Here is a 57,671-nt window from a genome sequence, read left to right on the forward strand (position 1 = left end):
GGCTCGCTGATGGCCTCTTCGCCTTTGAATGCCAGCACCGAAAAGGGCTGGTCGCTGCCCATGAGGGTCAGCTGGAAGCGGGTTTGGCGGCTAACGGTGGACATCCTTGGTTCCTCAGAAACTGAGGGTGCGCCTCATCATGAAGCCACCCCTCGGCAAAGGAGGTAAACGCTAACGGATACACCGTCATAGCCTTTGTAGGAGGATTCCTAAATTTCTAAAAGAACGGCGCCAATCTCTGCTACAAACCCTCGGCCGTGCTTTCACAAAACCTTTTTGACAGCCCGGCAATCGCGCAGGTTAGAATCGCTGGCACGCAAACTGCTAGATCGGTATGCGCCCTGCCTTTGAGTTTTCTGGAGTACTGCCTTTGAATGCGACGACCATCAACAGCCTGTTCTTGATCGGCGCGTTGCTGGTGGGTGCAAGCATTCTGGTGAGTTCCCTGTCTTCCCGCCTGGGGATCCCGATTCTGGTGATCATTCTGGCCGTGGGCATGGCTGCTGGCGTCGACGGCGGCGGCATCATTTTTGATAACTACCCGACGGCCTATCTGGTGGGCAACCTGGCGCTGGCGGTGATCCTGCTCGATGGCGGCTTGCGAACCCGGGTTTCCAGTTTCCGCGTTGCGCTCTGGCCCGCGTTATCGCTGGCCACGGTCGGGGTGATGATTACCACCGGGCTGACCGGGCTGATGGCCGCCTGGCTGTTCAACCTGAACCTGATTCAAGGCTTGCTGATCGGCGCCATCGTCGGGTCCACCGATGCCGCGGCGGTGTTCTCCCTGCTGGGCGGCAAAGGGCTGAACGAGCGGGTGTCGGCCAGCCTGGAGATCGAATCCGGCAGTAACGATCCGATGGCCGTGTTCCTCACCGTGACCCTGATCGACATGCTGGCCAGCGGCGAAACCAGCCTGCACTGGAGTTTGCTGCTCAATTTGCTGCGTGAGTTCGGCATTGGCGGCACCATCGGTCTGGCGGGCGGCTGGATGATGCTGCAACTGGTCAACCGCATAAACCTGGCCAACGGCCTGTACCCGATTCTGGTCGTGGCGGGCGGCCTGGTGGTGTTTGCCCTCACCAACGCACTGCACGGCAGCGGCTTCCTCGCGGTGTACCTGTGTGGCCTGGTGATCGGCAACAGCCCGATCCGCAGCCGCCACGGCATTTTGCACATGCTCGACGGCATGGCCTGGCTGGCGCAGATCGGCATGTTCCTGGTGCTGGGCTTGCTGGTCACGCCTCACGACTTGCTGCCCATCGCGGTCCCGGCACTGGCCTTGGCGTTGTGGATGATCCTGTTCGCCCGCCCGTTGTCCGTGCTCGTGGGCCTGCTGCCCTTCAAAGCCTTCCACTCCCGTGAAAAAGCCTTTATTTCATGGGTCGGGCTGCGCGGCGCGGTGCCGATCATTCTGGCCGTGTTCCCGCTGATGGCCGGGCTGGCGAATGCGCAGCTGTATTTCAACCTCGCGTTCTTTATCGTGCTGGTCTCCCTGTTGGTGCAGGGCACCAGCCTGCCGTGGGTCGCCAAACTGCTGAAAGTGACCGTACCGCCCGACCTGGCCCCCATCTCCCGCGCAGCCCTTGAGGTTCACGTGACCAGTGAGTGGGAGTTGTTTGTGTACCGTCTGGATGCACAAAACTGGTGCATCGGTGCCGCCTTGCGAGAACTGAAAATGCCCGAAGGGACGCGTATCGCCGCGCTGTTTCGCGGCCAGCAACTGCTCCACCCGTCGGGCAGTACGACCCTTGAAATTGGCGATTTGCTCTGCGTGATCGGCCACGAACACAACCTGCCGGCCCTCGGCAAACTGTTCAGCCAACCGCCGACCCGTGGTCTGGACCTGCGCTTCTTCGGTGACTTCGTGCTTGAAGGCGACGCCCATCTGGGCGCGGTATCGGCGCTGTACGGCCTCAAGCTCGACGGGATCGACCCCAACTTGCCGCTGAGCAGTTTCATTGCGCAGAAGGTCGGCGGTGCGCCCGTCGTAGGCGACCAGGTGGAATGGAACAACACCATTTGGACCGTGGCCGTGATGGACGGGAACAAGATCGCCAAAGTGGGCGTCAGATTCCCCGAAGGAAGTGCCCCGGGTCCGGGGTTGTTCCTCTAAACTGCCCACTTCTGTCCCTCGTATGACCGGAATCTATGCCCACTCTGCGCACGTTTTTCGCCACCGTCCTGCTCGGCCTGAGCCTTTGTGTGGGTTCGCTTCAGGCGGCTGAACCCCTGACCGCAGAGTCGGTTCAGCAAAGCCTGGATAAAATTGCCGATCGAAAGCTGCCCGACGCCGACCAAAAGGCCCTGCAAGCGGTCCTCGAAAAGACCCTTGCCCAGTTGGCCAACAAGGCGGAATACGAACAGAGCCTGAGTGAGGTCAAGCAACTGCTCGGCACCGCGCAGCAGCAAACCCTCGAAAACCAGCGCGAACTGACGCGACTCAAAGCCAGTACTGTCGTGCCGGTGGCCCAACGCTATAAAAATCTGAGCGTGCCCGAGCTGGAGCAACTGGTGGCGGATCGCACCACGCAGCAGGGCGAACTGCAAAAAGCCCTGGCCAGCGCCAACAGCATGACCATCGCGGCCCAAACCCGACCTGAGCGGGCGCAGGCCGAAATCAGCACCAGCCAGACGCGCATCCAGCAGATCAACACCACCCTCAAGCTGGGCCGCGATAACGGCAAGTTGCTGACCCAGGATCAGCGCAACCAACTCACCACCGAGGCGGCTGCCCTCACCTCGCTGATAGCGTTGCGCCGTCAGGAACTGGCGGGCAACAGCCTGCTGCAAGACCTCAGCGGCAGCCAGCATGACCTGCTGCTGGAAAAAACCGCGCGCCAGGACCAGGAGATTCAGGAGCTGCAAACCCTGATCAACCAGAAGCGTCTGGCGCAATCGCAACAAACCGTGACCCAGCAATCGCTGGAAGCGCAAAAGTCTGGCAGCAGCAGCCTGCTGGCCACCGAGAGCGCGCTCAACCTCAAGCTTTCAGACTACCTGTTGCGCAGCACCGACCGCTTGAACGAAGTCACGCAGCAGAACCTCGAAACCAAGCAACAACTGGACAACGTCACCCAAAGCGATCAGGCGCTGGATGAGCAAATCAGCGTGCTGAAAGGCAGCCTTCTGCTGTCCAAGATCCTCTACAAACAGAAACAAGCGCTGCCGCGTCTGCAAAGGATGGACAAGAACCTGGCGGACGAAATCGCTGACATCCGCTTGTATCAATTCGAGATCAACCAGCAACGCGAACTGATCAGCAACCCGGTTACCTACGTGGACAACCTGCTCAGCACGCAACCGGCCGATCAAGTCACCCCGCAACTGCGCAAAACCCTGCTGGAACTGGTGGGCACCCGTGGCGAACTGCTGGAGCGCCTGAACCGCGAACTGAGCGCGCTGCTCAACGAAACCATCACCCTGCAACTGAACCAGAAGCAGTTGCTGAGCACCGCCCAAAGCCTGCGCGCCACGCTCGATGAGCAAATGTTCTGGATCCCGAGCAACAAGCCGCTGGACCTGGAATGGCTCGAAACCGCCCCGCACTACCTCAAACAGCAACTGCTGACCTTGCCCTGGACTTCCGGCCTGAGTGAGCTTCGCGATGGCCTGGCCCAGCGCCCGTGGCTGTTTTCACCACTGGCATTGCTGATCGTGGCCCTGCTGTGGAAACGCCGTTACCTCTACGGCAAGTTGAACAAAATCCATCAGGACATTGGCCACTTCAAACGTGACAGCCAATGGCACACGCCGATGGCAATCCTGATCAATGTCCTGCTGGCCATGCCGATTTCGCTGGCCCTGGCTTTGTGCGGCTATGCGTTGCAAACCGATGCCCGGGGCATGAACGCCAACCTCGGCGCGGCGCTGATCCAGATGGCCCAGGCCTGGCTGGTGTTTTACACCGCCTACCGCATCCTGGCGCCGGGCGGCGTGGCGGAGCTGCATTTCCGCTGGGAAAAACCACTGGTGGCGTTCCTTCAGCGCTGGGTGCGCAAGCTGGGCTTTGTGGTACTGGCGCTGGTGGCCGTGGTGGCATTTGCCGAACAGCAACCGGCCGCGCTGGCCGACGACGTGCTGGGCATCGTAATCGTGCTGAGCTGCTACGCCGCCATGGCGTGGCTGCTGTGCCGCCTGCTGCTCAATGATTTCGAAACCGAGAAAAAAGCCTACCGCCTGCGCAAACTGCTGGGCTTCGCTTTTGCCCTGCTGCCGCTCGCCCTGTTTGTGGCCGTGTGCTTCGGCTACTACTACACGGCGCTCAAGCTCAGCGACCGTCTGATCAACACGCTTTACCTGCTGATGTTCTGGCTGGTGGCAGAAGCCGCCTTTGTGCGCGGGCTCGCCGTGGCGGCCCGCCGTCTGGCTTATCAACGCGCACTGGCCAAACGCCAGGCCGCCAAGGAAGCCGGCGAAGGCAACGAGATCATCATCGAAGAACCCACGCTGGACATTGAACAGGTCAACCAGCAATCGCTGAGGCTGATCCGTCTGGCGCTGCTCGCAGCGTTTGTCGGCGGTTTGTACTGGGTGTGGGCCGACCTGATTTCAGTGTTTTCGTACCTCGACAACATCACCCTCTACGAATACACCAGCGGCACTGGCGCCAACGTCAGCATGGTGCCGATCAGTATTGGCGACATGATTGGCGCACTGATCATCATCGGCATCAGCATCGCCCTGGCGCGCAACCTGCCGGGGCTGCTGGAAGTGCTGGTGCTGTCGCGCCTCGATCTGGGGCAAGGCAGCGCTTACGCCACAACCACCTTGCTGACCTACGTGATCGTCGGCGTGGGCTTTGTCGCCACCCTGTCGACCCTCGGCGTGAGCTGGGACAAGTTGCAGTGGCTGGTGGCCGCGCTGTCGGTAGGCCTGGGCTTCGGGATGCAGGAGATTTTCGCCAACTTCATCTCCGGCATCATGATCCTCTTCGAGCGCCCGGTACGGATTGGCGACACCATCACCATCGGCAACCTCTCCGGCACCGTGAGCAAAATTCGCATCCGCGCCACGACCATTACCGACTTCGACCGCAAGGACATCATCGTCCCGAACAAAACGTTCATCACCGGTCAATTGATCAACTGGTCGCTGACCGACACCGTCACCCGTGTGACCCTGAAACTGGGTGTCGATTACGGCTCCGACCTGGACCTGGTCAAACAGCTGCTGCTCAAGGCTGCGCAAGAAAACCCACGTGTGCTCAAAGACCCGGAGCCGCTGGTGTACTTCCTCAATTTCGGCCAAAGCACGCTCGACCACGAACTGCGTATGCACGTGCGCGATCTGGGCGACCGCAACCCGGTGATTGACGAGGTCAACCGCTTCATCAACCGCGAGTTCAAAAACCACAGCATCAACATCTCGTTCCAGCAGATGGAGGTGTACCTCAAGAACTTGCAGGGCCAGGAATACAAACTGGTGCCGGTCGGCCCTGAAGTGCCGCAAGCGCCGAACACGCCCGACTCGCCGCCGCGACTGGACAAGCCCGACGCGCCCAAAACCCTGTAAGCGCCCAAAGCTGCGATCGGGCCCGCCGGGATCTCCTTAAAACGGGTGGCCCGGCACCCCGTCGCCGCCCGCTGCAGCGACGCCATTCATTTATGTGGGAGACGGCCATTGAAAGCCCTCGACGAACTGACCTTCGACAACCGCTTTGCTCGCCTGGGCGACGGGTTTTCGACCCACGTCCTGCCCGAGCCCATCGACGCGCCACGCGTGGTAGTGGCCAGCCCATCGGCCATGGCACTGCTTGATCTTGACCCGGCCGTGGCCGACGACCCGGTCTTCGCGCAGCTGTTTGGCGGCCACACCTTGTGGGCCGACGCCGAACCGCGCGCGATGGTGTATTCCGGCCATCAATTCGGCTCCTACAACCCGCGCTTGGGCGACGGCCGCGGCTTACTGCTGGGCGAGGTCTACAACGACGCGGGCGAGCATTGGGACGTGCACCTCAAAGGCGCGGGCATGACCCCCTACTCGCGCATGGGTGACGGCCGTGCCGTGCTGCGTTCGTCCATTCGCGAATTCCTCGCCAGCGAAGCGCTGCACGCGCTGGGCATCCCCAGCAGCCGTGCGCTGTGTGTGATCGGGTCCGACACCCCGGTGTGGCGCGAAAAACAAGAACGCGCAGCGATGGTGCCACGGCTGGCGCCTAGCCATATCCGCTTCGGGCATTTCGAATACTTCTATTACACCCAGCAACCGGAACAGCAAAAACAGCTGGGCGAACACGTCCTGGCCCTGCATTTCCCGGAATGTCTGGAGCAACCGGAGCCCTACCTTGCGATGTTCCGCGAGATCGTGGAGCGCAATGCTGAACTGATCGCCAAGTGGCAGGCCTACGGGTTTTGTCATGGCGTCATGAACACCGACAACATGTCGATCCTGGGCATTACCTTCGACTTCGGGCCGTTCGCCTTCCTCGACGACTTCGACGCCACATTCATCTGCAACCATTCCGACCATGAAGGGCGTTACGCCTTCAGCAACCAAGTGCCCATCGGCCAATGGAACCTCAGCGCGCTGGCTCAAGCGCTGACGCCGTTCATCAACGTCGAGGCCTTGCGTGAAACCCTCGGCCTGTTCCTGCCGCTGTATCAAGCCCATTACCTGGACCTGATGCGCCGCCGTCTGGGCCTGACCACGGCTGAAGACGGGGATCAGGCGTTGATCGAAACCCTGCTGCAACGCATGCAAGGCAGCGCCATCGACTACACCCTGTTCTTGCGCCAACTGGGTCAGCTCCCGGCAGCCCAGGCCGTGGCCCGCCTGCGGGATGACTTTGTCGACCTTAAAGGCTTTGATGAATGGGCGGCGCACTACGTGGCCCGGGTCGCACGTGAAGGCCACACCGACGAACAGGCGCGCCGCGAACGCATGCACGCCGTCAACCCGCTGTACATCCTGCGCAACTACTTGGCGCAAAAAGCCATCGACGCCGCCGAGTCCGGGGACTACAGCGAAGTTCGCCGGTTGCACACCGTCCTGACGCAACCCTTCACCGAACAACCGGGCATGGAAGCCTACGCCGAGCGGCCCCCTGAATGGGGCAAGCACCTGGAGATCAGTTGCTCGTCATGAACCCGATCAATGCGTGACAGGACGTCCCGCTCACTCGCGCCCTCACCGTGTCACTGGCAGGTTGAGCATTCATCTGCTGAACTTGCACGCCATTGGCCTGGAGCCGCTGACGAACAGCGCAAGCGTGAGCGCGTCGTGATCCATTTTTTAAAGGAGCTACCCCATGACTGACCCGCTGCTGATCCCCTGCCCTCACTGCAACGGCCTGAACCGCATCCCCGCCGCGCGCGTGGGCGAGCATCCCAAGTGCGGACGCTGCAAAAATGAGGTGCTGCTGAGCAAACCGTTCGACCTGAATCAGGCCGATTACGTCAGTCAGATCAAAGGCGATTTGCCGTTGCTGCTGGATGTGTGGGCCCAGTGGTGCGGGCCGTGCAAGTCGTTTGCACCGGTGTTTGAGCAGGCGGCCAGTCAATGGGTCGGCAAGTGCCGTCTGGCCAAGCTCGACAGCGAGGCCAATCCGCAACTGGCCGGGCAACTGGGCATCCGTTCGATCCCCAGCCTGATTCTGTTCAAGAACGGCCGGGAAATCGCCCGCCAAAGTGGCGCCTTGCCGTTACCTCAACTCAAAGCCTGGCTCCACAGCCAGGGCCTCAGCGTTTAAGCGTTCTGGTCCAGAAAGTCGTGCAGCTCGATAAATTGCTGGGTCAGCTTGTGCCGGGGGTCGTAATGCACCAGCGGCTGGCTGGCCTGGTGCGATTCGCGCATGCGCACAGAGCTGCTGAGGTAGACCGGCAACACCGGCAAGCCCTCTGCTATCAGCTCATCCAGCATTTGCTGCGGCAGGCTGGCACGGGCCTGAAACTGGTTGACCACGATGCCTTCGACCAGCAGGTCTTCGTTGTGGTCGTCTTTTAGCTCTTCGATCTCGGACAACAAACCGTACAGGGCTTGCCGGGAGAAACTGTCGCAATCAAACGGGATCAATACGCGATCACTGGCGATCAACGCCGATACCGCATAAAAATTCAAGGCAGGCGGGGTGTCGATGTAAATGCGGTCGTAATCCTCTGCCAACTCATCCAGCAGTTTTCGCAGTTTATTGATCTTGTGCTTGGCTTCCAGCTTGGGCTGTAGGTCCGCCAGTTCTGCGGTGGCCGTGATGACGTGCAAGTTTTCGAAAGGCGTTTCGTAAATGTCGACCCGATTTTTCTTACTCCCTACCCCGGCGGACAAGGTTTGCTTGAAGAACTCTGCGATGCCCATCGGGATGTCGTCGCCGGTCAATCCGGTGAGATATTGAGTGGAGTTGGCCTGGGCATCGAGATCCACCAACAGGGTTCTGTAACCCTCGCTGGCGCTGACGGCCGCCAGGTTGCACGCGATGCTGGACTTGCCCACACCGCCTTTTTGATTGAACACCACGCGACGCATTTGAAAACCTCCGTGTATCAATGAGAGCCCGAGTGTAGATGCCCTTCGCGCGTATCCGCTACCTCGCAGCGAAACGAACTACAGCTCTAGGTCGCTTATCTTCGAATACCCGCAAATATCTCCTATTCCTGTGACAGTCTTGCCTGACTCATAGACCAATACTGGCAAAAAGACAGTGTCTTTTTTGTAGATCGCGAAAAAACCATACTCAAACTGTAAGCAATATTTGCTACCAGCTAACTGCACCGGGATAATGCCGCCCATCTGTTACAGGTGTGGCGTCGGTCGATGCTCACTTTCGCATCAAGGAAGCCTGCAAAGGCGGGATGAACTCCAGTGATCAATTTCAATATCGCCGCGTGGCGTGCCTGGGCTCCGGGCCTCGACAGCGTGGCCGATTGGCAGGCCTGGAGCCAGCAACCCAGCCTGTTGGCCGCCAGCGGTGCAGCCCCCGACGTCTCGTTTTTACCCGCCATGCAACGCCGCCGCTTGAGCCGTCTGGCACGCATGGCGTTCAGCGTCGGCTGGCCACTGGCTGAAGGCCACCCTGCGCTGCCGCTGGTGTTTGCCTCGCGCCACGGCGAAACCCCGCGCACGTTCGAGATCCTCAGCGACCTCGCGGCCGAACAGCCCCTGTCCCCCACGCAGTTCAGCCTGTCGGTGCATAACGCGGTGATTGGCCTGTGGTCGATCCTGCGTGGCGAAACCAGCGAGATGACGGCGCTGGCCGCCGCCGGGGATGGCCTGGAACACGGCCTGATTGAAGCCTGCGCACTGCTCAATGAGGGCGCGCCCGCCGTGTTGCTGGTGATTACCGAAGAACAACCGCCCGAAGCCTACGCCTGCTGGATCGATGACGTGCCCTTCCCCTATGCCGTGGGCCTGCTCCTGACCCCCGGCACACAGTGGCAAGTGACTCTGGAGACGGGCCCGGCAGACGCCGAACACGCGCCGTGGCCTCACGCCCTGAACCTGCTGCGCCACCTGTTCGACGAGCAGGCCTCATTCCAACACGCCTGGAAAACCCGCGTATGGACCTGGCAACGCAACCTGTGAGCACGCGCCGCGATGCCTGGTGCTGGCGCCTGATTGCCACGGCGATCAGCTTCGGCCTGTTCGGTCTGGGCTGCCTGGGCCTGCGCCTGATTATTTTCCCGCTGCTGAGCGGCCTGCCCGGCACTGCCGTTCGTCGCCGTGAACGCGCCCGCGCCACCGTCAGTCGGCTGTTCTGGCTGTTTATACGCTCAATGGCGCGCATGGGCGTGCTGACCTATGACGTGCAAGGTGCCGAGCGACTGGGACGGCCGGGGCAAATGATCATTGCCAACCACCCGTCGCTGATCGACGTGGTTTTTTTGATCGGCCTGGTGAGAAACGCCAATTGCGTGGTCAAACAGAGCCTTTGGCAAAACCCGTTTACCCGCAGCCCGGTGCGCGCCACGCAATACATCAGCAATGACGGCAGTGTCGACATGCTGGACAACGCCGCCCAGGCTTTGCAAGAAGGCCAGACACTGATCATTTTTCCTGAAGGCACACGCACGCCGCCGGGGCACACGCCCGCCTTTCACCGTGGCGCCGCCTCGATTGCACTGCGGGGTGCGAAGGTCCTGACCCCGGTGATTATCAAGGTCAGCCCGACCACGCTGACCAAGGCTGAACCCTGGTATCGCATCCCGGATCGCCGCGTGCACTTCAGTTTTCGCGTGGGGGCCGATATAGACCCACACACCTTTGCCGCGCTGGGCCCGCCACCCAAGGCCTCGCGACTGCTCAATGACTTCGTGCATGACTACTTTATTAAGGAGCTCGCCACAGATGAGCGATCTGAACACGCAAATTAAACAACTGATCATCGATGCCCTGGGCCTCGAAGACATCACCCCCCACGACATCGACGACGAACAGACCCTGTTCGGCGAAGGCCTCGGGCTGGATTCGGTCGACGCGCTGGAGCTGGGCCTGGCCATTCAAAAGACCTACGGCATCAAAATAGACGCCGACGCCAAAGACACCCGCGATCATTTTTCCAACGTGGCCAGCCTTGCGGCTTTTGTCACTGCCAAACAGGCCGCCTGAGACCGAACCATGCAAACCCGTGACGACATCTTCAACACCCTGCGCGACGCTCTGGTCGAACTCTTCGAGCTGGAACCCGAGCGCGTCACCCTGGACGCCAACCTGTATCAGGACCTGGAAATCGACAGCATCGACGCCGTCGACCTGATCGATCACATCAAGCGCAAAACCGGCAAAAAAATCGCCGCCGACGAATTCAAGTCAGTGCGCACCGTCAATGACGTGGTCGAGGCGGTTTACCGTCTGGTTCACGCGCACGCATGAGTCGCCTGATTGGCCTTGGCCTGCTGCTGGCCGGTCTGCTGTACCCCTTTGCGGTGTATTTCGGCATGGCCCATTTCGCCCCGTGGCAGTTTGCGCTGTTGCTCGGCGGCCTGTGGCTGGCCCGCGCACTGACCGGCGAACGTCGCCCCGGCAGCCTGTGGATGGCGGTGGTCGCCCTGGCGTTTTGTGCGCTGCTGGCGCTGTTCAACAGCCCGACGCTGCTGCGCTGGTACCCGGTGTTGATCAGCGGCTTCATGCTCAGCCTGTTCGGTGTGAGCCTGAAATTCGGGCCACCGGTGATCGAGCGTCTGGCGCGCCTGCGCGAGCCGGTACTGCCTGACATCGCGATTCACTACACGCGACAGGTGACCAAGGTCTGGTGCCTGTTTTTTTTGCTCAACGGGTTAGTCGCAGCTGGGTTGACGCTGTGGGCGCCGCTGAGCTGGTGGACGTTGTACAACGGCCTGATCGCCTACGGGTTGATGGGGCTGCTGTTTGCCATTGAATGGCTGATACGACAACAGGTAAGAGGCCGGGCATGAATTGGATAAAACTTGAGCAGTTGTTGCTCAAGGGGCACGCAGGACGCACCGTCGCCGTTGAACCCGCATTGGACCACGCCGCCCTGTGCGAACAGGCCTTGCGCCTGGCCGGCGGCCTGCAACAACGCGGCGTGCAGCGCATTGCCGTGTACCTGGAAGACGCCGCCGAGCTGGCCGTCACCTTGCTGGGCGCGTGGCGGGCCGGGGTCAGCGTGTTATTACCCGCCGACCTGCAAACGCACACCCGTCAACGCTGGGACGCTGACGTCGACCTGTGGATAACTCAACACAGCGAGCTGTACGGGTTGTCCGCCGAGCCGCTGACCCCGGCGCCCCTGGACCTCGACGCCTGCCAGCTCAGCCTGTGCACCTCAGGCTCCAGCGGCGCCCCCAAGCGCATCGACAAAAGCCTGCGCCAGATCGCCAACGAAGTGCAGGCACTGCAAGCGTTGTGGGGCGCAGAGCTGGGCGACGCGTGCGTCATCGCCAGTGTCGCGGCGCAACACATCTACGGGTTGTTGTTCCGCGTGCTGTGGCCGCTGTGCGCGGGCCGTCCCTTTGTGCGCCGCCAGTTAGCCTTCCCTGAAGACATGCAACGCGCCAGCCGCGAACACCCTGCTTTCGTCTGGATCGCCAGCCCGGCCCTGCTCAAACGCACCGCTGACAACCTCGACTGGGCCGCCCTGAGCCGGGTGCGCCGGGTGTTTTCATCGGGCGGCGCGTTGCCGGCCGATGCCGCCGCTGCCCTGTTTGAACGCCTGGGCCAGTGGCCCACCGAAATCCTCGGCAGCTCGGAAACCGGCGGCATCGCCTGGCGCCAGGGTCAAACCCTGTGGCAACCGTTTGCCGATGTGCAACTGAGCCAGGGCGAAGACGGCGCCTTGCGCATTGCGTCGGCGTACCTGCCCGTGGGCCATGTCGAACACACCGCCGACGCGGCGCGCATTGAGGCTGACGGACGTTTCACGCTGCTCGGGCGCCTGGACCGCATCGTCAAACTCGAAGAAAAACGCATTTCCCTGCCCATGCTCGAACAGGCACTGGTCAGCCATGACTGGGTGGCCGACGCCCGCTTGGGCGTGGTCAACGAAAACCGGGCTTCACTGGGCGCGCTGCTGGTGCTCAGCGACAGCGGCCTGTTCGCCCTGCGCGAACACGGGCGCCGGGCGCTGACCCACGCCCTGCGCCAGCACCTGAGCCAGCACTGCGAAGCCCTGGCGTTGCCGCGCCGCTGGCGCTTGCTGCGCCAATTGCCGCTCAACAGCCAGGGCAAACTGCCTCAGGCCCAGGTCGATGCCTTGTTAATGGCGCCGCGCCCGAAAATGCCCGAGGTCCTGAGTCAGACCGAAACCGACGGCCAATGGACGCTGAACCTGTCGATCCCGCCGGATTTGGCATTTTTCAGCGGCCACTTCCCCAAAACCCCGGTCCTGCCGGGCGTGGTGCAAGTCGATTGGGCGCTGGCGCTGGGTCAGCAACGGCTCGACCTGCCGCCACGCTTTGCCGGGATGGAAGTGCTCAAATTCCAGCAACTGGTGCGCCCCGGCGACGCCATTGAGCTGACCCTGCGTTTCGACCGCGAGCGTCAGAAGCTGCACTTCGCCTACCGCAACGACACGGCTGCGTGCTCCAGCGGCCGCATCCTGCTGGAGGCGGCCTGTGGATAACGCATCACGTCGCGCCCCCGGTGCCACCCGCTCGCCCACAAGGCTCTCTTATGCATAAGCCCTGCGCCGTGATCCCGGTCTATAACCACGAAACCGCCGTGCCTGCGGTGGTCGATGCCCTGCTCGCGGCGGGCTTGCCGTGTGTACTGGTGGACGACGCCAGCAGCCCGGCCTGTTGCGCGGTGCTTGAACAACTGGCCGTGCGCGAACAGGTGTTTCTGATTCGCCTCGCGGTCAACCAGGGCAAAGGCGGGGCGGTCATGGCCGGGCTGCGCGAAGCCGCGCGACTGGGTTTCACCCATGCCCTGCAAGTGGACGCCGACGGCCAGCATGACCTGCGTGATGTCGCCACGTTCCTGCACGTCTCGCGGCACAACCCCGAGGCGCTGATTTGCGGTTATCCACAGTACGACGCCAGCGTGCCCAAGGGCCGTTTGTATGCACGCTACCTGACCCACGTCTGGGTCTGGATCAACAGCCTGTCGTTGCAGATCCCCGATTCAATGTGCGGCTTCCGGGTCTACCCGCTGACCCCGACCCTGGCGCTGATCAACAGCGTCAAGCTGGGCAAACGCATGGATTTCGACCCTGAAATCCTCGTGCGCCTGGCGTGGCGCAACCAACCGATGCGCTGGCTGCCGACCCGGGTCCACTACCCGCAGGACGGCCTCTCGCACTTTCGCCTGTTCCACGACAACGCGCTGATTTCCAGCATGCACACCAAGCTGTTTTTCGGCATGTTGCTGCGGTTGCCGAGCATTCTGTGGAGACGCTGCACAGCATGAGCGACCCTCAACAGCATTGGGCTGACCACAAGGAGCGCGGCAGTTTCCGGCTGATGAAGCTCACCGCATGGGGCGTCAAACTGCTGGGCCGTCGCGTGCTCGCGCCGGTGTTGTACGCCATCGTGCTGTACTTCTTTTTGTTTGGGGGGCGCGCGCGGCGCAGCATCTGGCAGTACCAGCAGCGCCTGGCCGACTGGAGCGGGCAAGCGGCGCTGCGCCCCACGCGCCGCCGCGTGTTCGCTCAATTCATGTGCTTTGCCGACGCCCTGCTCGACAAGCTCGACGTGTGGAACGGCAAGCTGAGCATCCACGACATCGACATCGTCGACCCGGCCCGCCTGCGCGATCAACTGCGGGGCGAACGCGGGCAAATGCTGGTGGGCGCGCACCTGGGCAACCTTGAGGTGTGCCGTGCCCTCGCTGAACTGGGCGAGCAAGTGACCATGAACGTGCTGGTGCACACCAAGCATGCCGAGCAATTCAATCGCCTGCTGGGCGAAGCGGGCGCCAGCCACCTGCGGCTGATTCAGGTCAGCGAACTCAACCCCGCGGTGATGCTGCAACTCAACCAGCGCCTCGAAAACGGCGAGTGGCTGGCCATTGCCGGGGACCGCGTGCCCCTGCATGGCGGGCGCAACGTGCAGGTCAATTTCCTCGGCCATCCGGCGGCGTTTGCGCAAGGCCCGTGGCTGTTGGCCGGGCTGCTCAAATGCCCGGTCAACCTGATGTTTTGCCTGAAACAGGCGGGCCGCTATCGCGTGATCCTCGAACCGTTCGCTGACGCCGTGCACTGGCGACGCAGCGACCGCGAACAAGTGATTGCCGACTGGACCGCCCGCTACGCCGAACGCCTGGGGCATTACTGCCTCCAGGCGCCGCACCAATGGTTTAACTTTTACCCATTCTGGAAGACCGATGACGACGCATCCGCATGAGCCAGTAACCTTCGGCCAAACCCCTTTGCGCATTGAAGACGTGCTGGCGCTGGCCAATCGTCAGGCGCCGACCCGGCTGCAAGACGACGCCGAGTACCGCGAGCGCATCGCCAAGGGCGCGCGTTTCCTCGACTCGCTGCTGGACAAAGAAGGCGTGATTTATGGCGTGACCACCGGTTATGGCGACTCGTGCGTGGTGGCGGTGCCGCTGGAGCACGTCGAAGCGCTGCCGCGTCACCTGTACACCTTCCACGGCTGCGGGCTGGGCAAATTGCTCGACGCCCAAGCGACCCGTGCCGTGCTGGCGGCGCGCTTGCAGTCGTTGTGCCACGGGGTGTCCGGGGTGCGCATCGAACTGCTGGAACGCCTGCACGCCTTTATCGCCCACGACATCCTGCCGCTGATCCCCGAAGAAGGCTCGGTGGGTGCCAGTGGCGACCTGACGCCGCTGTCCTACGTGGCCGCGACCTTATCCGGCGAGCGCGAAGTGCTGTTCAAGGGCGAGCAACGCTTTTCGGCCGACGTACACCGCGAACTGGGCTGGACGCCGCTGGTGCTGCGGCCCAAAGAAGCGCTGGCGCTGATGAACGGCACCGCCGTCATGACCGGGCTGGCGTGCCTGGCCTACGCCCGCGCCGATTACCTGCTCAAACTGGCCACGCGCATCACCGCGCTCAACGTGGTCGCACTGCAAGGCAACCCGGAGCACTTCGACGAGCGCCTGTTCGCCGCCAAGCCGCACCCCGGGCAGATGCAAGTCGCGGCGTGGATTCGTGAGGACCTGGCCATCGACGCCCCGGCCGCGCCGCTGCATCGCCTGCAAGACCGTTACTCGCTGCGGTGTGCGCCCCACGTGCTCGGCGTACTGGCCGACAGCCTGAACTGGCTGCGCGGGTTTATCGAGATCGAACTCAACAGCGCCAACGACAACCCGATCATCGACGCTGAAGAAGAGCGCGTGCTGCACGGCGGGCATTTCTACGGCGGGCACATCGCTTTTGCCATGGACAGCCTCAAGACCCTGGTGGCCAACGTTGCCGACCTGCTCGACCGCCAGCTCGCCCTGCTGGTGGACGTGCGTTACAACCACGGTTTGCCGAGCAACCTGTCGGGGGCCAGCGCCGAACGCGCCATGCTCAACCACGGGTTCAAAGCGGTGCAGATCGGCACCAGCGCCTGGACCGCCGAAGCACTGAAAAACACCCTGCCCGCCAGCGTGTTCTCGCGCTCTACCGAATGCCACAACCAGGACAAAGTGAGCATGGGCACCATCGCCGCCCGAGACGCGATCCGTGTGCTGGAGCTGACCGAACAGGTCGCCGCTGCCACCTTGCTGGCGGCCAATCAGGGCGTGTGGCTGCGCAGCCGCGCCGAAGACGCCCGCCCGCTGCCACCGGCGCTGGCCGCGATGCACGCCGAACTGGCCAAAGACTTCCCGCCGGTGGTCGAAGACCGCGCCCTGGAACGCGAACTGCGCCTGTGCCTGAGCCGCATCGCCCAACAACACTGGAGGCTGCATGCGTAGCAAAGGCGTGTTGCACGTAGATACCGAAGTGTTGGTGCCGTTTTTCGACATCGACACGATGCACGTGGTGTGGCACGGGCATTACGTCAAATACCTCGAAGTGGCGCGCTGTGCGCTGCTCGACCACATCGGCCACAACTACACCCGGATGCAGGAAGCGGGCTATGCGTGGCCGGTGATCGACCTGCAACTGCGTTACGTGCGCGGCGCCACGTTCGGCCAGCGCCTGAACGTGCGCGCCAACCTGGTGGAGTGGGAAAACCGTTTGAAGATCAGCTACCTGATTACGGACCTGGCCACGGGTGAGCGTTTGACCCGTGCGTGTACCGTGCAAGTGGCGGTCGAGATTGCCAGCCGCGAGATGCAACTGGCGTCGCCTCAATGCTTTATCGAGGCGGTTGAGAGCGTGTTGCCATGATGCTGCTGTTAAACGCCAAAGGCCCTCACCCTCGGGGTGAGGGCAAGCGCCGTACGCGCCTCTGCCTGCTGATCGCCGCCCTTATGGCTTTCTCGCCGCTGGCCCACGCCTTCGACCTGCAACAGCTCAGCGAACAACTGGCCAAGCCGCACGTCATCCACGGCGACTTCATCCAGGAAAAACACCTGCGCGCCCTGCCCAAACCCCTCACCAGCACCGGCACCTTCGTGCTGGCCAAAGACCACGGCCTGCTCTGGCAACTCAAAACGCCGTTGCAACAGGACTACCGCATCACCCCCCAGGGCATCGCCCGGCGTGACGGCACGCAGTGGCAGATGCTTCCCGGCAAAAGCGCTGGCGCGGAACAGAACCGCTTGTTCCTCGCGGTGTTGCAAGGCGACAGCAGTGGCCTGCAACGGGATTTCGACCTGCAACTGCAGGGCCAAGCCGATCACTGGAACCTGACCCTGACCCCGCGTTCGTTGCTGCTCAAACAGGTGTTCAAGCACATCGACATCGAAGGCGGCGCGCTGGTGCAACGCATCGAGCTGCACGAAACCCAGGGCGACAGCACGCTGCTGACGATGCACAACAGCATCAGCCATCAACCGTTGACGGCAGCGGAGCAACACGACTTTGCGCAGTGAACGCTGGTTGCCACGGGGCTTTTTGATCCTGTTGCTGGCCGTGCTCGCTGTGGCGGGCTGGCAGTGGCGCCAGGGCGCGCCCTTGTCGGCCAACCTGATGGCGCTGGTGCCCGGCGACGCCCCGGACGCGCTGCAATTGCGCGCCGAACAGCGCATGCAAGAGCCACTGAACCGCGAAATGTTGGTGCTGGTGGGCAGCGCGGATCGTCAGCAGGCCATCAACATGGCCCAGCAACTGGGGGAGCAATGGCAGGCCAGCGGCCTGTTTGAACAGGTGCAATGGAACCTGCAAGCCGATCTCCCGGCGCTGCGCGAACAATTGCTGCGCGGACGACTGGCGATGCTCTCAGCCGCCGACCGCGAACAGTTGATCGCGCACCCGGACGCTTTCATTGAGCAACGGGTTCAGGCGTTGTTCGACCCCTTCACCGGCTTCAGCCTGGTGCCCAGTCAAGACGATTGGCTGGGCCTGACCGGGCGCATACAGAACAGCCAGCCGCAGCGTGGCGCGGTGCAGTTGGACATCGGCAGCGGCGCGCTGATGGCCCATGCCGACGGCAAACAGTGGGTGCTGTTACGCGCCCGCACGCAAGGCAATGCGTTTGACCTGACCCTGCCCATGCAGGTCGCGGCCTTGCTGGAGCAGAGCCGGGCGCAGGCGGCCACGCAACAGGTCGAGCTGCTGGCCGCCAGCGGGTTACTGTACGCCGCCAGCGGTCAGCAACAAGCCAGCCGGGAAATCACCTGGGTCGGCGGCGGCGCCACGGTCGGTATTGTGCTGCTGTTGCTGCTCGCATTTCGCCGTTGGCGCGTGCTGCTGGCGTTCGTGCCGGTGCTGGTGGGCATGCTGTTCGGTGCCGTGGCCTGCGTGGCCTTTTTTGGCAGCATGCACGTGATGACGCTGGTGCTGGGCTCCAGCCTGATCGGCGTGGCGGTGGATTACCCGCTGCATTACTTGTCCAAAAGCTGGAGCCTGAAACCCTGGCGCAGCTGGCCCGCCCTGCGCCTGACGTTACCCGGCCTGAGCCTGAGCCTGGCCACCAGTTGCATCGGTTATCTGGCACTGGCCTTTACCCCGTTCCCGGCGCTGACCCAGATCGCCATTTTTTCCGCCGCCGGGTTGGTCGGGGCCTACCTGAGCGCCGTGTGCCTGTTGCCCGCCTTGCTCAATGGCGTGGTGCTGCGACCTGCGCAGTGGCCGTTGAACGTCGCCCAATTCTTGCTCAACGCCCGCCAAGCCTTGCTGAAAAAAGTCCCGACCCCGGCGCTGCTGGCGCTGCTGCTGATGTTCTGTGCGGCAGGGCTGTGGCAGTTGAACAGCAAAAACGACATCCGCCAGTGGGTCAGCGCACCGCCGCAGTTAATGACCCAAGCGCAAGCCATCGCCCGCATCACCGGGTATCAGCCCACCAGTCAGTTCTTTCTGGTGCGCGCCGACTCTGAGCAACAACTGCTGGAGCGCCAGGCCGCGCTCAGCGAACGGCTGGACGCGTTGATCGGCAAGGGCACGTTACAGGGCTATCTGGCGCTGAATCAGTTGGTCAGCCCGCCTCGCGAGCAACAGCGCTTACGGGCAGCGCTCAGTGCGTTGCCCCGGCATTGGCAACCGCTGCTGGCGCTGGGCGTGCCGCTTCCTGCGCTGCAACACGAACTGGCCCAGTTGCAAGCCCTGCCCGAGCAACGCATCGACGCTGCGCTGAACGGGCCGCTGGCCGAGCCGTGGCGCCTGTTGTGGCTGGGCCGTGACGCCGACGGCGTCGCCGCGATGGTCAGCCTGCAAGGGTTGAACGATGCCAGCCTGCTGCGCGAGCAAGCCCGGGATTTGCCCGGCGTCGAGCTGGTCGACCGCTTGGGGGACCTGAACACGGTGTTCGCCGCCACGCAAATCAGCGCCGCCGAACTCAAGCTGTTGTCCTGCGCCCTGATCGTGTTGTTGCTGATTGCACCGTTCGGGTTGGGCGGCGCCGTGCGCATTGTCGCCCTGCCGCTGCTGGCCGCGCTGTGCAGCCTCGCCAGCCTCGGTTGGCTGGGCCAGCCCCTGACGCTGTTCAGCCTGTTCGGCCTGTTGCTGGTGACAGCGATCAGCGTCGATTACGCGATTCTGATGCGCGAGCACATCGGCGGCGCGGCCGTCAGCTTGCTCGGCACATTGCTGGCGGCGCTGACCACCTGGTTGTCGTTTGGCTTGCTGGCCGTGTCCAGTACGCCCGCCGTGAGTAACTTTGGCCTGTCGGTGAGCCTGGGGCTGGCGTTCAGTTTCATCCTCGCGCCGTGGGCCGCACGTCAGGAGCCTACAGCGTGATGACCCTGGTGTTCTGGCTGCTGGCCTTGGCGCTGTTTGCGCTGGCGACCCGTGTAGGGCGCCAGTTTGGCGTGATCCCGATTGTCAGCCAGTTGCTGCTGGCCTCCATCGGTTTGCCGCTGCTGATGCTGCTGTGGATCGGGCCGCACTGGCACCTGAGCGGCGCGCAACTGGTCGCCCCGACCTGGCTCAAGGGCTTGTACAGCCTGAGTTTCGCCTTGTTGCTGGGGCACATTTTGAGCGACGTGATCGACCTGCGCCTCGACCGCCAAAGTGTAAAAATCGCCCTGCCCAGCTTTCTCGTACCGTTCGCCTGCGGACTGGCCTGCGCCGTGTGGCTGTTGCCCGAGCAACCCTGGCTGAGTTCGCTGGCCGTGGGGCTGGTGTTTGCCATCACCGCCATCCCGGTGCTGTACCTGTACCTGCGCCACATCGGTTATCCGCCCGCCGCTACCCGGCGGCTGGTGCACAGCGCGATCCTGATCGACCTCACGTGCTGGACCCTGTTCGGGCTGGCGCAAGGCAGCCTGGACCTCGCCAGTTTGCTGCTGCCGCTCGCCGGGGCCCTGTTGCCGCTGGCTGGGCGCCTCCTGCGGATTCGTCAGCCGTTGTGGTACAGCCTGAGCTTTTTTGCCGGGCTGGTGGTGGCCGAACATTACCGCCTCAATGCGCTGATTTTCGGGGTCGGCTATCTGTTGTGCATGGCCGCGCTCAAGGTGCCGCTGGTGATGCCGTTAAACGCTGTCTGGGCTGAACGTTTACACACCTGGCTGGCGATCCCGCTGATCCTCACATTTGGCATTGTGCAGATCAACGTCCACAGCGCTTTGAGTGACATCAGCCCGCTGCAAATGAGCGCGCTGTTGCTGTTGCCGGTGGTGAGCAAAGTGCTGGGCAACTGGCTGGGCCTGAGCTGGGCCACGCCGTCGTTTGCCGGTGCCAGCCGCTGGCGTGAAAGCCTGTTACTGAACATTCGCGGGTTGAGCGAGATCGTGTTCCTCAACCTGTTGTTGCAACAACAGCTCATCAGCCCCGCGCTGTACTTCGCGCTGATGCTGATGGGCCTGATCGCCACGCTGTTACCGGCGCTGGCGGGTATGAACAAAACCCCGTTGAAGTCTGCCGTAGTCCCCGGCAAGGAGCCCTTGTGTCAGTAGTAGAAATGGAACGTCGTCAGGTGGTGGTGATTGGTGCCGGGCCGTCCGGCGCGATCGCGTCGGCCTTGCTCAAACGCAACGGTCACGATGTGTTGATCGTCGAGCGCCAGCACTTCCCGCGTTTCTCCATCGGCGAAAGCCTGTTGTCGCATTGCATCGATTTCATCGAAGAAGCCGGCATGCTGGACGCCGTACAAGCCGCGGGTTTCCAGTTGAAAAACGGCGCGGCCTTCGCCTGGGGCGATCACGTCAGCGCGTTCGACTTTGGCGACACGTTCAGCAACGGCAAACCCACCACCTTTCAGGTACAGCGCGCCGATTTCGACAAACTGCTGGCCGACCAGGCCGCGCTGCAAGGGGTTGAGATCCGCTACGGCCACACCGTGATCGCCACTGACATTGAGCGGGCCAAACCGCGGCTGGAGATCGAGCGCGAAGACGGCAGCCGCTATCAGGTCGAAACCGATTTTATCCTCGACGCCAGCGGCTATGGCCGCGTGCTGCCGCGCCTGCTTGACCTGGAAGCACCGTCGAATTTCCCGGTGCGTCAGGCGGTGTTCACCCACGTCGAAGACCGCATCGCGTGCGACGGTTTTGATCGCAACAAAATCCTCGTCACCACCCACCCGACCCAACGCGACATCTGGTTCTGGAGCATCCCGTTCAGCAATGGCCGCTGCTCGGTGGGCGTGGTCGCGGCGGCGGAGCATTTCGCAGGCCGCAGCGAAGACCTCGACGAGCGCCTGCGCAGCTTTATCGACGAGACCCCGAGCCTGCAACGGGTGCTGGCCAACGCCGTGTGGGACACCCCGGCGCGCACCCTCAGCGGGTACTCGGCCAACGTCAAAACCCTGCACGGCCCGGGCTTTGCGCTGTTGGGCAACGCCGCCGAATTCCTCGACCCGGTGTTTTCTTCGGGCGTGACCATTGCCATGCGCTCAGCGAGCATGGCCGCCGCCGTGTTGCACCGCCAGTTGCAAGGCGAAGCCGTGGACTGGCAAACCGAGTTCGCCGACCCGCTCAAACGCGGTGTCGACACCTTCCGCTGCTACGTCGAAGGCTGGTACGCCGGCACCTTCCAGGACGTAATTTTCCACCCCGGCAGCTCGCCACAGATTCGCCGCATGATCAGCTCGATTCTGGCGGGCTACGCCTGGGATGAACGCAACCCTTTTGTCAGCGAACCCAAGCGCCGGTTGCGCATGCTGTCCGATATCTGCGCCACGGAGCCCGCATGAAACCTCTGAGCGACACCTACGTTGAAGAAACCCGTTTCGGCTTTTGGTTTTTGCGCAGCCACACGTGGCAGCACCACGTGTTGCGCGTGGCCATCAACGACCTGCGCAGCCTGTTCAGCGACCCGCTGCCTGCCGCGCCGGTGCTGCTGGACGCCGGGTGCGGGCAGGGCAAGTCGTTCCAGTACCTGCACCGGACGTTCGCCCCAGGCCGTCTGATCGGTCTGGATGCCGACCCGCTGAGCCTTGAGATGAGCCGCGAAGAAGCCAGGCGCCAGGGGCTCGACATCGAACTGATCGGCAGCGACTGTGCCGAACTCGACATGCCCGATGCCAGCGTCGACCTGCTGTTCTGTCACCAGACGTTTCACCACCTGGTGCAGCAGGACCGCGCACTGGCCGAGTTTTACCGGGTGCTCAAGCCGGGCGGTTACTTGCTGTTTGCCGAGTCCACCGAAGCCTACATCGACACCTGGGTCATCCGCTGGCTGTTCCGCCACCCGATGCACGTGCAAAAAAGCGCCGCGCAATACCTCGAGATGATCCGCGACCAAGGGTTTGAGTTTGACGCGCGCAACGTGTCGTACCCGTACCTGTGGTGGAGCCGTTCCAAGGATTTCGGGCTGCTGGAGCGCATGGGCCTGCGCCGCCCAAAACCGGTGGGCCAGCGCGAAGAAACCCTGGTCAACGTCGTGGCGCGCAAGCCCCTGCAAGGCGCCTCGGCATGATGCGTGCCGACGTGACCATTGCGCGCTCGGCTCGCAGCCGGGGGATGCTGGCGCTCTTGACGTGCCTGTTGCTGTTGCTCACCGGGTGCAGCGCCCTGCCGCTGCCCCGTCAGACACCGACCCTGGCGCTGCCGATGCAGCTGCATGTGCAGCGCCAGCAAGCCGATCAGCGTCAAGACTGGCTGCTGGTGATCCAGCAGGAAGACGCCGGGCTGCGCTGGTCGTTGATGGACCCGCTGGGGATTCCGCTGGCGCGCCAGTTGCTCAAGGACAACCGCTGGCACGCCGACGGCTTGCTGGCGCCCAACCCTGAGGCCCGCGAGCTGTTCGCCGCGCTGCTGTTTGCGCTGACCCCGGCCGACGAATTGAAACGTAATTATCCACAGGCCAAATCCATGTCCACTGTGCGCGTGTTGCCCCACCGCTGGATGATTCAGTACGAGCAGACGCAGGCGTTTCGTATCAATACCCAAGGCGATGTGTATTACGACATCAGCCCGCTGGATGGCGAGGCCAGCCGATGACCGCCTACCTGAATGCCTTGGGTGTTGTGTGCGCGCTGGGCCGGGGCCAGGACGAAGTGGCGCGCAACCTGTTTGCCGGTGATTGCAGCGGCATGCAGCGAGAAAGTGGCTGGGTGCCGGAACGCTCGCTGACCGTGGGCGCGGTGCGCGGCGCGCTGGCGTCGATCCCGAGCGGGCTCAATCAGCAAAGCAGTCGCAATAACCAATTGTTGCTCGAAGCCGCCTTGCAGATTGAAGACGACCTCCGGCAGGCGATTGACACCTACGGCGCTGACCGCGTGGCCATCGTGCTGGGCACCAGCACCTCGGGCATCGACGAAGCCAGCCGTGGCATCGCCCACTACCTGCAAACGCAGCACTTCCCCGGCGACTACGACTACCAGCAGCAAGAACTCAGCGCCCCGGCGACCTTTTTGGCCGAGTGGCTGAACATCAGCGGCCCGGCCTACGTGATTTCCACCGCCTGCACCTCCAGCGCGCGCGCCCTGATGAGCGCCCAGCGCCTGCTGGACATGAACCTGTGCGACGTGGTGCTGTGCGGCGGTGTCGACAGCCTGTGCGCGCTGACCCTCAACGGGTTCTGCTCGCTCGAAGCGGTGGCCGATGAACGCTGCAACCCGTTTTCAATCAACCGGCGCGGCATCAACATCGGTGAAGCCGCCGTGCTGTTCGTGATGAGCAAGCAACCGGCGACCACTCACGCCATCGCCCTGCTGGGCGCGGGCGCCAGTTCTGACGCGCACCATATTTCCGCCCCCGAACCCTCCGGGCGCGGCGCCGTGCAGGCCATGCACACGGCCTTGAGCCGGGCGCAATTGCAGCCGCACCAGATCGCCTACCTGAACCTGCACGGCACCGCCACCCAGCACAACGACGCCATGGAAAGCCAGGCCGTGGCGCAGGTGTTCCCGGACGGCGTGCCGTGCTCCTCGACCAAACCCATGACTGGCCACACCCTGGGCGCGGCCGGTGCGCTGGAAGCTGCTTTTTGCTGGCTGAGCCTTGAGCGCAATGCGCTGGCGCCGCACGTGTGGGACGCCCAACCCGACCCGGCGTTGCCCGCCCTGCACTGGGTGACGCCCGGCCAACCCCTGACCACGACCGCTGAGCGCTGCCTGATGAGCAATTCGTTTGCCTTCGGCGGCAATAACGTCAGCCTGATTATCGGAGACGCCCCATGATCGATTGGCCGCTCGCCGAATTACTGCCCCACGCCGGTGACATGATCCTCATCGATCAGGTGCTGGCGTTTGATGAAGAACAAATCCACACCCGCCTCACGGTGCGCGCGGGCGGTTTGTTCAACCGTGAAGACGGCAGCCTGCCCGCCTGGGTCGGTGTCGAACTGATGGCGCAAAGCGTGGCCGCCTACGCCGGTTGCCGTGCGCGCCTGCTGGGCGACCCGGTGGTGCTGGGCTTTTTGCTCGGCACGCGCAAATTTGAATGCAACGTTGAACACTTCCCAGCGGGCACCGAGCTGCACATCCACGCGCTGCGCTCGCTGGAAGACGACAACGGCATGGGCGTGTTCGAGTGCCACCTCACCGGCCCCGGCATCCATGCCACCGCCCGCCTGAACGTGTTCCGCCCGCCTCAGGCCGATCATTACCTTGCTCAACCCACTTCGGAGACCCGCCATGTCTGAGTCCATTTTGGTCACTGGCTCCAGCCGTGGCATCGGCCGCGCCATCGCCCTGCGTCTGGCGCAGGCCGGTTTCGACCTGGTGCTGCATTGCCGCAGCGGCAGGCCGCAAGCCGATGCCGTGATGGCCGAGGTTCACGCCCTGGGCCGCAGCGCCCGCGTGCTGCAATTTGATGTGTCGGACCGCGCCGCCTGCAAGGCCGCACTCGACACCGACGTCGAGACCCACGGCGCCTATTACGGCGTGGTGCTCAACGCCGGGCTGACCCGTGACGGCGCGTTCCCCGCGCTCAGCGAAGACGACTGGGACGTGGTGATGCGCACCAACCTCGACGGTTTTTACAACGTGTTGCACCCGGTGATGATGCCCATGATCCGCCGCCGCGCCGCCGGGCGCATTGTGTGCATCACTTCGGTGTCGGGGCTGATCGGCAATCGCGGGCAGGTCAATTACAGCGCCTCCAAGGCCGGGCTGATCGGCGCCGCCAAGGCCCTGGCCATTGAGCTGGGCAAACGCAAGATCACCGTCAACTGCGTCGCGCCGGGTTTGATCGACACCGCCATGCTTGACGAAAACGTCCCCGTTGAAGAATTGATGAAAATGATCCCCGCGCAACGCATGGGCACCCCGGAAGAAGTCGCAGGCGCGGTCAACTTTTTGATGTCCGCCGAGGCGGGCTATATCACCCGCCAGGTGCTGGCCGTCAACGGAGGCTTGTGCTGATGAAACGCGTTGTCGTCACCGGCATGGCCGGCATCACCTCGCTGGGCAGCGACTGGGCCAGCATCGAAGCCAACTTCATGGCCGGGCACAGCGGCATTCGGCGCATGGACGAGTGGGACCGGTTCACTGAACTTAACACCCGCCTGGCCGGGCCCATCGATGACTTTGCGGTGCCCGCGCATTGGACCCGCAAGCAGCTGCGCAGCATGGGCCGCGTGTCGCGGCTGGCCGTGGGCGCCGCCGAGCAGGCGTTGCAAGACGCCGGTTTGCTGGGCAACCCGATCATCCGCGACGGGCGCATGGGTGTGGCGTGCGGGTCGTCCACCGGCAGCACGGACGAGATCAAAGCGTTCGGCAACATGCTGCTCAACTCCGTGGCCGAAGGCCTGAACGCCAACAGCTACGTGCGCATGATGCCGCACACCACGGCGGCCAATATCAGCATCTTTTTTGGCCTCACCGGGCGCCTGATCCCGACCTCCAGCGCCTGCACCAGCGGCAGTCAGGGCATCGGCTACGCCTACGAGGCGATCAAGTTCGGGCGCTTGCCCCTGATGCTCGCCGGCGGCGCCGAAGAGCTGTGCCCGACCGAAGCCATGGTGTTCGACGCCCTGTACGCCACCAGCCTGAAAAACGACGCCCCCCAGACCAGCCCGCGCCCTTACGACAATGGCCGTGACGGGCTGGTGATCGGTGAAGGCGGCGGCATGCTGGTGCTCGAAGAACTGGAACACGCACAGGCGCGAGGCGCGCACATCCATGCCGAAATCGTCGGTTTTGGCAGCAACGCCGACGGCCAGCACACCACGCGCCCGGAGGTCAGCACCATGCGCCGGGCGATGGAGCTGGCGCTCGAAGACGCCGGCCTTGAGCCCCGGGCCATCGGCTACGTGAACGGCCACGGCACCGCCACCGAGCAGGGCGACATTGCCGAAACCCTGGCCACCCATGCGCTGTTCGGGGCGCGCATGCCCATCAGTTCGCAAAAAAGCTTTTTGGGCCACACCCTCGGCGCCTGTGGGGCGCTGGAGTCCTGGTTCAGCATCGAAATGATGAACCGCGACCGCTACGTGCCAACGCTCAATCTGGACCACATCGACCCGCGGTGTGGCGAGCTGGACTACCTGCGCGACGAGTTTCGCCCGATGCACAACGAGTACGTGATGAACAACAACTTTGCGTTCGGCGGGGTCAACACGTCGTTGATCTTCCGTCGCTGGGCGTGAACCCGCTGGAGCCCATGAAATGACTCACCTGCTACGCGCAACCCTGATCGCCCTCGCACTCCTGAGCACGGTGGCGTGCAGCAGCAAACGCCTGCTCACCCCGGACCGCACCCTGCCCGTGACCCTCAAGACCGACCGCGCGCAAATGCAACAGGCGATCGTCAAAACGCTGGTGGCGCGCCAATGGACGGTGCAGCAAATCACCCCGAACAGGGTGCAGGCGCAGATCACGGTGCGCGGCCAGTACCACGCTGAAATCGACATCCCGTACAGCGCCGACCACTACCGCATCCAGTACCGCGACAGCCGCGGCCTGGACTACAAGGACGGCAAGATCCACAAGAACTACATCCGCTGGGTGCGCCTGCTGGACAAGGGCATCTTGCGTGAACTCAAAGACCACCAAAACGAACTGACAGCCCGACAGCTGTCTGAATCGGCTTTGGCCACACCGCAGTAACGCACTCATACAACGTCATGGAGACTTCAATGCGATTCAACACTCTGGCAGCCGCCACCACCCTGCTGCTGTGCACCCTGCCTGCCGTCAGCCAGGCCCGCGACACCGCGCTGTACCTGCCCTTCGATCAGGTTGTGACCGAAGCCATCAGCACCGGCAAGATCGACGGCAGCGTCAAGTTCTACCTGGCCGGCAACACCCCGCGCGGCAAAGTGACCGTGGTCAGCCCGGGCGCGGTGACCAACAAAAAAACCAACGCCTTCAACAAGAGCGACGAACAAGCCTGTTCGTGGGCCCTGCAATCGGCGCTGATCACGATGCATGAAGCGGCGAAAAAAGTCGGTGCCAACGCCGTGACCAACATCGCCAGCTTCTACAAACGCAACGAACGCAAAGACCCGAAAACCTACGAGTGCCATGCGGGCGCCGTGATTGCGGGTGTTGCGTTGAAAGGTGATCTGGCGAAGGTGAACTGAAGCCTGGTGACACGGCAGGCGATTAGAGGGAAAGGTGCAGCTTTAACCCCAGCGCCTTGGCCACTTTAAGCAGCGTGCCGAACTCGGGGTTTCCTTCCCCGGACAGCGCGCGGTACAGGCTTTCTCTGGAGAGTCCTGCATCGCGCGCCACCTGACTCATGCCGCGCGCTCGCGCAATGGTGCCCAGTGCCTTGGCAATAAAGGCAGGGTCGTCGCCCGCTTCTTCCATGCAGGCTTGAAGGTAATGACCGATGTCCTCTTCGGTCTTGAGGCCTTCAGCCGTGTCCCAGCGTGAGAAATGTTCAGTCACAGGTTTTGCTCCTTCCACGCATGGGCAATCAGCCTGGCGTGCTTGATGTCGCGCATCTGGGTGGTCTTGTCGCCTGCACAGAGCAGGAGGATCCATTGGCGGCCAGGTTGCATCACGTACAGCCAGCAATTTGTAGCCCACAAGCAACATCTTCGACATCATCCACTGCGATTTCCTTTCGTCAGAAAGGGCTTCTCGTCAGGTAGCCGTTGCCAAGCTGCGGGCCGGGTCGGAGGGGTTGTCGCTTTCCTTTGCAGGACGTTTCCTAGAGAATCCACGGGCCTTGCGTCTGTCTCTTTCGATCGATAGCCTCCGGTTCGTCATCCCCCATGGGTGGCCGGACGTGCAAGTTCGAAATACGCAAATGTCACTTTCAGAAGCCCGATTTATGGCGGCTGTATGTGGGAGGTCTTTGGCCTGCCGGTTTGCGTTCCTCCGGTCTTGCACACCCGCATACAGCTGCCACCCTCTTTGTGTGCAAGCAAATGGCGTCAGCTCTTATCACTTAAGGAACTGCGCATGAACCACACCCCCGAATACGAACAACACCTGGAACACACCCACGAATTACTGCGCTGCGCGCTTGCGACGGCGTACGCCTCGGCGGACAACCTGCAAGGCTTGAACCGCGATGTGGCGCTGGCAGTGGTGCACCTGATTCAACAGGCCCGTACGGCAGTGGACCGGTTGCTGGCCTGACTCAGACCGGGGCCACGGTTTTGCGGGTCAGCAGGTCTGCAAACGCCGTGGCCATCGGTGACTGACTGCCCTTGCGCTGCACCAGCCACACCGCGGTGTTGGCGTCCGGGTCCAGCAGCGGCCGGTACACCACGCCTTTGATGCGCATGTGCTGGAACGAGGCGGGCAATACCGAGACGCCCAACCCCGCCGACACCAACCCGATGATGGTCATGGCCTCGCCGGCTTCCTGGGAGAAGTGCGGGCTGAACCCGGCCTGCCGCGCCAGGCTCAGTAATTGCGCGTACAAGCCGCTGCCATAGCTGCGCGGGAAGAACACAAACGGCTCTTCGGCCAGCGCCGCCAGGTGCAGCCCCGCTTCACTGCCGTCAGCCAGCGGGTGATCGGCGCGGATCACGGCCACCAGCGGTTCGCGAAACAACTCCACGGCGTGCAGAGAATCGGGCAAGACCAACGGCCGCATCATCCCCACTTCGATGGATTCGTCCACCAGCCCGTCGGCCACTTCGCGGCTGCTCATTTCCTTGAGGTGCAAGTGCACCGCCGGGAACGCTTGCCGGAAGGCAAAAATCGCTTGCGGAATGCTGGAGCTGAACGGCGCCGAGGAGGTAAAGCCGATCTTCAGTTCGCCCAGTTCACCCAGTTGCGCCCGCCGCGCCACGTCGGCGGCCTTGTCGACCTGCGCCAGCACCCGACGGGCCTCTTCGAGAAACAGGCGCCCGGCTTCACTGAGGGCGACGCGGCGGTTGGTGCGCTCGAACAGACGAGCCCCCAGTTCCTGCTCCAGCGCTTGTATTTGCTGGCTCAGCGGCGGTTGCGAGATGCCCAGCAACTGGGCGGCACGGCCAAAGTGCAGCTCTTCGGCCACGGCGATGAAGTAGCGCAAATGACGCAGTTCCATACCCTCTCCAATGAGTCGTAAAACCTATCAAACAGGTCGAACAATATATTGGAAAGAATCGTTAGCCGCCTATATTCTTTTGCCATTGCCGCTCGGCTTTACGCGCTTTTTGAGGTCCCCCGTGAAAACTGCTGTCGCCCCGCTCGCCCACGAAGTCCGGCCGTCTGCGCTGGATGATGGTGTCGCTGAACTCAATGATGTGTTTATCGAAAAAGGCACCCCGATGTTTATGCGCACGGTACTGGCGCTGTTCTCGGGTGGGTTCGCGACGTTTGCGTTGCTGTATTGCGTGCAGCCGATGATGCCGGTGCTGTCCCATGAATACGGGATCAACGCGGCGCAAAGCAGCCTGATCCTGTCGGTGGCCACGGCGATGCTGGCCATTGGTCTGCTGATTACCGGGCCGATTTCTGACGCCTTCGGCCGTAAACCGGTGATGGTGTTTGCGCTGTTTTCGGCGTCGATCTTTACCGTATTGAGTGCGCTGATGCCCACGTGGGAAGGCGTGCTCATCACACGGGCCCTGGTGGGGTTGTCGCTCAGCGGGCTGGCGGCCGTGGCGATGACGTACCTGAGCGAAGAAATTCACCCGCAGCACATCGGGCTGGCCATGGGCTTGTACATCGGCGGCAACGCCATTGGTGGCATGAGCGGGCGTTTGATCAGCGGCGTGCTGATCGATTTTGTGAGCTGGCACACGGCGATGCTGGTGATCGGCGGGCTGGCCATGGCGGCCGCGCTGGTGTTCGTGAAAATCCTCCCCGAATCGCGCAATTTCCGGCCGCGGGCGATGAACCCGCGCAGCCTGCTGGACGGCTTCACCATGCACTTTCGCGATGCCGGTTTGCCGTGGCTGTTTCTCGAAGCCTTTTTGCTGATGGGCAGCTTTGTGACGCTGTTCAACTACATCGGTTATCGCTTGTTGGCCGATCCGTACAACATGAATCAGGCCGTGGTGGGCTTGCTGTCCATCGTGTATTTGTCAGGCATTTACAGCTCGGCACAGATTGGCGCGCTGGCTGACAAACTGGGGCGTCGCAAAGTGCTGTGGGCCGTGATTGTGTTGATGCTTGCCGGGATCGCCCTGACCCTGCTGGAGCCCATCGCGTGGGTGGTGATCGGCATGTTGCTGTTCACGTTTGGCTTTTTCGGCGCGCATTCGGTGGCCAGCAGTTGGATCGGCCGCCGCGCCACCAAGGCCAAGGGGCAAGCGTCGTCGCTGTACCTGTTCAGTTATTACGCCGGGTCGAGTGTTGCCGGGACGCTGGGCGGTGTGTTCTGGCACTTGGCGGGCTGGAACGGCATCGGCCTGTTCATTGGCGCGCTGTTGGTGGTTGCCCTGTTGGTGGCGCTGCACCTGGCGCGTTTGCCCGCACTGCCGGGCAATATCAAACACGCTTGATGACGAGCCGGGCTTCAAGCAGGCGGTCGCGTTTTTCCAGGTGCAGGCTCTGGAACTCGGCGCCTTCATGCTCGATGCGCGCCAGCCAGGTCAGTAACGCGCCTGCCTCGGCACTGACGGTGACGCGCAGCACGTCGGTATCCATCTCAAATTGCTCGACGTTCAACCCGGCGGCCACGGCGCTTTCACTAAGGCGGGTGGCCAGCGGTTGATCGGGGACTTTCATCGGCTGGGCGGGCCGTGTGCGCTGTATTTCACCGGCCAGGGCAAGGTTTTTGTAATAGAGCGCCTGCGCCGTTTGCAGGCGCTGCTGCGTCGGTTGCCACAGGCCGTACACGGCCAGCACGCCCGACAGAAACACCGCCAGCGCCACGCACAATTGGCGGTCGCGGCGCGGCAGTTGCTGCCACGTTTGCACCCCCTCACGCAGACGAGCCTTCATAAAATATCCTCAAGTGTGAGTAAGGCTTGCACCCGCTTGCCGTGCTGACGGGCATTGCCCACGTTGATCGGCAGCGCACTTTGCTCGCCCCGCTCACGCAACCGCTCAAGCTCAGCGAAGCTGGACGCCGTGATGGTCAAGGCCCAGCCGCCATGTTCACGCCACTCAAGGCGCTGGACATCGACGCTGCTGGCGCCGATCACCTGTTCGACCAAATGGGCCAGACGCACCATGTGGCCGTCGGCGGGCGCCCCGCCCCGTTGCTGTAACCCTCTGAGCTGCGTCGCCAAATCCAGACGGCTGGTTTGGCCCGGATAGAGGATGTTGAAGCGTTCTTCACTCAGTGCGTACAGGCGGGCGGCCTGGGTTTCGAGGTAGCTGCTGCGCGCATGGGTGAAGCCCAGCGCAATGGCCAACGTCAGCCCCACGCAACAGCAGACGCTACGCCACGGCAGGGCTTTGGCCGCCGGACGAAAGGGTCCTTGCAACAAGTTGATCGCCTCGCCGCCGGACGCACTCAACAGCGTGTTGAGGCGCTCGCCCGGTAATTCGATGAGGTCGGCGGGTAGCCCGGCTTTCACGGTGTCGTAGTCTTGATCCGAGAGCGCCAGCCTGAGGTCCTGCGCGCCGCCGACGAGCCAGCGCCCGTGACAGCGCGCTGCGCAGGCCTGTTTGCGAGGCAGCAAGTCGGCATCCACCCGCACGCTGGCGATGTCCAAGCCCAGCGCCTGCAACTGGTCGAGCACGCGGCTGAAGCGCTGTTTGTGCGTCACCCATAAGGGGTAGCGGCGCTGCGCGTCCATCGGGCCTACGGCGATATGCAGCGCGTCGAGATCGTCAGCCAGTTGTTCTTCAACGGCGAAGGCCAGCGCCTGAAGGCCGGGCCGTCGCTTGTTGGGCCAGGGCTCGGTCAGCAACCAGCTGCACATTTCCATGGGCACGATCACCTGCACGGGGTGGTGCCGGAACGCCGTGGCGGCGTCGTGCAGCCCGCCACGGCACACGCCGGTGTCGTCCTGCCAGAAGTGAACGCAGGCACGTGTGAAGTCGATGTCGTCGCTGCGGGCAAAGTCTTCGGCGGGGAGGTAGAGCCAGCTGTTCATTCGTGGGGTTCGCTGTGTAGGGGCGCGAGAAAGCGTCGCTGCAAAAGACGCCATTGGCCGGTGGTGGAGTGGCGCGCGACGTCACTTTCCAGACGCAAGCGACTCTGACCCAGGCGCACGTGGGTGGTGATCCGAAACCGGTGGCTGTCGATGCCCAGGCCATTGGCCGGAATACCAAGCCCCCTCAGCGCCGGGAGAAAGGTAAACGCTTCGACGCTGGCATAGCCTTGAGCAGGCCGCTCGGCCACCAGGCGGCGGGCCAGATCGGGGGTGATCCCCGCCAACGAGGACAGCAGCGTGACGGAGGCGGTGTTGAGGTTGAGCCGCGCGCCTTTGTCCAGCAGGGCGACCCAAGGTTGCATGCGCGCCCACCATTGGGCATCGACCCCCGGCACCTGCCGCAACTGGCTGATGTCACTCAAGCTCAAACCCTGAAATGCGGTGGCCTCGATCGCCGGGACCTTGAGCTGTTTTTGCAGGCGCAACCAGCGCTGGGCGACGGCGTCGTCGGGCGGGCCTTTGGTCAGCAGAGCGGTGACGTTGAAACGCCCGCTGAGGTCTTCGATGTCAACCTCCACCCGGCCGTCTTCGAGGCTCAAGCCCGGTTCGCCCTCGGCCCAGGCTTGCCCGGCCGCCACCGGTGACGCGGGGTCGGGCAACAGCGTGCGCAAGCGCTCGCGGCCCCAGGCTTCGCCGACGAAACCCAGCTGGCGCAACTGCAATTGATGGATTTGTTGGGCGTTGCTGTGCAGCGACAGCCGCTGGCTGCGCAGCATCCCGGCCGTCATCAGCAAGGCCAGGCTCATCACCAGCAACACGGTGATCAGGGCCACGCCTTGCTGGGCGCAGCGCTTCATTCTCCCTCCGGCAGCAACATCACGCGGCGCACCTGCTCAAAACGGCCCACTGATATCTGGAGTTCAAGGGCTTGCGGGGTCTTTTTCCCATAGGCCTTGCGGGTGGGCCACGCGTTGAGCCAGCCGGTCTTGGCATCAAACAGGCGCCAGCGCACGGCGCGCACATCGCTCAACAGTTGCTGTTTTTGCACTCCGGCCACGCCCACGCCCTGGCTGTAACGCCACAGCACGCCCTGCTCCAGCCGGTAGCTGACGTCTTGCAGTTCGCTGCGCGGTTGGCCCAGCGGATTGCGCCAGTTACCCCGGCGCAGGTTGAGCCGGTCGGGATAGAGCGTCAGGCCGGGCGACTTGGCCGAAGTGTGCACGTGCAAGGCATCGCGCTCGATCAACGCCACCGCCCGTTGCAAGCTGCGCAGCGCCTGTTCATGGGCACTGCTGGCACGCTCGGCGCGCACCACCCCGTCAAACAGGCGCCAGCAGCCAATCCCCAGCAGGGTAAAAATGGCCATGGCGATGACCAGTTCGAGCAAGGTAAAACCGGCCTGGGCGTTAGGGCGCATGGTGGACTGCCAGCCAATGCACCCGCGACTGCATGACCTGTGCGCTGCCCGCCGGGCTGACCTCCAGCTCAACCCGCCACAGCCCTGTGCCGGGCTCGCGTGCGAGGCGCTGCTGCACGCGCCAGTCCCGCTGCGCAAACGTGAGGTTAAGGACCGTTTGCCCTTCTGCCAGCGGCTGCGGGCGCAGTTGCAAGTCGCTCAGGTGGTTGTCGGCCAACCAGGCGGCGAACAAGCGCGACTCGACCCGTGCGCTGTGCCCCAGCACATAGCTGCTGGCCGACATGATCGCGGCCGACAGGGTGGCGAAGACGGCCAGCGCGACCATGATCTCCAACAAGGTGAAGCCTTTTTCAGCCTTCATGGTGGTGAGCCGTTGTCGTCGATGCGCGCGTCGTTCAGACCGTCGCTGACGATGCTGCGCCAGCGCACCGGCGGGCTCTCAAGGTGCAGATCAAAGGCGGTGTTTTCGTCGCTGCTCAGCCATATCAACTGTGGCCGGTGGGCGCTGTCGTGGAGCGGGTGAGACTGGCCTTCGAGGGTCAAGGCCAGTTGCAGCCCGTCGGGCAGTGGCACGGCAGGTTGCAAGGGCTGCCATTGGTCCTGCGTGAAGCCCATCAGTTGGTAGGCCGTCGGCTCCAGCCGCAAGCCGAATTCGAGCCCTTCGAGCACGGCTTTTTCACGCAGGCCGTGCATCAGGTTCAGCAGCACGTCAGCCTCCTGACGCGCCAGCCGCGCGTGGTTGTCGCCCTGACTGATGCGCACCATCGACGCCATCACGCCGATCAGCACAATGACCACCATCATTTCGATCAAGGTAAACCCTGCCACCGCGCGCCGCATGGCTCACTCGCTCCAGTTACCGATGTCGGCTGCATAGCCCTCGCCCCCGGCCACGCCATCGGCGCCGAAGGAAAACAGGTCGTAACCGGCCGAATGGGTGCCGGGGTTGGAATACTGATAGGGCGTGCCCCAAGGGTCGAGCGGCAGGCTTTTCAGGTAACCCTGAGGGTTCCAGTTTTTCGCCACCGGCGTACCGGACGGACGTGTGCTCAACGCGTCGAGGCCTTGCTGGGTGGAGGGGTAGTTGAAGGTGTCCAGGCGGTACATTTCCAGCGCCGTGGAAATGGCCTGAATGTCCGTGCGTGCGGCCGTGACTTTGGCCTGATCCGGGCGGCTCATGAATTGCGGCACCACAATGGCGCCGAGCACGCCGATGATGACCACGACCACCATGATTTCGATCAGGGTGAAGCCGCGTTGGGTCGATTTCGAGGAGGTATTCATCAGTCAATTCACCAGTTGATTGAGGCTAAGAATGGGCAGGAGGATGGCCATCACGATCAATAAAACGACGCCGCCCATGAGCACCAGCATGATGGGTTCGAACAGGCTCACCACCAGGGCGATGCGGGCGGCGAGGGTTTTTTCCTGTTGCTCGGCGGCCCGGGCCAGCATGTTGTCAAGCTCACCGGCGCGTTCGCCGCTGGCAATCAGGTGCAGCATCATGGGCGGGATATCGCCGCTGCGTTCCAGGCCCCGGGCCAGGGTCCCGCCTTCGCGCACCGAACGGGCGACCTCGTGCAGGCGTTGGCGGATCGCCAGGTTGGCGATGACCGTGGCCGAGATTTCCAGCGCATCCACCAGCGGCACGGCACTTTTGCCCAGGATCGACAGGGTGCTGGCAAAACGCGCCGCTTCCATGGCCCGCAGTACGCCGCCCACCACCGGCGCGTCGAGCAGCAAGCCGTGCCAGCGCAAGGTCAGCCGGGGCTGGCGCAAGGCCCAGCGGGCAGCGCCCACCCCGGCGATCAGGACGATCAGCAAGAGCACGCCGTAGCGGCGCAGCCCGGTGCTCAGGGCAATCATGGCCTGGGTGAGCACCGGCAGGGCCTGGCCGCTGTTGACGAAAATTTTCACCACGTCCGGGACCACATACCCCAGCAAAAAACCGACGATGGCCAACGACGCAAACAACAAGATCATCGGGTACACCAGCGCCAGCTGGATCTTTTGGCGCGCGGCATGACGGGCTTCGGTGTAGTCAGCCAATTGCTCAAGCACGTGCCCCAGATGACCGCTGCGTTCGCCCGCCGCGACGGTGGCGCAGAACAACGCGGGGAACGCCGACAGCGCGGTGGCCAGCGAATGGCCTTCCATGACACGGCTGCGCACCGCCGCCAGCAAGCTGCCGACCTTGCGCTTGTCGGTTTGCGCGGCCACGGCCAGCAACGCTTCTTCAAGGGGCAGGCCGGCATGCACCAGCGTCGACAATTGGCGGGTCAACAAGGCCAGATCGGGCACGCCCAAGCGTGTGCCGGGCTGCCCGAAACGCCCCGCCGTCCGGCCGACGCTGGCTTCGCTCACCTGAAGGGGGCGCAAACCGCGCTCGCGCAAGCGTTGCCGCGCATGCCGTGCGCTGTCAGCGTGCTGCTGGCCCCGGCAGGTGCGGCCATTGGCGTCCTGCGCGCGATAGTCGAACGTGGGCATGGTCAGTCTTCCTGCGTCACGCGCAGCAGTTCATCCAGGCTGGTGCGGCCTTCGAGCACCCGCCGTTGACCATCCTGAAACAAGCTCGCTGAGCCCCCGCGCGCTTCGCGGGTTAACTGCGCCTCGCTGGCGCCTTGATGAATCAGGCCCGCCAGCGTCGGGGTCACACGCACTAACTCGTAAATCCCGATACGCCCCCGATACCCCTGCTGGCACTGGTCACAGCCTTGTGCGCGATAGAGGGTCACGGCCGCCTGCGGATCAAGCCCGAGCCGCGTACACAGCGCCGGGTCGGCGGTGTACGGCGCCTTGCATTCGGGGCACAAGGTGCGCAGCAGACGCTGGGCCAAGACCCCGACCAGCGATGAGGCCAGTAAAAACGCATCGACGCCCATGTCGACCAGTCGGGTGACGGCGCCAATGGCGCTGTTGGTGTGCAGGGTGGAGAGCACGAGGTGCCCGGTCAGCGAGGCCTGCACGGCAATTTCGGCGGTTTCCCGGTCTCGGATTTCCCCAACCATGACCACATCCGGGTCCTGGCGCAAAATCGCCCGCAAGCCACGGGCAAAGGTCATGTCGACCTTGGTGTTGACCGGCGTCTGGCCAATGCCCGGTACGTGATACTCCACCGGGTCTTCAACGGTCAGGATGTTGCGCGAGGTGTGATTGAGATGACTCAGCGCGGCATACAGGCTGGTGGTTTTGCCGGAGCCGGTTGGCCCGGTCACCAGAAAGATCCCGTGGGGCCGCGCCAGCACTTGCTCAAAACAGGCCAGCGTGTCGGCGGGCATGCCCAGGCATTCGAGGTCCAGTCGGCCGGCCTGTTTATCGAGCAATCGCATCACCACCCGTTCGCCGTGGGACGAAGGCAGGGTCGAGACGCGCACATCCACCTCATGACCGGCCAGGCGCAAGCTGATGCGGCCATCTTGCGGCACGCGCTTTTCAGCGATGTCCAGCCGGGCCATGACCTTGATGCGCGAGACCAGCAGATTGGCCAGCTCACGTTTTGGCCTGAGCACCTCGCGCAGTTGGCCATCGATGCGCATGCGCACCGACAGGTAATGTTCGAAGGTTTCGAGGTGAACGTCGGACGCTTTTTCACGCATGGCTTCGCGCAGCAACGCGTTGATCAGCCGGATGATCGGCGCGTCCCCTTCTTGCTCCAGCAAGTCGGCGGTCTGCGGCACCTGTTCGGCCGCGCTCATGAGGTCCAGTTCGCTGTCCAGCCCCTGCGCCACCTGCTCGGCGGCGCTCTGCCCCGCGCTGTAGGTGCTGGCCAACGCGGTATTGAAGTCGGCATCCGACACCCGTTTGAGCACCAGCGCTGTGGCCACCCTGCGCCGCACTTCGGCCAATACGCTTAACGGAGTGTCACTGCGCATCAACAGCGTGGCCGGGGTGCAAGACGCGTCCAGCACGACGCCAAAACGCCGTGCAAAACTGAAAGGCAAACGCGCACTGGATTGGGTCATGGCTGCGCCGGCGTCGACAGGTTGCCGTCAAACATCTGCTGCGGGTCGCGGGGCAGCAGCAACGAGTTGTTGTCTTTGGCCTCAGGCTGGCTGAGGGCGCGCAACGCGTCGTAGCTCTTTTGGCTCATGGCGTGGATGTCTTCTTTGCTGCGCACGATGGTCGGGCGCAGGAAGACCATCAAGTTGGTTTTGGTCTGGGTGTCTTTGTTCCAGCGAAACAACGCCCCCAGATACGGAATGCTGCGCAAGAGCGGAACGCCGCTGACCTGAGTGCGCACGCTGTCTTTGATCAGGCCGCCGATCACGATGATTTCACCGTCCTCGGCCAGGATGGTGCTTTTGAGTTTGCGCTTGTTGGTGATCAGGTCACTGGAGCCTTCGGGCGCTGGGGCAAGCTCGGAGCTTTCCTGCTCGACTTCCAGACGCAATGAAGAACCGTCATTGATGTGCGGCTTGATCTTGAGGCTGATGCCGATGTCTTGACGGGTAAAGTTGGTGACCGGGGTTTGTGAACCCTCGCTGGGCGGTACGTAGCTGCTGGTCTTGAAGGGGACGTTTTGCCCGACCAGAATTTCGGCTTCCTGATTGTCCAGGGTCAGCAGGCTCGGGGTGGACAACACGTTGTTGTTCACATCGCTGGCCAGGGCCGAAATCAACGCATTGAAGCGATCACTGCCGATCTGCAAGACCGCCCCTTCGGGTAATTGGGTTTTGCTGTCCGAGAGTTGGCCGATTTGGATATTGGTCCCCGGGAAGGTGATCGCGCCCTGCCCGCCGCCAGTGTTCACGCCCCATTGCACGCCCAGGGTTTTGTTAATGTCGCCCGAGATTTCAACGATGGCTGCATGAATCAAGACCTGTGAGCGCGGCTGATCGAGCTGTTTGACGATGCTCTCCAGGGACCGCACCTGCGCCGGGTCCGCCATGATGACCAACGCGTTCTGGCTGATGTCGGCCGCCACCATTGCTTCGCGCTTGCTCACAGCGGGTGTCGCGCCACCCAACGGAGCAGTGTCCTGAACGCCCTGCCCGACAGCTGCCAGCACTTCGGCCAGCTGTTTGGCATCGCTGTGCCGCAGACGAATCACCCGCGCATTTTCTTGCTGGAGGGTGGCGGGTTTATCCAGTGAGTGCGCCAAGGTGTTCAAGCGCATGCGCACCGATTCCGTGCCGATCACCACCAGACGATTGGAACTGCTGTCAGCGATGACCTGCCCGCCACCGGCGTTCTTTTTGTCGATCGTTTTCTCGATGACCGCGGCGATGTCGCTGGCCAGGCCATGGCGCAATTCGATGACCGAATGCCCGAACTGCCCGCCGGCATCGAGCTGGCGCGCCAATTGGACAATCCGTTGGGTATTGGCCGCTGTATCGGTGACGACCAGCGCATTGGCTGAAGTCGAAGGCCCAACATAGCCATTGTTCGACACAAGGGGGCGCAATAACCCGGACAAGTCGGCGGCGAGGCTGGTGTTCAGCTCGATGATTTCGGTGACGAATTCTTCATCCAGCGCTGGGCGAGTGCCGGCCGTGCTGGCCCGGGTTTTGGCGTCTGCCGCCGGAATAATCAATAAACGTTCGCCCTGATCAACCACCGCAAACCCTTGGGCCTCCAGCACCGAGTAGAACAAGTTGCGCACGCCTTCGCGATCAAGCGGCTGATCGGAGATCACCGTAATGCGCCCCTGAACACGCGGGTCGAGCACCACCGTGGCGCCCAGCACGCTGGACATGTGCTGCACCACATCACGCAACTCGGCGTCTTTCATTGCCAGTTGCCACGATGGCGCTTGAGCATGCCCCGGGCTTGCAAAAAACAGCGCGGTGCACAGCGTGCTACGCAGCAGTAAGCGGCCGATGCCGAACCTGTGTGGCCTGTTCATGGTGAGTCTCTAAGGTTGTTCGGCAACGGGCCGCAAATAAGTGGAAGCAGGCTGCGCTTTGGGGGCATCAGCCCGTGTAACCGGCAGCAGGTACTGCCCGGCGGATTCGAGGACCAGGCTTTCTTCCCGGCCATTACGCCAAAGCACCACGCGGGACACTTCAATACGGCGTAAAACACTGCCGCCCGGCAGGCGATCACCCACGCTGTAAAAACGTGCCTCGCTGGTACCGGCCAGCAGCGCGCGGGACTGGCCCTGGCTGGAAACCAGACTGGCGCGTAACGTCAGCGCCTCGGCACTGCGCACGGCTGCGCCCTGCGGGGCAAAACCCAGGACCGTCGCGATGCCATTGGGGTTGAACACCACGGGCTTCGAAGGGGGGGCAGCCTCAAGGGGCGTCAACGCGGTCAGGCCGGGCAATGCGGTGCGATACGCCCACTCTTGCCAGGCATGCCAGAGCGCCACGCCTACAGGCAGCGCAATCAGGCATAGCGTCAGGATCAGCCGTGAAGAACGCGTCGCTAAAATTGCTGAAATACTCAAATCCTGACCGTCCGCCTGCTGTGTGCCCTGCTATTGATCGGGTGCCTTGTGCAAAGGCCTAGAAAAACATGCCCTTGAGTACCGGCCTGCCCGTGAGGTGATGCTTGATCACTGCGGCTACGTGCATGAACAGCAACAGCGCCAGCCCATAACAGGCCAGGGTATGAGAGTCAGAAAACCATCCATGCAATCGCGGATCGGTTATCACGGCAGGGATGTAAAAGAGGCCGAACACATCGATGTCGCGATTCATCATCAGAAATCCCGACACGATCACGATCAGCGTCGTTATATAAATCAAGTTGTGAACAACAAATGCGGCATAACGCATGACATCGCTTGATCTCAATACGTCGGCATAGCCTTTACCGAACGACACACACATTCGAAACACAAAGACGGGTGCAAACAACGTGGCCAACGCAACATTAAAGGCACTCACCGCCTCTTTGACTTCAGGGATACGCGTGATATATGCAGCGAAATAACCGGAGGCCATCAACCACACAATGATCATCATCGAAATAGCATGTAACCCTTTCTGCAACCCCGAATACGTCGAATGAATCACAGCGTCAATCCAGAACAGTTTAAAAGACAAGACTTCTGATTAAACGCAAGCACTCACACGAAGGCCAAGCCGCGTTAGTCACGCAACTTGGCCTGTCGTTGCTTTAGTTCAGCTCAGTCCAGGCATCCGCCCAGTTCGAACCCACACCCGGCTCGTAACCGTTGGACGTCGGCGAGTATTGAGAGCACCAGCCCGAAAACGGGAACGGCTTGCACTCGTATACCTTGTCGTTCTTCGGCTGAAGCACCTTGGTGCCCGCCTTGTATTGCTTCACCCCTTCAGGGAACACGAAATCGAAGTCATGCTCGGCAGCTTCGCCGGTCAGGTTCAACGCCTTGGCTTCCTGGAAGTTTTCACGACCGTCCTGGCTGCTGGCGATCAGTTTCAAGGTATGCACGCCCGGCGCGCTGATCACAGGAACAACGACTTGTTCGGTGGATGCATTCAGGGTCTGTTTAACGGTGCCGACGGACGTGTTGTTGGCATCGTAAACGGTGGCATCAACGTTGATTTCCTTGTTGGTCATCAAGGTGAAGCCTACGTTGCCGCGGCCTTTTTCAAGGACGTATTGCGGCTTGACGTCATGCACATGCATGTACGCATCCGGGTCCGGGACCATCGTGGTCTGCATCTGATAGCTGGTCACGCCTGTTTGGGGCTTGACGTAAAAGATGTTGGTGCCCTTGATCGGCTCGATTTCGCCTTGCGCATTGCGAACGCCTGCACGCACCGATTTGTCAGCGGCATTCACCGCTTGGGCCAACTTGAGCGACCAGTTTTGCGGCTGGCCTTCTTCAACCGAGTCGATGCCTACCGAGAAGCTGTACTCGGCGCTCTCGGCACTTCCGGTAAAGGCGCGGGCCTTGACCGAATCACCCGGCATCAGCGCTTGGGTGGGGGCAAGGGCACTCACACGCTGCCAGCCATCCGGGTCGGGCTCGTACTCGGACTCTGCCGTGATATTCACGTCAACAACGTCATAGAACGTGGCGCCGGTGTCATCGATGGTCCAGGCACCCAGGATGATGTGGTGGCCGCTGCGATCACCGGGAATGGTGCACGCGTGTTTCTGCTTGAGCGGGCCATTGCCGCCAGCCGCCCCGTCAATGGGCACCGCGCCGCCGCCTTCAACGGTACAGAAGGGTGTCAGCTCAAAAGCGTCACGGGCCAATGGCAGGTTGGGGTTCCAGCCCGTTTTGGTAATGAAGTATTCCCACTTGGTCGTTTTGTGAGCCGCGGTGAAAAACCAGCTGAACGTCGCGTTGCGGTCGTTGATTTCGGTCAAATGCCAACGGTCCGGGGACTGGGCATCCATTGCTGCAAACAAGGCGTTTTCACCACTGGCGATCTTGCCGTCGGCCGGGCCCAATGCCGGGAAGCCTTTGGGGGCTTCACCGACGGTTTGAGGTTCATATTCCGCAGGGCCGCAGTCGGCATTCAATTTTTGCTGACAGGCATAAGCGCGCGAAGGCGGGCTGTCCATGTAACCATGGGCCGCAACCTGTTGCGATGCAAACATCGCGGCCATCAGCGTTAACGACGATATACAACCCGTTAAAGATAACGACCTTGAACGTGAAGACTTCATATGTAACCTCATATTATTTTTTATTCAAACGTGATGCACGTTCGCGCATTAATCAAACGCACGCCCATCAGTAACTCAACAACATGAACAATTAACTTCCTAAATAAAAACTACAAAAAACAAAGAAAATTCCTTCAATACTTTTCTTCATAGCAGTTTAAATTCAGTCGACACCCCCCGGGAGGTGGGAGATTTTACCGTCTTACATTGATTAGTCTGTAAGGCAATACGTTACTTAAGGTAGGGAATTTCTTATGGCTTGTAAGTTTAAGCTCAACGCATTTAGTTGATCAGCGGTTGTTATTGAGTGTTTTAAAACACGTCTTCACGGGCGCGCCGTACACACAAAAATGCCCGGCATTAGCCGGGCATTGGGTGTAATGCGAAATACTTAAACGTGGTATTGCGCCGAAAACTCATGCACTGCGCTGATGAAGGCGCCAGCGTGTTCGGGTTTCACTTCTGGGGTGATGCCATGGCCCAGGTTGAACACGTGCCCCGAACCGTTGCCGTAGCTGGCCAGAATGCGTTTGACCTCGGTACGGATCGCTTCCGGGTTGGCGTACAGCACGGTCGGGTCCATGTTGCCCTGCAAGGCGACTGTGTTGCCGACGCGACGGCGGGCTTCGCCCAGGTCGCAGGTCCAGTCCAGACCCAATGCATCCGCGCCTGCATCGGCAATGCTTTCGAGCCACAGGCCGCCGTTTTTAGTGAAGAGGATGACGGGCACTTTACGGCCTTCGTGCTCGCGGATCAGGCCGCTGACGATTTTGCGCATGTAGGCCAGGGAGAACTCCTGATAGGCCGCCGAGGACAGGTTGCCGCCCCACGTGTCGAAGATCTGCACCGCTTGTGCGCCCGCGAGGATCTGGCCGTTGAGGTACGACGTCACCGACTGCGCCAGCTTGTCGAGCAGCAAGTGCATGGCCTGCGGGGTGTCGTAGAGCATGGCTTTGGTTTTGCGGAAGTCTTTGGACGAACCGCCTTCGACCATGTACGTGGCCAGCGTCCACGGGCTGCCGGAGAAACCGATCAGCGGCACGCGGCCGTTGAGTTCCTTGCGGATGGTGCTGACCGCGTTCATCACATAACCGAGGTCTTTTTGCGGGTCCGGGATCGGCAGGGCTTCGATGTCGGCCAGGGTGCTGACAACCTTTTTGAAGCGCGGGCCTTCGCCGGTTTCAAAATACAGACCCTGCCCCATGGCATCAGGGATGGTCAGGATGTCGGAAAACAGGATCGCGGCATCGAGCTGCGGGAACCGGTCCAGAGGCTGCATGGTGACTTCGCACGCGAACTCGGCGTTCTTGCACAGGCTCATGAAATCACCGGCCTTGGCGCGGCTGGCGCGGTATTCCGGCAAGTAGCGACCGGCCTGACGCATCATCCACACAGGCGTTACGTCAACGGGTTGCTTGAGCAAAGCGCGAAGGAAACGGTCATTCTTGAGATCAGTCATGTCAGCATCCGGAAAAAAAGTGCGGGCATTTTCTCAGAGACGGACACAAAAGGCACGGCAAGAGCCGTGCCTTTTATCTATCGGGGCGATTTGCCGCGGTGGGGGGGCAGTTTTTCCCTCACCCCAGCCCTCTCCCACAGGGAAAGGATTAGGGTGAGGGCCGGGTCAGACGCCCAAGTAATCCAGAATCCCTTCCGCCGCCGTACGGCCTTCAAAGATGGCGGTGACGACCAGGTCTGACCCACGCACCATGTCACCACCGGCGAAGATCTTCGGGTGGCTGGTCTGGTGTTTGAACGGTGACTGCTCGGGCGCAATGACGCGGCCCTGGCTGTCGGTCCGGATGTCGAACTGTTCAAACCACTGCGCCGGGCTCGGGCGGAACCCGAACGCGATGATCACCGCATCCGCCGGGATGATCTCTTCAGAACCGGGGATCGGCTCGGGGCTGCGACGACCACGGGCATCCGGCTCGCCCAGACGGGTCTCGACCACTTTCACGCCTTCAACCCGACCTTCACCCACAATGGCAATCGGCTGACGGTTGTAGAGGAATTTCACGCCTTCTTCCTTGGCGTTTTTCACCTCTTTGCGCGAACCCGGCATGTTGGCTTCGTCACGACGGTACGCACAGGTCACGGACTTGGCACCCTGGCGGATGGAGGTGCGGTTGCAGTCCATCGCGGTATCGCCACCCCCCAGCACCACAATCCTTTTGCCTTTCATGTCGACGAAATCGTCCGGCGACTTTTCAAAGCCCAGGTTGCGGTTGACGTTGGCAATCAGAAAGTCCAACGCGTCGTGTACGCCCGGCAAGTCTTCACCGGCAAAGCCGCCTTTCATGTAGGTGTAGGTGCCCATGCCCATGAAGACCGCGTCGTACTCGTCCAGCAGCTGTTGCATGCTGATGTCTTTGCCGATTTCAGTGTTGAGGCGGAACTCGATGCCCATGCCGGTGAAGACTTCGCGACGGTGGCTGAGCACGGTTTTTTCCAGCTTGAATTCCGGAATACCGAAGGTCAGCAGACCGCCGATTTCCGGGTTTTTGTCGAACACCACCGGGGTCACGCCGCCACGCACCAGCACGTCGGCACACCCCAGGCCCGCAGGCCCGGCACCAATGATGGCGACGCGCTTTCCGGTCGGCACGACCTTGGACATGTCCGGGCGCCAGCCCATGGCAAAGGCGGTGTCGGTGATGTACTTCTCGACCGAACCGATGGTGACGGCGCCAAAGCCGTCATTGAGGGTGCAGGCGCCTTCGCACAGACGGTCTTGCGGACACACCCGGCCGCACACTTCGGGCAGGGTGTTGGTCTGGTGCGACAGCTCGGCGGCGGCAAGAATATTGCCCTCGGCCACCAGCTTGAGCCAGTTGGGAATGAAGTTATGCACAGGGCATTTCCATTCACAGTACGGATTGCCGCAACCCAGGCAGCGGTGGGCCTGCTCGGCCGACTGCTGGGGTTTGAACGGTTCGTAGATTTCCACGAACTCTTTTTTGCGTTGACGTAACAGTTTCTTCTTCGGATCTTTGCGCCCGACATCGATGAACTGGAAGTCGTTACTCAGACGTTCAGCCATGGTTAAAACCTCATCACACTCTTCAGGCGCATATCACTGCGGGTTGGCACGGATGCTGGAAAGCAACGATTTCAAGCTGGCAGCCTTGGGCTTGACCATCCAGAAACGGCGCAGGTAATCATCGAGGTTTTCCGAGAGATTACGGCCCCACTCGCTGTGGGTTTCCTCGACGTATTCGTCCAGCACGTGTTGCAGGTGGTTGCGGTAGGCTTCCATCGCTTCGCCACTGATGCGCTGGATTTCAACCAGTTCGTGGTTCACCCGGTCAACGAAGGTGTTGTCCTGATCCAGCACGTAGGCGAAACCGCCGGTCATGCCTGAACCGAAGTTGTAACCGGTTTTGCCCAGTACGCAGACAAACCCGCCCGTCATGTATTCACAGCAGTGATCGCCCGTGCCTTCCACAACGGTGTGGGCACCCGAGTTACGCACCGCAAAACGCTCACCCGCCGTACCCGCGGCAAACAACTTGCCGCCTGTGGCGCCGTACAGGCAGGTGTTACCGATAATCGCGCTGTCCTCGGTTTTGTAGACGCTGCCGGTCGGCGGCACGATCACCAGCTTGCCGCCAGTCATGCCTTTGCCTACGTAGTCGTTGGCATCGCCTTGCAGGTAGAGGTTCAAACCTCCGGCGTTCCACACGCCAAAGCTCTGACCCGCGGTGCCTTTGAAGCGGAACGTGATCGGGGCCTTGGCCATGCCCTGATTGCCGTGGGTGCGGGCGATTTCACCGGAGATCCGCGCGCCAATCGAACGGTCGCAGTTACAGATGTCGAGGTCGAACTCGGCTCCGCTCAGGTCGTTGATCGCCGGGCGCGCCATGTCGAGCATTTTTTCGGCCAGCAGGCCTTTGTCGAATGGCGGGTTGCGCTCCACTTCGCAGAACTGCGGCTTGTCGGCAGGCACGTTGTCGCTGCCCAGCAACGGGGTCAGGTCGAGGTGTTGCTGCTTGGCGGTTTCGCCCGGCAGGATGTCCAGCAAATCGGTGCGTCCGATCAGCTGTTCAAGGCTGCGTACACCGAGCTTGGCCAGCCACTCGCGGGTTTCTTCGGCCACGTAGGTGAAGAAGTTGACCACCATGTCGACGGTGCCGATGTAGTGGTTTTTACGCAGTGATTCGTTCTGCGTTGCCACACCGGTGGCGCAGTTGTTCAAGTGGCAGATCCGCAGGTATTTGCAACCCAGGGCGATCATCGGCGCGGTGCCGAAGCCGAAGCTTTCCGCCCCAAGGATCGCGGCTTTGATCACGTCGAGGCCGGTTTTCAGGCCGCCGTCGGTCTGCACCCGCACCTTGCCGCGCAGGTCGTTGCCTCGCAGGGTTTGGTGGGTTTCAGCCAACCCCAGTTCCCACGGAGCGCCCGCGTATTTGATGGAGGTGAGCGGCGAAGCGCCGGTGCCGCCGTCATAACCGGAAATGGTGATCAGGTCGGCATAGGCCTTGGCCACGCCAGCGGCGATGGTGCCGACACCCGCTTCGGCCACCAGCTTCACCGAGACCAGGGCCTTCGGGTTGACTTGCTTGAGGTCGAAAATCAGCTGCGACAAGTCTTCAATCGAGTAGATGTCATGGTGAGGCGGCGGCGAAATCAGGGTCACGCCCGGTACGGCATAGCGCAGCTTGGCGATCAGGCCATTGACCTTGCCACCCGGCAGTTGCCCGCCCTCACCCGGCTTGGCGCCTTGGGCCACCTTGATTTGCAGCACTTCAGCGTTGACCAGGTATTCCGGGGTCACACCAAAACGGCCGGTGGCCACTTGCTTGATTTTCGAGCTTTTGATGGTGCCGTAACGCGCCGGGTCTTCGCCGCCTTCACCGGAGTTGGAGCGTGCGCCCAACCGGTTCATGGCTTCGGCCAGCGCTTCGTGCGCTTCGGGCGACAACGCGCCCAGCGAGATACCGGCCGAGTCGAAACGCTTGAGGATTGACTCCAGCGGTTCGATCTCTTCGATGGCCAGCGGCGTGTCGAGGGTTTTGACCTGCAACAGGTCACGGATCATCGACACCGGGCGCTTGTCGACCAGTGACGTGTATTCCTTGAATTTGTTGTAGTCGCCCTGTTGCACGGCGGCTTGCAGGGTGGCGACCACGTCCGGGTTGTAGGCGTGGTATTCGCCGCCATGCACGTATTTGAGCAGGCCGCCTTGCTGGATCGGCTTGCGCGCACTCCAGGCTTCGGCCGCCAGCAGTTTTTGCTCGGCTTCAAGGTCGACAAACCGCGCGCCCTTGAGGCGGCTCGGCACGCCACGGAAGCTCAGGTCGCAGATTTCTTCGGACAGGCCGATGGCTTCGAACAGCTGCGCACCGCGGTACGACGCGATGGTCGAAATGCCCATCTTCGACAGGATTTTGAGCAGGCCTTTGGTGATGCCTTTGCGGTAGTTCTTGAACACCTCATAAAGGTCGCCCAGCACTTCGCCTGTGCGGATCAGGTCGCCCAGCACTTCGTAGGCCAAAAACGGGTACACCGCCGACGCACCAAAGCCGATCAGCACCGCGAAGTGATGCGGGTCACGGGCAGTCGCGGTTTCGACCAGGATGTTGCTGTCACACCGCAAACCTTTTTCGGTCAGGCGGTGGTGAACGGCGCCGACCGCCAGCGAAGCGTGAACCGGCAACTTGCCGGGCGCGATATGGCGGTCGCTGAGCACAATTTGTGTACGGCCCGCACGGGCCGCTTCTTCGGCCTGATCCGCGATGTTACGCACGGCCGCTTCGAGTCCCAGGCGCTCGTCGTAGTTGAGGTCGATGATCTGACGCTCGAAGCCCGGCAGGTTGAGGTTCATCAACGAACGCCATTTGGCAGGCGAGATGACCGGCGAGCTGAGGATCACGCGCGAAGCGTGTTCAGGGGATTCCTGGAAAATATTGCGCTCTGCACCCAGGCAGATTTCCAGCGACATGACGATGGCTTCACGCAGCGGGTCAATCGGCGGGTTAGTCACCTGCGCAAATTGCTGGCGGAAGTAGTCGTACGGCGTGCGCACGCGCTGGGACAGCACGGCCATCGGCGTGTCATCGCCCATGGAGCCGACCGCTTCGTAGCCCTGCTCGCCCAGTGGGCGCAGCACCTGATCGCGCTCCTCGAACGTGACCTGATACATCTTCATGTACTGCTTGAGCTGATCGACGTCGTAAAACGCCGAACCGTGGTCGTGGTCATCGATGGTGGCCTGAATGCGCAGCGCATTCTTGCGCAGCCATTGCTTATACGGATGGCGCGACTTCAGGCGGTTGTCGATGGCGTCGGTGTCCAGCACCTGACCGGTTTCGGTGTCGACAGCCAGAATCTGGCCCGGCCCTACGCGGCCTTTGGCAATCACGTCTTCGGGCTGGTAGTTCCACACGCCGATTTCCGAGGCGATGGTGATGTAGCCGTTGGTGGTCGTGACCCAGCGCGCCGGGCGCAGGCCGTTGCGGTCGAGCAGGCAAACGGCATAGCGGCCGTCTGTCATGACGACGCCCGCCGGGCCGTCCCACGGCTCCATGTGCATTGAGTTGTACTCATAAAACGCCCGCAGGTCGGGGTCCATGGTCTCAACGTTTTGCCAGGCAGGTGGAATCAGCATGCGCACGCCACGGAACAGGTCGATGCCGCCGGTAACCATCAACTCCAGCATGTTGTCCATGCTTGAGGAGTCGGAACCCACGCGGTTAACCAGCGGGCCGAGTTCGTCCAGATCGCCGATCAGGTCGTTGGCGAACTTGGTGCGACGGGCCAGTGCCCAGTTGCGGTTGCCGGTGATGGTGTTGATCTCACCGTTGTGGGCGAGGAAGCGGAATGGCTGGGCCAACGGCCATTTCGGCAAGGTGTTGGTGGAAAAGCGCTGGTGGAACACGCAGATCGCGGTTTGCAGGCGCTCGTCGCTGAGGTCCGGATAGAAGGCGGTAAGGTCCGCCGGCATCATCAGGCCTTTGTAAATGATGGTCTTGTGGGAAAAGCTGCAGATGTAGTGGTCGGTGTCGGCGGCATTGGCCACTGACGAACGACGACGTGCGCTGAACAGTTTGATCGCCATGTCCTGATCGCTCAGGCCTTCACCGGCAATGAACACTTGCTCGATCTGCGGCAAACGCTCCAGCGCCAGACGACCCAGTACACGGGTGTCAATCGGCACCTTGCGCCAGCCCACCAGTTGCAGGCCCGCCGCGAGGATTTCGCGGTTCATGTTATTGCGGGCCGCTTCGGCCTTGATCGGGTCCTGGTTGAAAAACACCATGCCGACCGCGTATTGCTTGGGTAATTGGCTGCCGAAGTGTTGCTGGGCGATTGCACGCAAGAACACATCGGGCTTTTGAATCAGCAGGCCACAACCGTCGCCGGTCTTGCCGTCTGCGTTGATCCCACCGCGGTGGGTCATGCAGGTCAGTGCCTCAATGGCTGTTTGTAGAAGGGTATGACTGGGTTCGCCCTGCATGTGGGCAATCAGGCCGAAACCACAGTTATCCTTGAATTCGTCGGGGTGGTACAGACCTGCTTTCATAGACACTTTCTCACCAGGCTGCCCCAAAAAGGGGCAAATTTCTTTTTAATTCAACCACTTGCTTCCCGCGCTGAACGTACGCCAGCTTGGCAGGGGCAAAAGGGTGGTCATTCTACACACCGCCAAAAACGCCCACAAATTGAGCGGCTATTAACCGTAAATTCGTGTCGCATTTGTGAAAGGTTTAAAGAGATTACTTGTGCTAGTCAAAACATTTTTGATGTTGACTGCCACAAGGCGCAGACACCACAAGGCACACGGCTTAAAAGCCGCATGCTCAAGCAGGCATGTTTAGGTGTGAAGCGCGGCGACCTGGGTAAGGTCGCCGGAGCATCAGCGAGCTGCTGCCAGTTCTTGTTGGACGCTGGCGACAGTGCGAGGCCAAGGTTTACCAGCCTGAATCTTCGCTGGCAAGTTCTTGATGGCGGCGGTGGCCGCGGCGTGGCTTGGGAAATTGCCGTAGGTCACGACATACAACGGTTTGCCGTTAAGCATTTTTTTGAAGTAGCGGGACTCGCCGCCCACTTCTTTCACGACATTTTGCGCCGAGGCTTCAGAGCTGGTGCCCACGATCTGCACCACGTAGTTGCCCGCGGGCTGGCTGGCGTACCAGCTGCTGCCCGGTGCGGCCTTGGCCAGGGTGACGGGTTTCTCGGCCGGTTTGGCAGCCGGTTTGACCACAGGCGCGGGCGCAGGCTTGGCCGCCGGTGCAGGCGTTGGCACTGGTTTGGCTGCCGCCACTGGCGCTTGCTGCACCGGACGTGGCGCTGGAGCCGGAGCAGGTGCCGGGACTGGCTCAGCCCCCGCAGGCACGCCCACAGGCGGCGCTGTGGTGGTCACGGTAGGAGGCACATCGGCGCCCCCGTCAACCGCTGGCACGCCACCGTCATCACCTTCAGAAATCCCCCCGGCCGCTTCGGCCAGCGGGCCGCGCATGACCGGCTGCGACTGACCCACCAGTGGCAGCGGCATGGGTTGCGAGGAACCGGCGAAATCCACCGACGGGTTGGCACCGCCATTGGGCGCGGCTTGCCCCAGCGGCAACTGTGCCTGCTCAGCATTAGGGGTGGTCGGCGTTTTGCCGCGGCCCGGAATCAGAATGGCAGCGGCGACGGCCACTACCACTACGGCACCAATGGCCAATACGTGTTTTTTCGGCATGTTGAACCCCATACTTGGACGCTTGACCGCAGTGCGGCTGGCAATCATGGCTTCGATCATTGCATCGCGGGCAACCTGGTTGATGTTCCCAGGCCAGCCGTCGGAGCTCTCGTGAATATCTGAGATCTGTTGTGCGCTCAAGAGTTCGATTCCGGCCCCGGCACCTTCAAGACGCTGTGCCAGGTATTCGCGGGTCTCTTCTTCGCTGTAGGGCTGCAATTCGATGACGTGGAAGCGCTCTTCGTCCGCGCTGAGCTGCTCAAGCCCGGCGATCATTGAAGGCTCGCCAAACAGGAACACATGCGGACGGCCTTCCGGCGTCCCGGCCGCCAGCGCCAGCAGGGCTTCGAGGGCCGAGTCGTCAAGCTGCTCGGCGTCATCGATCAGCAGATAGACTTCCTGACCGGTCAGGGCCAGTTGCACCACTTGCGCCAGGATCGATCCGACATCGGCATGGGCGACGTTCAGGGTTTGCGCAATCTGACGCAGCACACCAGCTGCATCACCGGCGCCACGCGCCGAAACCACGACACTTTGCACCGACTGTTTGTTGGTGCTGGCGACCAGCGCCTGACGCAACAACGTCTTGCCGCTGCCTTCAGGCCCGGTCACCACCAGCAACAACTGGCTGTAACGGGCGAGGTGGTGCAACTGCCCCAGCACCGGCTTGCGCTGGGCCGGGAAGAACTTGAACCCCGGCACCCGTGGAGCAAAGGGGTCGTGGTTGAGTTGAAAGTGACCGAGAAACGCCTCGTCGGCATGCAAACTAGTCATCGGGATCTTATTAACCTTTGAGCTGAGCCAGCGCGCGGTAATCCGCACCCAGCGTGGCCTGTAGAACCTCTTGTGGATAATCGTCGGTCACTGTGGCTTCGCCCATGCGGCGCAACAGCACCAGGCGCAAGCGGCCGTCGATCACTTTTTTATCAATTGCCATGTGTTCCATGAAATCGGCAGGCGTCATCTCGTCAGGCGGCACCACCGGCAGACCCGCACGCTGGAACAGGCGAATACCGCGGTCACGTTCGGCCTCGGTGATCCAGCCCAGTCGCGCTGACATCTCCAGCGCCATCACTGTGCCTGCCGCCACCGCTTCGCCGTGCAACCACACCCCGTAGCCCATATGGGTTTCGATGGCATGACCAAAGGTGTGGCCCAGGTTGAGCGTGGCGCGCACGCCCGATTCACGCTCATCGGCGCCCACCACGGCGGCCTTGGCCGCGCAGGAACGCTCAATGGCCGTGGTCAGCGCGGTCTGATCCAGCGCGCGCAAGGCGTCAACGTGTTCTTCCAGCCAGGTCAGGAAAGGCTCGTCGCAAATCAGGCCGTACTTGATCACTTCCGCCAGCCCTGCCGACAGCTCGCGGGCTGGCAAGGTGTTCAGGCTGGTGGTGTCGATGAGCACCAGATTGGGCTGGTAAAACGCACCCACCATGTTTTTGCCCAACGGGTGGTTGATGCCGGTTTTGCCACCCACCGACGAATCCACTTGCGACAGTAGCGTTGTCGGCACCTGGATGAAGTCCACCCCACGTTGGTAACACGATGCGGCAAAGCCGGCCATGTCGCCGATCACGCCGCCGCCCAGTGCAATCACCGTGGTACGGCGATCATGGCGCGCCGTGAGCAAGCCATTGAAAATCAGTTGCAGGGTTTCCCAGTTTTTGAAGGATTCGCCGTCGGGAAGGATGATCGGCAGCACCGAATACGCCGCCAGGCTGCGGGTCAGACGTTCTAGGTAGAGAGGCGCCACGGTTTCGTTGGTCACAATCGCCACTTGGCGCCCGGCGATGTGCGGGGCCAGCAACTCAGGCTGATCCAACAACCCCTCGCCAATGTGAATCGGGTAGCTGCGCTCGCCTAGATCAACCTTCAGTGTCTGCATGAATCCCCGCATTGAAAAAGGACGACGGGCGCCCTGTCTCGCAATTATCAAGTGTTGGCCACGCCGGTGGGGGGCGCAGCCCAGTCGCTTTAGGCCCTACCGCTGTGCGGGCAAGGCCGGCGCCGAGGATAGCGCATTTTGTACCAAGCTTTAACGGGGAGGAAGCTGGGCCAGACGCTCAAGAATGTCCAAAACCACCATCCGCGGCGGCCGTTCATCGGTTTCGACGATGACGTCGGCGATTTCACGGTAAAGCGGATCACGAATGGCCAGCAAATCGCGCAGGATTTTCTCGGGGTTCGCATTGCGCAGCAGGGGGCGATTGCGATCGCGCGAGGTGCGCGCAACCTGCTGCTCAATGGAAGCATGCAGATAAACCACACGCCCGCCTGCATGCAGGTACTCGCGATTGACCGGGCGCATCACGGCACCGCCCCCGGTGGCGAGCACAATGCCATCTTCGTTACATAACGCTTTGATCATGGCCGTCTCACGATCACGAAACCCCGCCTCGCCTTCTTTATCGAAGATCCACGGGATATTCGTGCCGGTGCGCAGTTCGATTTCCTTGTCGGAATCTTTGAACGGCAGCCGCAGCTCCTTGGCCAGCAAACGTCCAATGGTGCTTTTACCTGCGCCCATCGGCCCAACAAGAATCAAATTTCGCACAGAATCAATGACTCGCAGCAATCGCCAGGTCGTTCATGATACGCGGAGTCAAGAACACCAGCAGCTCGGATTTTTTTTCGAGGACCAGGTCCCGACGGAAAAGTCGGCCAACATACGGCAGATCGCCCAAAAATGGCACTTTATCTACCACCTTGCTTTGCGTATTTGAGAACACGCCCCCAATCACGATGGTTTCTCCGTCCTTGACCAGCACCTTGCCCCGGACTTCATTTTTCTTGATGGGCGGCACATTGTTGACCATGTTCATGTAGTCCGGCTCGTCCTTTGTCACCACCACCTGCATGAGAATGCTGTTGTCCGGAGTAATCTGCGGGGTCACTTCCAGCGACAGCGAAGCCTCTTTGAACGACACGGACGTGGCGCCGCTGGAGGTGGATTCCTGATACGGAATTTCAGTGCCCTTCAGGATTTTGGCGGTCTCCTTGTCGGAAGTGACCACCTTGGGCTGCGAGATGATTTCACCATTGCCCGTTTTTTCCATCGCGCTCAGTTCAAGGTCGAGCAACACATTGTTGGTGATGAAGGCGATGCCCAATCTTGACGTGTTATTGGCAACCCCCAGATCCACGAAAGGCGCGCTGATCTGCGCCGCCCCTTCTGCTGCCGGCCCTCTGATCCCGCCCGCTTTCCAGTTGCCAAGATTGCGAAGCTCACCGCCCCAACGCACCCCCAGCTTCTTTTCGAAATCCACGCCCGCCTCAACGATGCGCGCTTCAATCATCACCTGGCGCATGGGCACATCGAGCTGCGCCACAATGCGTCGAAGCTCACCGAGGCGTTCAGCCGTCTGGAACGCGATGATGTGGTTAGTGCGCTCATCCACCGTGATCGAGCCTTGGTCTTCCCTACCCGCCGCATTGCCCGTGGCAGACTGAAACAGCTTGGCAATGTCCGCAGCCTTGGCGTGATTGACCTGCACCACGTCTCGGCGCAAGGGCGCAAGGTCGGCCATGAGATTGCGTGCCTCCAATGCTTGACGCGCTTGAGCGGCGATTTCATCCGCAGGTGCGATCAACAGCACGTTGCCCTCCCAGCGTTTATCGAGGCCTTTGCTCTTGAGCACCAGGTCCAGCGCCTGATCCCAGGGCACATCTTGCAGGTTGAGCGTGACATTGCCTTCCACGCTATCGCTGACCACCAGGTTGAACCGGGTGAAGTCCGCCAGAATCTGCAGCACGGTGCGCACTTCAATGTCCTGGAAGTTGAGCGACAGCACGTCACCTTCATAGGTGTGCGCATTGCCAGGCGCAAGCTGCTCGACCCGGGAGGTCGACGCATCGGGAAGTATCACAGGCGCACTGGCGACTGCTACCTGTGAATTCAGCGCACTCCATAGCGCCAGTCCACAGACCGGGAAAATCCTTTTCATGGTTTGTTTCCGTTAAGACTGCTGTTTCAAAGGAAGGGTCAGGGTTCTTTCCAGCCAACCACCCCGACCATCAGAAATCACTTCAAACACTTCAACGTAGTGCGGGCTGAGGGCCACAATGCGGCCGTTCTGGCGACCCAGATAGTCGCCGGGTTGCAAGCGGTGCACCACGCCGCTGACGCGCAACAGGACGCTGTCTTCGTACTGATCTGACAGCGTGCCGACCATCTCGAACTGCTCAAGTGCAATACTTTCCAGCCTGCTCTTGCTGCGCTCGCCCTCAGCGCTGTGGTCCGTATCACTGACCTGCCAGCGTGCCCCTTCATCCCCGGGCTGACCTTGAAAAGGGCTGCGCAGCGCAGTGGCGTCATAAGCAAACGCAGGGTGCTGCACACGGGTCGGCATCGAGGGCGCGGGGACGCCCGTTGCCCCACGAAGCGCCTGCAACTCCTGCTCAAGGGACTCAATATCCGGCGGATTGTCGCAACCCGCCAACAGGGCCAGCGCACCGGCCAGCACACATCGATACTTCACACTCACGGGATCAATCCTTGATCGTTGGCGCGATAGGTTTTAGCCAGTAACGTCATGCGCAACGGGCCGTTGGCCGCCGGTGTGGCCGCCGTCAGGGTGAAATCATGCAGCGTGACAATGCGTGGCAAACCCGCAATACCACCGAGAAAAACCCCAAGGTCGTGATACCCGCCCACGACCCTCAATTGCAGGGGGAGCTCGCTGTAAGCGGGTTGCAGTGTTTCAGGCAACCACTGGATCTGCTCGATGATCAGGCCGCTGTTTTGGGCAAGCCGGGACACTTCGTCCAGCAGCCCCGGCACCTGGGACTGGCGCGGCAGTTGCCGCATCACCTCGTCGAAAGCCGTTTGTAATGCTTGAAGGTGCTGGTGGTGGTCAACCAGTGACGCCGCCTGTTGGGCACGGGTTGCCAGTTGGGCTTTGAGGACCGGCTCGGCGCTGCGTTGCTCATGAAGCCGGGCCAGTCCGGGCTGCAACCAGAGCGCATAACCCGCCAGCACCAGCAACGCCACAAACCCTGTCGCGACACCTGCTTTACGCTTGCCTGACCACGTCCCGGCCTGTTTGAGATTCAATTCATGCAGGTCAACCGTACGCAGGCTCTCCAGCCATTGCGCGACCATCAGAACTGCCCGCCATCATGGCCGTTTTGCGATTGCAGCACGGTCATGTGAAATAACCGTGCAGGGCTGCCGTCCTGGGCGTCTTCGGCGCCCACTTCAATCAACGTGGGGGCTTCAAGCCAATGGGAGGCGTCGAGATTGCGCATCAACTCGGCGACCCGTGCAGTGGACTGCGCCACCCCTGTGATCGCAATGGTGCGCTCGGCCATCTTCACGTCAGTGAAATACACACCTTCCGGCAAACTGCGCGCCAATTGATCAAGCACGATGCTGCTGCCCGAACGATTGCCTTGCAGGGTCTCGATGGTTTGCATGCGCTCCAGCAATTGCTCGCGACGTACTTTCAGCTGATCGATCTGCTGCGCACGCCCATCCAGCTGGACCATGGCGCTCCTGATCAGGTCATTACGCGCCAACTGTCGCTCCACGGCGCGGTCCACAAAATGATCCAGCACAAACAAACCCGCAGCCGTGACTACCAGCAACGCCACCAACATGCCTATATACCTTTTGCGGCGCTTTTCGCGCAGCCACTCACGCCATGGCAACAAATTGATTCGCGCCATCAATCGAACCCCCTCAAGGCCAGACCACAGGCTGTCAACAGCTGCGCAGCATCGCAGAAGAGTGCTTCGGGCGCGAGGCGGGGATGGATTTTCACCCCGGCAAACGGATTGTCCGGCTGATAACCGGGCACCCCACTCAACCAGTGCAGGCCCCGGGCATGGGCGTGATCGCGCACATCAATGACCTTCGCCTGCAAGCCGGCCTGCACCAGTACCGATTGATGCCACTCAAGCGCTTGCTGGCGGCACACCACCAGCAACACGTTCGTGCGGTACGGGTCATCGGCGCAAGGCCCCAGCACCTCGAAATCCAGCGCGGCGTCATCGAGGTTGTAAGGGACGTAGTGTTCCGCTTCAAGGCGCACGTGCAGTTCAAGGTCCTGCTCGTTCAGGCCGGTTTCAACTTGAATGGTTTTACACATCACCAGTGTGTCTGGCATCGACATCGCGGCACTGCGGGCCTGGATGCCTGCCTTGCTCAGCACAACGGACAACACGTGGGCGACACTTTTTGCCGTGTCGCCGGTCAGATCGTGCAACGCCATGGTCGGCAAAGGCTCAATGGCATAGGCTTGCAGCTCAAAGCCGCTGCGCGACTGGCTTAATTCGACCACATTGATCGCGTGTTGGCCGACCTCGACACCCGCGTAACGCTGAGGTTTTTGTGTGAACAATCCGGGCACTGCTGTTTTCCCTAATGCAAT

At 61.9% G+C, this 57,671-nt stretch carries 54 protein-coding genes and 1 pseudogene; 28 read left to right on the plus strand and 27 right to left on the minus strand.

Going from position 1 to position 57,671, the window contains the following annotated elements:
- Positions 1 to 370: 370 nt before the first annotated feature.
- The 4 genes from TU74_RS18475 (at position 371) to trxC (ending at position 7,687) form a co-directional block, all read left to right on the plus strand.
- Entirely contained in the window at positions 371 to 2,113 is a 1,743-nt protein-coding gene (locus tag TU74_RS18475) for a potassium/proton antiporter (RefSeq protein ID WP_048377299.1), read from the plus strand.
- A gap of 35 nt (positions 2,114 to 2,148) precedes the next feature.
- Positions 2,149 to 5,511 carry a mechanosensitive channel MscK gene (gene mscK, locus TU74_RS18480; protein ID WP_048377300.1) on the plus strand — a complete coding sequence of 1,121 codons (3,363 nt, stop codon included), beginning with the start codon at positions 2,149 to 2,151 and terminating at the stop codon, positions 5,509 to 5,511.
- A 108-nt stretch (positions 5,512 to 5,619) separates the two neighbouring features.
- Entirely contained in the window at positions 5,620 to 7,083 is a 1,464-nt protein-coding gene (gene selO, locus TU74_RS18485) for a protein adenylyltransferase SelO (protein WP_048377301.1), read from the plus strand.
- 163 nt (positions 7,084 to 7,246) lie between these two features.
- A complete protein-coding gene (gene trxC / locus TU74_RS18490) occupies positions 7,247 to 7,687 on the plus strand; it encodes a thioredoxin TrxC (RefSeq protein ID WP_047281965.1) in 441 nt (146 codons plus the stop codon).
- Here trxC and TU74_RS18495 read toward each other — a convergent pair.
- On the minus strand, positions 7,684 to 8,457 hold the full coding sequence (locus TU74_RS18495) for a ParA family protein (protein ID WP_047273037.1): 774 nt from the start codon (positions 8,455 to 8,457) through the stop codon (positions 7,684 to 7,686). The two genes, trxC and TU74_RS18495, sit on opposite strands and share 4 nt — an antisense overlap.
- Positions 8,458 to 8,793: 336 nt before the next feature.
- Here TU74_RS18495 and TU74_RS18505 point away from each other — a divergent pair, with 336 nt between their 5' ends.
- The 22 genes from TU74_RS18505 (at position 8,794) to TU74_RS18610 (ending at position 27,793) form a co-directional block, all read left to right on the plus strand.
- A complete protein-coding gene (locus TU74_RS18505) occupies positions 8,794 to 9,513 on the plus strand; it encodes a beta-ketoacyl synthase chain length factor (protein ID WP_047291514.1) in 720 nt (239 codons plus the stop codon).
- Positions 9,489 to 10,301 (plus strand): lysophospholipid acyltransferase family protein, encoded by an 813-nt coding sequence (locus TU74_RS18510; RefSeq protein ID WP_048377302.1) that lies wholly within the window; start codon positions 9,489 to 9,491, stop codon positions 10,299 to 10,301. Before TU74_RS18505 ends, TU74_RS18510 begins: the two co-directional genes overlap by 25 nt.
- On the plus strand, positions 10,276 to 10,536 hold the full coding sequence (locus TU74_RS18515) for a phosphopantetheine-binding protein (RefSeq protein WP_047291510.1): 261 nt from the start codon (positions 10,276 to 10,278) through the stop codon (positions 10,534 to 10,536). Before TU74_RS18510 ends, TU74_RS18515 begins: the two co-directional genes overlap by 26 nt.
- A 9-nt stretch (positions 10,537 to 10,545) precedes the next feature.
- Positions 10,546 to 10,800, plus strand: a complete 255-nt coding sequence (locus TU74_RS18520) for an acyl carrier protein (RefSeq protein ID WP_047273032.1) — start codon at positions 10,546 to 10,548, stop codon at positions 10,798 to 10,800.
- Positions 10,797 to 11,342 (plus strand): COG4648 family protein, encoded by a 546-nt coding sequence (locus TU74_RS18525; RefSeq protein WP_047273031.1) that lies wholly within the window; start codon positions 10,797 to 10,799, stop codon positions 11,340 to 11,342. The genes TU74_RS18520 and TU74_RS18525 overlap by 4 nt, the downstream gene beginning before the upstream one ends.
- Positions 11,339 to 13,009: an ApeI family dehydratase gene (locus tag TU74_RS18530; protein ID WP_048377303.1), complete on the plus strand. Its 1,671-nt coding sequence runs from the start codon at positions 11,339 to 11,341 to the stop codon at positions 13,007 to 13,009. Before TU74_RS18525 ends, TU74_RS18530 begins: the two co-directional genes overlap by 4 nt.
- Before the next feature lie 50 nt (positions 13,010 to 13,059).
- Positions 13,060 to 13,794 carry a glycosyltransferase family 2 protein gene (locus TU74_RS18535; protein ID WP_047273029.1) on the plus strand — a complete coding sequence of 245 codons (735 nt, stop codon included), beginning with the start codon at positions 13,060 to 13,062 and terminating at the stop codon, positions 13,792 to 13,794.
- On the plus strand, positions 13,791 to 14,729 hold the full coding sequence (locus tag TU74_RS18540; protein ID WP_047291505.1) for an LpxL/LpxP family acyltransferase: 939 nt from the start codon (positions 13,791 to 13,793) through the stop codon (positions 14,727 to 14,729). The genes TU74_RS18535 and TU74_RS18540 overlap by 4 nt, the downstream gene beginning before the upstream one ends.
- Positions 14,710 to 16,254 carry an HAL/PAL/TAL family ammonia-lyase gene (locus TU74_RS18545; protein ID WP_048377304.1) on the plus strand — a complete coding sequence of 515 codons (1,545 nt, stop codon included), beginning with the start codon at positions 14,710 to 14,712 and terminating at the stop codon, positions 16,252 to 16,254. Before TU74_RS18540 ends, TU74_RS18545 begins: the two co-directional genes overlap by 20 nt.
- Positions 16,247 to 16,672, plus strand: a complete 426-nt coding sequence (locus TU74_RS18550) for an acyl-CoA thioesterase (protein WP_047273026.1) — start codon at positions 16,247 to 16,249, stop codon at positions 16,670 to 16,672. Before TU74_RS18545 ends, TU74_RS18550 begins: the two co-directional genes overlap by 8 nt.
- Before the next feature lie 83 nt (positions 16,673 to 16,755).
- A complete protein-coding gene (locus TU74_RS18555; RefSeq protein ID WP_047273056.1) occupies positions 16,756 to 17,319 on the plus strand; it encodes an outer membrane lipoprotein carrier protein LolA in 564 nt (187 codons plus the stop codon).
- A complete protein-coding gene (locus TU74_RS18560; RefSeq protein WP_048377305.1) occupies positions 17,309 to 19,621 on the plus strand; it encodes an MMPL family transporter in 2,313 nt (770 codons plus the stop codon). Before TU74_RS18555 ends, TU74_RS18560 begins: the two co-directional genes overlap by 11 nt.
- Positions 19,618 to 20,778: a hypothetical protein gene (locus TU74_RS18565; protein ID WP_047291501.1), complete on the plus strand. Its 1,161-nt coding sequence runs from the start codon at positions 19,618 to 19,620 to the stop codon at positions 20,776 to 20,778. Before TU74_RS18560 ends, TU74_RS18565 begins: the two co-directional genes overlap by 4 nt.
- Positions 20,769 to 22,016: an NAD(P)/FAD-dependent oxidoreductase gene (locus TU74_RS18570; RefSeq protein WP_088500214.1), complete on the plus strand. Its 1,248-nt coding sequence runs from the start codon at positions 20,769 to 20,771 to the stop codon at positions 22,014 to 22,016. Before TU74_RS18565 ends, TU74_RS18570 begins: the two co-directional genes overlap by 10 nt.
- Entirely contained in the window at positions 22,013 to 22,741 is a 729-nt protein-coding gene (locus tag TU74_RS18575) for a class I SAM-dependent methyltransferase (protein WP_047291499.1), read from the plus strand. Before TU74_RS18570 ends, TU74_RS18575 begins: the two co-directional genes overlap by 4 nt.
- Positions 22,738 to 23,265: a DUF3261 domain-containing protein gene (locus tag TU74_RS18580; protein WP_082149898.1), complete on the plus strand. Its 528-nt coding sequence runs from the start codon at positions 22,738 to 22,740 to the stop codon at positions 23,263 to 23,265. The genes TU74_RS18575 and TU74_RS18580 overlap by 4 nt, the downstream gene beginning before the upstream one ends.
- The gene (locus TU74_RS18585; RefSeq protein WP_048377306.1) at positions 23,262 to 24,446 is read left to right on the plus strand and encodes a beta-ketoacyl-[acyl-carrier-protein] synthase family protein; all 1,185 of its coding nucleotides are present in this window, start codon (positions 23,262 to 23,264) and stop codon (positions 24,444 to 24,446) included. The genes TU74_RS18580 and TU74_RS18585 overlap by 4 nt, the downstream gene beginning before the upstream one ends.
- A complete protein-coding gene (locus TU74_RS18590) occupies positions 24,443 to 24,910 on the plus strand; it encodes a hotdog family protein (RefSeq protein ID WP_047273020.1) in 468 nt (155 codons plus the stop codon). Before TU74_RS18585 ends, TU74_RS18590 begins: the two co-directional genes overlap by 4 nt.
- Positions 24,903 to 25,631 carry a 3-oxoacyl-ACP reductase FabG gene (fabG, locus tag TU74_RS18595; RefSeq protein ID WP_048377307.1) on the plus strand — a complete coding sequence of 243 codons (729 nt, stop codon included), beginning with the start codon at positions 24,903 to 24,905 and terminating at the stop codon, positions 25,629 to 25,631. Before TU74_RS18590 ends, fabG begins: the two co-directional genes overlap by 8 nt.
- Entirely contained in the window at positions 25,631 to 26,857 is a 1,227-nt protein-coding gene (locus TU74_RS18600) for a beta-ketoacyl-ACP synthase (protein WP_048377308.1), read from the plus strand. The genes fabG and TU74_RS18600 overlap by 1 nt, the downstream gene beginning before the upstream one ends.
- 19 nt (positions 26,858 to 26,876) lie before the next feature.
- The gene (locus tag TU74_RS18605; protein WP_048377309.1) at positions 26,877 to 27,317 is read left to right on the plus strand and encodes a hypothetical protein; all 441 of its coding nucleotides are present in this window, start codon (positions 26,877 to 26,879) and stop codon (positions 27,315 to 27,317) included.
- Positions 27,318 to 27,346: 29 nt separating this feature from the next.
- Positions 27,347 to 27,793, plus strand: coding sequence for a hypothetical protein (locus TU74_RS18610; RefSeq protein WP_047274957.1), 447 nt, complete (start codon positions 27,347 to 27,349; stop codon positions 27,791 to 27,793).
- A 22-nt stretch (positions 27,794 to 27,815) separates the two neighbouring features.
- Here the strand turns inward: TU74_RS18610 and TU74_RS18615 are convergent, their stop codons facing one another.
- Positions 27,816 to 28,103, minus strand: coding sequence for an addiction module antidote protein (locus tag TU74_RS18615; RefSeq protein ID WP_047273015.1), 288 nt, complete (start codon positions 28,101 to 28,103; stop codon positions 27,816 to 27,818).
- A gap of 519 nt (positions 28,104 to 28,622) precedes the next feature.
- Between TU74_RS18615 and TU74_RS18625 the strand changes: the two genes are divergently transcribed.
- Positions 28,623 to 28,802 carry a DUF6124 family protein gene (locus TU74_RS18625; RefSeq protein WP_047273014.1) on the plus strand — a complete coding sequence of 60 codons (180 nt, stop codon included), beginning with the start codon at positions 28,623 to 28,625 and terminating at the stop codon, positions 28,800 to 28,802.
- Position 28,803: 1 nt separating this feature from the next.
- Here the strand turns inward: TU74_RS18625 and TU74_RS18630 are convergent, their stop codons facing one another.
- Entirely contained in the window at positions 28,804 to 29,703 is a 900-nt protein-coding gene (locus tag TU74_RS18630) for a LysR family transcriptional regulator (protein ID WP_047273013.1), read from the minus strand.
- 169 nt (positions 29,704 to 29,872) lie between these two features.
- On the opposite strand from TU74_RS18630, the gene TU74_RS18635 reads away from it, so the two are divergent.
- A complete protein-coding gene (locus tag TU74_RS18635; RefSeq protein ID WP_414860395.1) occupies positions 29,873 to 31,105 on the plus strand; it encodes an MFS transporter in 1,233 nt (410 codons plus the stop codon).
- Here TU74_RS18635 and gspM read toward each other — a convergent pair.
- The 24 genes and pseudogenes from gspM to pilM form a co-directional block, all read right to left on the minus strand.
- Positions 31,092 to 31,547: a type II secretion system protein GspM gene (gene gspM / locus TU74_RS18640; protein WP_048377310.1), complete on the minus strand. Its 456-nt coding sequence runs from the start codon at positions 31,545 to 31,547 to the stop codon at positions 31,092 to 31,094. The two genes, TU74_RS18635 and gspM, sit on opposite strands and share 14 nt — an antisense overlap.
- On the minus strand, positions 31,544 to 32,650 hold the full coding sequence (gspL, locus tag TU74_RS18645; RefSeq protein WP_048377311.1) for a type II secretion system protein GspL: 1,107 nt from the start codon (positions 32,648 to 32,650) through the stop codon (positions 31,544 to 31,546). Before gspL ends, gspM begins: the two co-directional genes overlap by 4 nt.
- Entirely contained in the window at positions 32,647 to 33,507 is an 861-nt protein-coding gene (locus TU74_RS18650; RefSeq protein ID WP_048377312.1) for a type II secretion system protein GspK, read from the minus strand. The genes gspL and TU74_RS18650 overlap by 4 nt, the downstream gene beginning before the upstream one ends.
- On the minus strand, positions 33,504 to 34,067 hold the full coding sequence (locus tag TU74_RS18655; protein ID WP_047291487.1) for a type II secretion system protein GspJ: 564 nt from the start codon (positions 34,065 to 34,067) through the stop codon (positions 33,504 to 33,506). Before TU74_RS18655 ends, TU74_RS18650 begins: the two co-directional genes overlap by 4 nt.
- Positions 34,057 to 34,428, minus strand: a complete 372-nt coding sequence (gene gspI / locus TU74_RS18660; RefSeq protein ID WP_048377313.1) for a type II secretion system minor pseudopilin GspI — start codon at positions 34,426 to 34,428, stop codon at positions 34,057 to 34,059. Before gspI ends, TU74_RS18655 begins: the two co-directional genes overlap by 11 nt.
- Complete coding sequence (gspH, locus tag TU74_RS18665; protein WP_048377314.1) at positions 34,425 to 34,907, minus strand: type II secretion system minor pseudopilin GspH; 483 nt, start codon at positions 34,905 to 34,907, stop codon at positions 34,425 to 34,427. The genes gspI and gspH overlap by 4 nt, the downstream gene beginning before the upstream one ends.
- A 3-nt stretch (positions 34,908 to 34,910) precedes the next feature.
- Entirely contained in the window at positions 34,911 to 35,351 is a 441-nt protein-coding gene (gspG, locus tag TU74_RS18670) for a type II secretion system major pseudopilin GspG (protein ID WP_048377315.1), read from the minus strand.
- Positions 35,352 to 35,354: 3 nt separating this feature from the next.
- Positions 35,355 to 36,554: a type II secretion system inner membrane protein GspF gene (gene gspF, locus TU74_RS18675; protein ID WP_048377316.1), complete on the minus strand. Its 1,200-nt coding sequence runs from the start codon at positions 36,552 to 36,554 to the stop codon at positions 35,355 to 35,357.
- 2 nt (positions 36,555 to 36,556) lie between these two features.
- On the minus strand, positions 36,557 to 38,029 hold the full coding sequence (gene gspE, locus TU74_RS18680) for a type II secretion system ATPase GspE (RefSeq protein WP_048377317.1): 1,473 nt from the start codon (positions 38,027 to 38,029) through the stop codon (positions 36,557 to 36,559).
- Positions 38,026 to 39,912 (minus strand): type II secretion system secretin GspD, encoded by a 1,887-nt coding sequence (gene gspD, locus TU74_RS18685; RefSeq protein WP_048377318.1) that lies wholly within the window; start codon positions 39,910 to 39,912, stop codon positions 38,026 to 38,028. The genes gspE and gspD overlap by 4 nt, the downstream gene beginning before the upstream one ends.
- 9 nt (positions 39,913 to 39,921) lie before the next feature.
- Complete coding sequence (locus TU74_RS18690) at positions 39,922 to 40,455, minus strand: type II secretion system protein N (RefSeq protein WP_048377319.1); 534 nt, start codon at positions 40,453 to 40,455, stop codon at positions 39,922 to 39,924.
- 58 nt (positions 40,456 to 40,513) lie between these two features.
- Positions 40,514 to 41,026 (minus strand): cytochrome b, encoded by a 513-nt coding sequence (locus TU74_RS18695; protein ID WP_157315194.1) that lies wholly within the window; start codon positions 41,024 to 41,026, stop codon positions 40,514 to 40,516.
- Between the two features lie 103 nt (positions 41,027 to 41,129).
- The gene (gbpA, locus tag TU74_RS18700; RefSeq protein ID WP_338152406.1) at positions 41,130 to 42,626 is read right to left on the minus strand and encodes an N-acetylglucosamine-binding protein GbpA; all 1,497 of its coding nucleotides are present in this window, start codon (positions 42,624 to 42,626) and stop codon (positions 41,130 to 41,132) included.
- A gap of 379 nt (positions 42,627 to 43,005) precedes the next feature.
- Positions 43,006 to 44,073 carry a uroporphyrinogen decarboxylase gene (gene hemE, locus TU74_RS18705; protein WP_047291470.1) on the minus strand — a complete coding sequence of 356 codons (1,068 nt, stop codon included), beginning with the start codon at positions 44,071 to 44,073 and terminating at the stop codon, positions 43,006 to 43,008.
- Between the two features lie 165 nt (positions 44,074 to 44,238).
- Positions 44,239 to 45,657 (minus strand): FAD-dependent oxidoreductase, encoded by a 1,419-nt coding sequence (locus TU74_RS18710; RefSeq protein WP_047291468.1) that lies wholly within the window; start codon positions 45,655 to 45,657, stop codon positions 44,239 to 44,241.
- A gap of 33 nt (positions 45,658 to 45,690) precedes the next feature.
- Positions 45,691 to 50,139: a glutamate synthase large subunit gene (gene gltB, locus TU74_RS18715; RefSeq protein WP_048377322.1), complete on the minus strand. Its 4,449-nt coding sequence runs from the start codon at positions 50,137 to 50,139 to the stop codon at positions 45,691 to 45,693.
- A gap of 333 nt (positions 50,140 to 50,472) precedes the next feature.
- Complete coding sequence (locus tag TU74_RS18720; protein WP_048377323.1) at positions 50,473 to 52,074, minus strand: AAA family ATPase; 1,602 nt, start codon at positions 52,072 to 52,074, stop codon at positions 50,473 to 50,475.
- 10 nt (positions 52,075 to 52,084) lie between these two features.
- Positions 52,085 to 53,185: a 3-dehydroquinate synthase gene (aroB, locus tag TU74_RS18725; protein WP_047272995.1), complete on the minus strand. Its 1,101-nt coding sequence runs from the start codon at positions 53,183 to 53,185 to the stop codon at positions 52,085 to 52,087.
- Between the two features lie 150 nt (positions 53,186 to 53,335).
- On the minus strand, positions 53,336 to 53,854 hold the full coding sequence (gene aroK, locus TU74_RS18730) for a shikimate kinase AroK (RefSeq protein WP_047273052.1): 519 nt from the start codon (positions 53,852 to 53,854) through the stop codon (positions 53,336 to 53,338).
- Positions 53,855 to 53,858: 4 nt separating this feature from the next.
- A pseudogene (locus TU74_RS18735) lies at positions 53,859 to 55,097 on the minus strand (type IV pilus secretin PilQ); the annotation flags it as partial.
- Positions 55,098 to 55,256: 159 nt separating this feature from the next.
- Positions 55,257 to 55,784: a pilus assembly protein PilP gene (locus tag TU74_RS18740; protein ID WP_048377325.1), complete on the minus strand. Its 528-nt coding sequence runs from the start codon at positions 55,782 to 55,784 to the stop codon at positions 55,257 to 55,259.
- Entirely contained in the window at positions 55,781 to 56,401 is a 621-nt protein-coding gene (locus TU74_RS18745; protein ID WP_048377326.1) for a type IV pilus inner membrane component PilO, read from the minus strand. Before TU74_RS18745 ends, TU74_RS18740 begins: the two co-directional genes overlap by 4 nt.
- Positions 56,401 to 56,967: a PilN domain-containing protein gene (locus TU74_RS18750; protein ID WP_048377327.1), complete on the minus strand. Its 567-nt coding sequence runs from the start codon at positions 56,965 to 56,967 to the stop codon at positions 56,401 to 56,403. The genes TU74_RS18745 and TU74_RS18750 overlap by 1 nt, the downstream gene beginning before the upstream one ends.
- Positions 56,967 to 57,650, minus strand: coding sequence for a type IV pilus assembly protein PilM (gene pilM, locus TU74_RS18755; protein WP_048377328.1), 684 nt, complete (start codon positions 57,648 to 57,650; stop codon positions 56,967 to 56,969). Before pilM ends, TU74_RS18750 begins: the two co-directional genes overlap by 1 nt.
- Positions 57,651 to 57,671 lie beyond the last annotated feature (21 nt).

The organism is Pseudomonas lundensis, assembly GCF_001042985.1.
Taxonomy (GTDB): Bacteria; Pseudomonadota; Gammaproteobacteria; order Pseudomonadales; family Pseudomonadaceae; genus Aquipseudomonas; species Aquipseudomonas lundensis.

Excerpts from the sequence above, each read along its gene's own strand:
- gspL (WP_048377311.1), bottom strand. The coding sequence starts at position 32,650 with ATGAACAGCTGGCTCTACCTCCCCGCCGAAGACTTTGCCCGCAGCGAC.
- gspH (WP_048377314.1), bottom strand. The coding sequence starts at position 34,907 with ATGCGGCGCGCGGTGGCAGGGTTTACCTTGATCGAAATGATGGTGGTC.
- TU74_RS18520 (WP_047273032.1), top strand. The coding sequence starts at position 10,546 with ATGCAAACCCGTGACGACATCTTCAACACCCTGCGCGACGCTCTGGTC.
- TU74_RS18530 (WP_048377303.1), top strand. The coding sequence starts at position 11,339 with ATGAATTGGATAAAACTTGAGCAGTTGTTGCTCAAGGGGCACGCAGGA.
- TU74_RS18510 (WP_048377302.1), top strand. The coding sequence starts at position 9,489 with ATGGACCTGGCAACGCAACCTGTGAGCACGCGCCGCGATGCCTGGTGC.
- gspG (WP_048377315.1), bottom strand. The coding sequence starts at position 35,351 with ATGAATACCTCCTCGAAATCGACCCAACGCGGCTTCACCCTGATCGAA.
- TU74_RS18555 (WP_047273056.1), top strand. The coding sequence starts at position 16,756 with ATGGCTTTCTCGCCGCTGGCCCACGCCTTCGACCTGCAACAGCTCAGC.
- TU74_RS18625 (WP_047273014.1), top strand. The coding sequence starts at position 28,623 with ATGAACCACACCCCCGAATACGAACAACACCTGGAACACACCCACGAA.
- TU74_RS18535 (WP_047273029.1), top strand. The coding sequence starts at position 13,060 with ATGCATAAGCCCTGCGCCGTGATCCCGGTCTATAACCACGAAACCGCC.
- TU74_RS18655 (WP_047291487.1), bottom strand. The coding sequence starts at position 34,067 with ATGCGCCCTAACGCCCAGGCCGGTTTTACCTTGCTCGAACTGGTCATC.
- TU74_RS18720 (WP_048377323.1), bottom strand. The coding sequence starts at position 52,074 with ATGACTAGTTTGCATGCCGACGAGGCGTTTCTCGGTCACTTTCAACTC.
- TU74_RS18630 (WP_047273013.1), bottom strand. The coding sequence starts at position 29,703 with ATGGAACTGCGTCATTTGCGCTACTTCATCGCCGTGGCCGAAGAGCTG.
- TU74_RS18710 (WP_047291468.1), bottom strand. The coding sequence starts at position 45,657 with ATGGCTGAACGTCTGAGTAACGACTTCCAGTTCATCGATGTCGGGCGC.
- TU74_RS18550 (WP_047273026.1), top strand. The coding sequence starts at position 16,247 with ATGCGTAGCAAAGGCGTGTTGCACGTAGATACCGAAGTGTTGGTGCCG.
- trxC (WP_047281965.1), top strand. The coding sequence starts at position 7,247 with ATGACTGACCCGCTGCTGATCCCCTGCCCTCACTGCAACGGCCTGAAC.
- gspD (WP_048377318.1), bottom strand. The coding sequence starts at position 39,912 with ATGAACAGGCCACACAGGTTCGGCATCGGCCGCTTACTGCTGCGTAGC.
- TU74_RS18515 (WP_047291510.1), top strand. The coding sequence starts at position 10,276 with ATGAGCGATCTGAACACGCAAATTAAACAACTGATCATCGATGCCCTG.
- TU74_RS18525 (WP_047273031.1), top strand. The coding sequence starts at position 10,797 with ATGAGTCGCCTGATTGGCCTTGGCCTGCTGCTGGCCGGTCTGCTGTAC.
- gltB (WP_048377322.1), bottom strand. The coding sequence starts at position 50,139 with ATGAAAGCAGGTCTGTACCACCCCGACGAATTCAAGGATAACTGTGGT.
- hemE (WP_047291470.1), bottom strand. The coding sequence starts at position 44,073 with ATGACTGATCTCAAGAATGACCGTTTCCTTCGCGCTTTGCTCAAGCAA.
- gspE (WP_048377317.1), bottom strand. The coding sequence starts at position 38,029 with ATGACCCAATCCAGTGCGCGTTTGCCTTTCAGTTTTGCACGGCGTTTT.
- TU74_RS18600 (WP_048377308.1), top strand. The coding sequence starts at position 25,631 with ATGAAACGCGTTGTCGTCACCGGCATGGCCGGCATCACCTCGCTGGGC.
- TU74_RS18610 (WP_047274957.1), top strand. The coding sequence starts at position 27,347 with ATGCGATTCAACACTCTGGCAGCCGCCACCACCCTGCTGCTGTGCACC.
- TU74_RS18545 (WP_048377304.1), top strand. The coding sequence starts at position 14,710 with ATGACGACGCATCCGCATGAGCCAGTAACCTTCGGCCAAACCCCTTTG.
- mscK (WP_048377300.1), top strand. The coding sequence starts at position 2,149 with ATGCCCACTCTGCGCACGTTTTTCGCCACCGTCCTGCTCGGCCTGAGC.
- TU74_RS18540 (WP_047291505.1), top strand. The coding sequence starts at position 13,791 with ATGAGCGACCCTCAACAGCATTGGGCTGACCACAAGGAGCGCGGCAGT.
- TU74_RS18580 (WP_082149898.1), top strand. The coding sequence starts at position 22,738 with ATGATGCGTGCCGACGTGACCATTGCGCGCTCGGCTCGCAGCCGGGGG.
- gbpA (WP_338152406.1), bottom strand. The coding sequence starts at position 42,626 with ATGAGGTTACATATGAAGTCTTCACGTTCAAGGTCGTTATCTTTAACG.
- gspF (WP_048377316.1), bottom strand. The coding sequence starts at position 36,554 with ATGCCCACGTTCGACTATCGCGCGCAGGACGCCAATGGCCGCACCTGC.
- TU74_RS18750 (WP_048377327.1), bottom strand. The coding sequence starts at position 56,967 with ATGGCGCGAATCAATTTGTTGCCATGGCGTGAGTGGCTGCGCGAAAAG.
- TU74_RS18605 (WP_048377309.1), top strand. The coding sequence starts at position 26,877 with ATGACTCACCTGCTACGCGCAACCCTGATCGCCCTCGCACTCCTGAGC.
- fabG (WP_048377307.1), top strand. The coding sequence starts at position 24,903 with ATGTCTGAGTCCATTTTGGTCACTGGCTCCAGCCGTGGCATCGGCCGC.
- TU74_RS18585 (WP_048377306.1), top strand. The coding sequence starts at position 23,262 with ATGACCGCCTACCTGAATGCCTTGGGTGTTGTGTGCGCGCTGGGCCGG.
- TU74_RS18495 (WP_047273037.1), bottom strand. The coding sequence starts at position 8,457 with ATGCGTCGCGTGGTGTTCAATCAAAAAGGCGGTGTGGGCAAGTCCAGC.
- TU74_RS18590 (WP_047273020.1), top strand. The coding sequence starts at position 24,443 with ATGATCGATTGGCCGCTCGCCGAATTACTGCCCCACGCCGGTGACATG.
- TU74_RS18745 (WP_048377326.1), bottom strand. The coding sequence starts at position 56,401 with ATGGTCGCGCAATGGCTGGAGAGCCTGCGTACGGTTGACCTGCATGAA.
- gspI (WP_048377313.1), bottom strand. The coding sequence starts at position 34,428 with ATGAAGGCTGAAAAAGGCTTCACCTTGTTGGAGATCATGGTCGCGCTG.
- TU74_RS18575 (WP_047291499.1), top strand. The coding sequence starts at position 22,013 with ATGAAACCTCTGAGCGACACCTACGTTGAAGAAACCCGTTTCGGCTTT.
- gspM (WP_048377310.1), bottom strand. The coding sequence starts at position 31,547 with ATGAAGGCTCGTCTGCGTGAGGGGGTGCAAACGTGGCAGCAACTGCCG.
- TU74_RS18650 (WP_048377312.1), bottom strand. The coding sequence starts at position 33,507 with ATGAAGCGCTGCGCCCAGCAAGGCGTGGCCCTGATCACCGTGTTGCTG.
- aroB (WP_047272995.1), bottom strand. The coding sequence starts at position 53,185 with ATGCAGACACTGAAGGTTGATCTAGGCGAGCGCAGCTACCCGATTCAC.